The following is a 57,671-nucleotide window of genomic DNA, read 5'->3' on the forward strand; positions in this document are numbered from 1 at the left end:
AATTACTACAGAAACCAATATTAATTTATAAGGATTCAAAATCGAGAATCTAGCATAAATAATACTTTATCTGAAGTAATTGTACCTTAAAGCTAGTCAGCCAGGGTTTCTTGGTAGAGATTTAGAGACTACTTTTTCACACCTTGATTATAAAAACTTGATCCGGAGCATGAGATTAAACCTAGAACATTTAATTGGTAGATGCACCCTGATTACTAAACTCCCCTGGCTGGCTAACACTCACTAGGGGTTTTTTTTATTAAGAACTAAAAATCAACTTCCTGGGGAAAATTTATCCGGAGGATTGTACCACACCTGAGAACATTTAATTGGTAGATGCACCCTGATAACTAAGCTCCCCTAGATGGCTAATACCTACTGGGGGTTTTTTCTAGGCAAAAGCTGGTTAATCTCAACCCGGATTTCTGAATCGCTTTCATTCTATTTTGATCCGAAGCTATGACTCAAGAATGATTACAGCGATATATAATAGCACTCTTAATTATTTTTCTAGAATTAATGCTTTTGTGCAGTTTCTTGCAATCTCTTACTATTCTATGACATATACAAGAAATTTTGACAAGCAAGAACCGAGATTTTTAGAGCAATATTGAGTTCATATCATGTCCGACTAATCACTTATCAAAAAAAATCTCCCCGTAAGAGCGTCTTGAGCGTCAGTCTAAATGATAAGTATATCTCTGACGAGACGCTACGCGAACAACCGGACATGATATTATCTGTCCTCGGAAGCATTAGGCATCTGCCACAAGATGTCTTTTTAGAACAAAAAGGTGGTTGAGGAACTGGGTTTGCTATTTATCGATGTAAAAATGCAGGATAGGGTAATTCAGAACTCGGATTCAAGAAGTTTTAGATTTCACCATTATTAATCAGAACTAATGACTTCAAAGGATTTTACCTCTAAAACAGGACCAATCATGGCAATTGTCATGACATCTTCGCGTACTTGTCCGGTGACTTTGACTTTTTGTCCTGATTTGAGTAATCCTTTATCAGCACCTTTGAGTATTTCGTAGGTAACACTTTCGTCTGTAACTAACGCCCATGCGCCCATACCAAGATTACGGCGTTCGATAGTACCTGTAACTGTAATAGTCATTTGTTATTTCATAGAGAATATAGGAAATGGGCAAGAGTTAGCAATTACCCATTACCCATTACCTAATTAAGCAGTTTGTTCGTCGTTTTTCAATGCTAAACGTGCTAGTCCGTAACAAAGTAGGGCATTAACGATGAGGAATATTCGGGCTAAGTTACCATCTCCTAATCCCCAAACTGCGGGATCATAAATAGCACTAACTGTTAAACAGGCGGCTATTCCCAGACTTGAACCAATGGCAAACCATTTCCAATTGGGATGTCCTAACAGTAATACTATCAACGTTAGGGGAATTAGCACAGAAGCAAAGATGGGATTTAAAGCACCTGTTCCTTGTATGCTATTGCCTAGTTCAGGAATGGAACTACCTAGAACCCGAAAAGGCCATTGAGGAAGATCAAAGATATAAATTCCTTTGAGGAAGAATAACCCAGAACTACCAAAAATTAACCCACCCGATAAAGACCAACTCCAAGCGAAGGGGAAGTAAACCCGTAAGAACCAAGCGAGGAGATAAGAACCTACTACCATGAATATTTTAGGTAATAGTGCGATCGCACCACCATCTATCCAAAAGCCAGGGTTGATATAGCCGTTATCCCGTAACCACCGGAAGAAATCGGGAAAGCTAATTTGTCCTTGGGTGGCCAGTTTAACTGCTGCTTCGGCGTTAAGTTGTCCAGCTCCATAATAGTTCAAACCATCATCTTGAATAACTCTGGCTGATTGTTGGAGAACTTTTAAAATTTCATCTGTGTCGGTAACTCCCGCTGCTTTAATTAAAGCTGCCACACCAGCAACGTGGGGGGAAGCCATGCTGGTTCCTTGGAGTCCTAAAAATACACCTTCGCCATTTTCGTCAATAGTTTCTTGGAGAATTCCGCCGGTTTCACTCCCCCCAGGGGCGGAGATATCTACGCCAGCACCATAGTTGGAATAGTCGGCTTTTTCTCCATCTGGACCAAAGGCGGAAACGCCGATTACATGGGGGTAACGGGCTGGATAACTAGCCCCATTACTGCTTTCATTTCCAGCAGCGGCAATGATGATTACACCTTTTCTGTGGGCATATTCGATGGCTTCTTTCATCAGTTGGCTTTCACCACCACCACCTAGACTCATGTTAATTACGTCTGCGCCTTTATCGGCGGCAAATTTGATGGCTTCGGCAATATCGGCAACTGTTCCTGAACCGTAGGCATTTAACACTTTTAAGGGCATGAGGCTGGCTTCGTAGGCGACTCCAGCGACACCATAGTTGTTATTGGTGGCTTGGGCGACTGTACCGGCGACATGGGTTCCATGTCCGTTGTCGTCGTTGGCTGCTTCGGTGTCGTTAACAAAGTCGTAGCCTTTGACGAATTTTGTCTCGGCTAAGTCGCGGACTTGGGTAATGCCTGTGTCAATTACAGCGACTTTAATACCGCTACCTTTACTCAAATTCCACGCGCCTTCTATGCCGATTTTGTGCAGGTTCCACTGTTTGCTGTAATATTGATCGTTGGGGCCAATTAATGAAGGATTGACTGGTTCGTTTCCTAAGGCTGTGGCTTTACCTTCGGGAACTGTCTTATAAATATAATTTGGTTCGATGAATTCTGTGGCTTTGGCAAAGGGAGATTTTTGTAAGTTTTGCAGTTGTTGGCGATCGCCTTTGATAATATACACATGATCAACTGCTGAAAATTGATTATCCAGTCGAGGTGTGACATGATACTGTTGTGCGATCGCTTGTAAATCCTTTTGAATGACGGTTTCTCCAATATCTTCCCGAAAATCCAGCAAAATTGTCTCGAAGTCACCTTTAGCTGCCAGTCCCTGAAAATTCAGAAACCCAAACGCAGCAGCAGTCAGTCCGATGACAAACAAGCACAATAATATAAGTTTTTTCATATTTACTGATTACCGCTTCTTGTCAGTTTGCTCACTACGATAACTCATCTCATGGTATTTTTGGGAAAATAGAGACTGGAAAAAATTACGAATTATCAATTATGGAACGTGGTCTTTTATGGTTGCCTTTGTTAGTAATATTTTTCTGGTTAGCTTGGCAAGGTTCACAGGAATATCAGAAACTTGAAGCTTATCGGATTTGGGCAGAACAGTTTGAACGGGCTAAATATGATATCTATGCAGTATTAGCTCAAAAGGGTAATGATATTACTTGGGGAAAACCGACAACAAAAGGACCAATTGCATTAGAAACTTTTTCTTTATTGGATGTTCAAGAAATCTGCTTTTTGGTAAATGGGAAGTCTGTAGATATAGAAAATCACCCTGAAAAAGGTCGTCAAATTGAATTAGAGTTTTTATTAACTAATGCTAAATCAATTCGTATACCGTTTACAGAAATTCCCCTCGCAGCAGAATGGGCTAAGTTTTTGCAGAGAACATTGAAGAATTTGCAATTAGGAAATAGTTATCCAAGTTGAAAAAAGAATTTTACAGGTAATGTGGCAATTAGCAGACTAGAAGGATAAAGTGGTTAAACTCATTTTAGAGACTTAGATAAAATCATGGAAACTGTAAATATCTATCAAGCTAAAACTAATCTCTAAAAGCTTTTTTCACTAAATTAACCGAGATTTTTTGAATAATTACTTGATTATTTCCTCCAAAATCTCTACAGCTTTTTTGACATTATTATAGTAGTTCGATATATTCTGGTAGCTCATACCTATACTTTTCCCATGAGCTATTTTGTGACGATTAATAATCACACTATCTATAGCGGTTTTTATCTCACCATCTATTTTGCTCTTCTCTTGAATTTTATTAGTGAATTCACTTTCCCAAATCAAGCTAAATTTGCCCAATATTTCTGTAATTCTACTTGTTTTACAGTTGGTTATATCTTGTATCTGTTTCGTAACAAATTTTTGAATATTTGGTGAAGCTTTGTTTTCACAATATTTTTCTAATAAAACCCTCAAAGATTCTTCAATGAATCCTGATACCAGTATACATAGATATTTTGACCATTCACTTTGAATCTCTGGCTCTGTGAAAGAGGCAACTTTTTTAAATAGATTATCTATTTTCTGACGATGAGCTAATATAGATGGATTCATAAGTGCGTATTTCTATAAAGCTCTCCAATATACTCCAGCCTCTTCATTAGATTTTTTCTACTTGTGGTAGAGGATTGAGCAAATGTCCAGAAATGCTTGTCATTAATCAGCAATTCGTAAAACTTTTTAAATTTGGAACATTCCAAACCTTTTCCTAACTCTTGAGCAGTTAGAACCATCAAACTATCAAAAAGGATTTGGAATTTTTTTTTCTCATAAAAAACTTTAGAGCCTATACAATTTTTAAGAAAATATATTGTGTTGAAAAATAGATTTTTTATCTCATTTTCGGGAATTATATCCAAATCTTTGTTTTTTAACATAAATTGATTGAGAAAATTAGTCATATTGCCTGAATAATTTTCTAAATCGAAATGCAGAGCTAAAAATCTTAAAATATGCTCTTGTTCATTAGCCCGAATATCATCCTTACCATAAAGCTCTCTCCATGTTTCATTTTTTGATAAATCTTGAAGCAATTCACTAAAAGAACCATGATAAACAGCATTCCGAATTTCCTGTGGTTTTAAGGGAGTTCCAGTAGTATTAAGTCGTTCAAATAAATAAAATATTCCACGTGGATCATAATTTTCTGATATGATTATACAGTGGATTATTGCATTATCAAGCTCACGACGTTCGGATGAAGGTAAAGTGGAATAAGTTAAACCATCTAACTGTTGGACGACACCTTTAAGCTTAAAGATTTTTCCATCTGGAAAAGATTCGTGAAAGAAGTACAGCAAAGTTTTCAGTCGTTGCTGTCCATCTATAACAATATATTTTTTAGAAAACTTATCTTTAGCGAGAAAGAGTGAAGGGCTAGGAAGACCTAGTAATAAAGTTTCAATAAAGCGTGATGCTTCTTCTATTTTCCAAACATACTGTCTCTGAAACCCTGGAATAATAAATTCTTGTTCTTCCATCCGTTTCACTAACGTATCAACAGGAAAGTCAGCACCGTAATACTCTACTTCTAGTCTTGGACTTTCGGTTTCTTGTATGTCGTAGTTCATAGTTTCTTTATACGTTTATGCTAAGTAGATTAGTGCCTTGGTTGCACATCCTCTTAGATCGTAGCCCACCTGCCAGTTTATAAGCTGCTTTCATTTAAAATCTCCTGGAAATCATACTGCAAAGCAAAAGCATCTACTATGCAATTTGCCAATTTCTGCTACATTATCGCACTCAGCGACCAATTACAACCTAAAACTCTTTGACAAATATCCAATCAAGAGATTTTTCAATAATCATTTTAAATAGGGAAGATTGCTCTTCCGTCTTTTGTAAATCTTGTTCTAATACTGTCTTTGCTTGTTTACATTCTTCTAACTCTTGTTTTAATTGATGATGATGTTTTAATATTTTTTCAAGTTCAGCATTACGTTAACGTAAAAAAGCAATTTCCTCATCTGGAGATTGATTGGACATAAAACAGTAAAGTACATATATCTATTTTAAATAATTAGACTCTATCATAATGATAACAAACACAACTTTCACCCCTGTTGCTTTAACTATTGCCGGTTCTGATAGTGGTGGGGGTGCAGGAATTCAAACCGATTTACGCACATTCGCTTTTCATTGCGTTCATGGTACAAGTGCTATTACCTGCATTACAGCCCAAAATACTTTAGGAGTTACACGGGTTGATACCATGCCTTCAGAGGCTGTTATCGCTCAAATTCAGGCTGTTGTAGAGGATATTGGTGTCCAAGCTGTAAAAACGGGAATGTTACTCAACCAAAAAATTATCTTGGCTGTAGCCCAGCAAGTAGCAGCTTATAAAATTACTAACTTAGTAGTTGATCCTGTGATGGTATCACGGACAGGAGCGCAATTAATTGATGATGATGCGGTGCAAACTCTGCGGAATACTCTGATTTCTCAAGCAGCTATTATTACACCAAACCGCTATGAAGCGCAGATTTTAAGCGGGTTAGAAATTGCTTCTTTAGAAGATATGCACACAGCAGCGGAAATTATGCACAGGGAATTAGGAGTAAAGGCTGTTTTAGTCAAAGGTGGGGGAATGTCTGGGAATTTGCGGGGGGTAGATGTATGGTTTGATGGGGAAAGGTGGGAAACTTTAAGAACCAAGCTGGTAGAGACAAAAAATACTCATGGCACAGGTTGTACTTTATCAGCCGCCATTACTGCTAATCTAGCTTTAGGTCAAGATTTGTGGACAGCAGTGCAACAGGGAAAAGAATATGTAACAAATGCACTCACTTACTCTCTAGATATTGGCAAAGGACAGGGACCTGTAGGACACTTTTTTCCATTGTTGCAAATTCATGGTATCTAGTACAAGCAGGCAAATTGGATGTGTAACAACTGATTCTTCAGCATAGTCTCCGGGATAACTTTACTCTGATAGTATATTTTGTTAATCTAAAGACCTTATTTTAATCCTAATATTGAGATGCGAACAACTACAGGTCATGTTCACAGTCAACCACCGACTCCCAGTTACTCCTCGTCTGTACCCCTTTATGTGTACAGAGAACTAGCAACAGAGTTACATACAGTACAGGGTAAATTAGATGTAGTCATTACTCATAATCAGAAATTAGCCCAAGAAAATCAAATTCTGCGCCAAGAAATTAATAAAGTCGTTCAATCTTGTTTAGAACTGCAAAAGTTGGTGGCATCTTCTGCTACATCTGCTTCTCAACCAACCCCCCAGAAGGCGGAAGTAAAATCTGCACCCAATTCTCAGCCAGCAAACCGTACTAATACAGAGGCGAAATCTGCACCTAAACCCCCAGTTACAACCGCACCTCCACGTCAGCCAGTTTCTCGTCCAGCTAAGAAAATCCGCCGTGAGGTTTTCTCTGTCCCTGTTATGGATATGAATTTCCCAGGATCAGAAGCAGTATTTATAGAAGAACAGGAAGTACGCTATTATACTACTCCAGAATCACAGTTAAAAGGACTGAGTAGTTGGTGGTTAGTGATGACTATTGTTTTCATTATGGTGATGGGTTTTGGTGCTGGGTATTTAGTTGTGCGTCCGTTGTTGCAAAACCAGAATCAGAGTCGTTAGCTATGTGAAGGCGCAATTAAACTTAACTATATGAAGGAAAATTAACGAGGTGAAAAACCTCTTCCCTTTTTGTCCCAAAATATCCCCAACAGCTGCTTATAAAGATGCAGCGTACAATTTATCACCAATAATTCCGCGAATAGTTGCAACTAGCTGAGTATATACAGTATCAGATAAAACTGGTTGAGAGCCTTGTAACCGAACTTGTTGATCTAAATCAATCCATGATTTACAACCACCGTATTCAGCCAGATAAGGAATATCCTGTGCTTGGGGTAGTTTGTAAGTACGTAGCAAGAGGATATATAACGGCTGACGTGGCTTCCATTTTAAGCGATCGCTAATAAAATACTCATTCCAAATATGAAATGGAAGCAAATCACCCACAATAGACTCATCCACAACTGGTAAAATATCCGTAATTTCTGCCCAACTACCGATGGGAATTATTTCTGGATGCCAACCTGAAGTAACTGGATAGACAAGATTCCCATATTCAGCTTTGAGCATAAAAGATTGTTGATGCTCGTAAGTAGGGTAGAGCAAAACCTGCTCATGGGCAACCTGAAAGCGTCCCTCCCGTTCATGGATACCGCCTTTACGAAGCAGCATAATCGTTTGGCCAGATTCCAACGCATTTACGGCCACAGCCCATTCCTTAAGAGCATGAAAAGTGGTAATCAATTCCATGAGCATCTACTTTGACTCTGATTTAATTTCAGTCTAAGACGGTTAAAGTACAAAATTAGTCAGGGAAATAAATTCGAGAAAAACCATGAAAAAACGTACACTGGGTACATCAACCGTAGAAATCACACCCATCCTCATGGGTACTTGGCAAGCAGGAAAAAGAATGTGGGTGGGAATTGAAGATACCGACTCCATTCAAACCATCCGTGCCGCCTACGAAGCCGGAATCACCACAATAGATACCGCTGAAGTTTATGGTGAAGGACATTCTGAACAGATTGTAGCTGAAGCACTAGCTGATGTGCGGGATAATGTCGAATATGCCACAAAAGTTTTTGCAAATCATCTCAAATATCAACAAGTAATAGAAGCTTGTGAACGTTCGTTAACAAATCTGAAAACCGACTACATTGACCTTTACCAAATTCATTGGCCTGCTGGTGCTTTCAATAGTGAAATTGTCCCTATTGCAGAAACCATGAGCGCCTTAAATCACCTCAAAGAACAAGGTAAAATTCGCGCCATTGGTGTTTCTAACTTTTCTCGTGACCAATTAGCAGAAGCCTCCCAATATGGACGTATTGATAGTTTACAACCACCCTATTCTTTATTTTGGCGGCAAGTAGAAAAAGATGCTATGCCCTATTGTGTTGAAAACAATATTTCAATATTAGCTTATTCACCTTTAGCCCAGGGATTGTTAACCGGTAAATTTCTATCTGGGCATAAATTTGACCCAGCTGATAACCGAGCTAAAAATAAATTATTTCAAGACGAAAACTTTGAACGCGCTCAACAAGCCTTAAATGAACTTAGCCCTATAGCTGAATACCAAAATTGTAGCTTGGCTCAGTTAGCATTGGCGTGGTTAATTGCCCAGCCGCAAACAAATGCTATTGCCGGTGCGCGTTATCCTGAACAAGCAATAGCCAACGCCCAGGCATTAGAAATTCAACTTTCTGCGGAAACACTTGCAGAAATAGATAAAATTGGCCGGATTGTCACCGATTATCTTGATGATCAATCAGTTATGTGGAATTGGTAAAATTGCTTTTTCACCTATTACCTATTGTCTATATTGCTAAGTGAAACAAAAAATGAAGTTTAGTAAAGAAAGGATTTCATCTCAATTAGCCAATGCTAAATTATATTCATAAGGACACAGAACTAATCGCAACCAACCCATAGGGCAATGACTTAGTGTCCCCTGTCAGTAGCCCAAGCAAGTTTTAGCAGATACAATTAAAGTGGCCAAAACACCTTTGATCAAGGTGGAGCCAAATCCCAGAGCGGAAAAACGGATAAAATGCTGAACTTGCCAGTTTTAACATCCACCCTAGTTATTAACTTTCAATTACTCACTTAACCTTAACAATTTGAAACTTCTGAATTCGCTAGAACCTGGTCAACCCTGACCAGGTTTTTAGATTTTGATGATCACAACAGATTGGATATCAGTTGTTAATAGATAAAGCCCAATCACGTAAATATGAATTTACTTGTTCAGGTACTTCATCATGGGGACAATGACCCGCAGATAGGAAGTATTCTGTTAGTTGGGGATAATATTGGTGGAACTTTTGAGAACGTTCTCGCGCTTTCATCCAAGGATCAGCTTCACCCCATAATAACAACAAAGGACAAGTTAATTGCTTTAGCAAAATATCAACTTTTTCTCCTTGAGGAGTGCTAAAAACAGAGATAAATACATCTAAAGCACCTTTATCATAGGCAGGACGCTGAATTTCTTCTACTAATTGATTAGTAATGGCACTTTTGTCAAGATAAACTTTTTCTAAAGTCCGCCGAATTACCCACTTTTGCCGCGTATATTCAAATAATAACGACTGAACTAAACGTTGTTTAAAAGTCCATTTAACAGTTTTACCTAATAGTTTCTGTAACGGATTTTTAGGAGGTTGAATTTGGCTTTTTACTCCTTCTGACTCGGAAAATGGTCCTGCACTATTCAGCAAGGCTACACCAGCTACATTGTCAGCACGTTGAGATGCAACACATAAACAAGCATAACCCCCAAGAGAATTACCTGCTAATACTGCTTTTTGACCAATTACTTCACTGATAAAATCATTAATTTGGTCGCGCCATAAGTCGCCACTATACTGTAAATTAGGTTTTGCTGAACGTCCAAATCCCAAAAGGTCTATCGCAAAAACTTGAAAATCTGCACACAGTCCTGTGATATTCTTTCGCCAGTGGTCTGTGGAAGCACCAAAACCATGTACTAACAGCAACGGAGGACGCTGAGGTTGTTTCTCTCCCGCCTGTACATAATACACTTTGTGACCGTGCCATTCCCAGTATTGTCCAGATATTGGGGTTGTGGAGGGTACTATATTTGTCTGCATATTGCGAAGAAATATTAAGAGTTGTTAATACTCTTATACCAGATTAATATGAAGCTGCATAGAATAATTTAACGCGGATGCACGCAAATAAACGCGGATAAAGACAGATCAATCCATGTATTTCAGAATTATGTGCAACCTCACATAAAATTGGTATTAGGGTAAGTAGGTGGGCGTTAAAAATTGTCGTTGGGGTAAGGCAGGGAGCAGGGGGAAAGAGGGTTTCAGCCCTATTTACTTTTCTTCACATACCTTTAAATTTTTCTGTTTACCTACTTAGCAGTGAAATTAATAATTTAGGACTTACGCAAGTGTCACACTAAAAATCTGTTGTAGGGTGCTTTACTACTGCATAAATCCTGCAAATAAACAGATTGTTGATATCTGACGCACCCTACTAATGAGTTGAGCTTTAAACTCAGAACTAAAGTTTCTTATCTGTTCCCTGTTCCCTGTTCCCTTTTTTTGTAATGACACACTATGTTTTCTTGTTCTCCAAATCAGGGAAAAAGGTTATTGATGTGATTTAATCAACAATTAAAAACTAGAAAATTCTGTTTGAGGGAAATGCTAAATCATGGAAAACCAAGATCATAATTATTTTCAGAATATTACAGGTAAAACAAAATTGTTAGGAGTAATTGGTCATCCTGTAGAACATTCCCTTTCTCCAGTTATGCACAATGCCGCATTGGCTAAATTGGGATTAGATTATGTATATTTGCCTTTTCCCATAGCACCAGAAAATCTAGAAACTGCTATGGCAGGTTTTGCCGCTATTGGTGTTGTTGGGTTTAGTGTGACAATTCCCCATAAACAAGCAATTTTACCTTTTTTATCAGAAATTTCACCTATTGCTCAAGCTATTGGTGCAGTCAATACTGTGACTCGTCAAGGGAACGGGTGGGTGGGAACAAATACAGATGTAGAAGGGTTTATTGCTCCTTTAGAAACGACATATCACCAAGATTGGAGTCAAAAAGTAGCGGTAATTTTAGGTAATGGTGGTGCAGCAAGGGCAGTTGTTGCAGGTTGTATTCAGCTAGGTTTGGCAGAAATTCATGTGGTGGGGCGAAATTTGCAGAAGTTATCACAATTTCGGCAAAGTTGGCAGAATTCAATTTTTGCAGATAAATTTCAAGTGCATTATTGGGAAGAATTACCAAAGCTAATTCCTCAAGCTAATCTGCTAGTCAACACAACTCCAATCGGGATGTATCCCCATATAGAATATTCGCCTTTAAGTGTAGACGAAATGGAGTATTTATCACCCAATGTTATTGCTTATGATTTGATTTATATTCCTAAACCTACTCGATTTCTCCAACTAGCAGAAAAACAAAAAGCAATTCCTATTGATGGCTTAGAAATGCTAGTCCAACAAGGTGCAGCAGCTTTAAAAATTTGGTTGCAAAAGCAAACAGTACCTGTAGATGAAATGCGCGAAGCACTACAAAATCATCTGGGTTTATGAGAGGAAGAGATGGGGAAATGGGGTGACGCGGTGACGCGGAGATGGGGAAGTGGAGACGCGGTGACGCGGAGAGTTTGTTTGATCAGCAATTAAGCATTTTAAAACCCTCTTTCTCCCTGCACCCTGCACCCTGCCCCCTATTGCGGCATCTTCATATACCTTTCCTGTCCTTGGGAATTGTAGATGAATAGGGGTAATTGTGCATTTTCACCAATTACTCCTAAAGCGTCTCGCAAGGCTTGAAAGTGACTTTGAATATCAGGATTGGAACTTTCTAGTTGTTTGTCATATTCCGGGGTTAAGCGGACGATAATACCTTGGTTTTCGATGTTAAAAACGCAAAACCGCATCCCATTAACACAGGTGGTACTCAGATCAGCGCGAGTTTTTGTTAAATTACCATAGAGTTGGAATTTTTCTTTTGCCTGTGTCAGCGCTGTTGAATAAGGTTGAATCAACGATTGTGCTTGGTTGTAATAAAAGCTATCTTGGGGAATTTTGTTAGCCATATCCAAAGCTTGCTGCCAAGATGCTACGGCTTCCTGCCATTGATTTTTTTGGCCATTAATTTTAGCTTGACTAGCTATGTTTAAGGCTCGTTGGTAGATTGTAGCGGCTTGACTTTCTTTTTGAGCGCGATCGCTTGCTAATTTAAATTTAGGTTGATAATCTGTGAGCAAGTTCTGTGCTTCTTGGTATCCTGTACTACCCAGGGGAATACTTTCTAAAGTATTAACCACTGTTTGCCAATCCGACTTGACCTTTTGCCAGTCATTCCCGGATTTAGCTGTAGTTTCCCGCTGGATATTGGCATCTGCTAAAACTTTGGTTGTCGCTATTTTTTTTAGCCATGTTTCTTCTTTGAGCAATTGCTGATTTAAAGTTTTTAAATTGCGTTGATAATTGGGTAAATTTCTCTGCACCAATCCATAGAGTTCTTGACCAGATTTGATAGACTCTAGAGGAGCGATTGCTTGCCGCCATAAACTTTGTTGAGCGCGTAATTCTTCGAGGCTATTGGCAGGGATTTTACTTTTTTGCTCTGCTAAAGTTCCTGCCTGTAAAGCTTTTACGACCAAGTTAATTTTTCCTGATTGTCCAGAAAAACTTGAGGCCAGTTCCTGAGCTTGCTGGTAGCGAGGAGACCATTGAGGAATTACTTGTAGATTAGAGATATTGGTTTCTAGTTGTTGTTGTACTGCTAACAATTCTTTTTCTGACTTAGCTTGTCGCATGAGTTGCCCAGAATTGCTTTGCAATTGTTCGGCAAGTTGTAATTCTTGGCATCCACCAATGACACAGGAGCGAGTTAAAAAGAAAGTCCCACCACCAAAAATGACAGTCACCCCCAATACAACACCTAAAAGGATAGGTAAAGGTGGCAGTGATAAATTTTTGCTCTTTGATAAATTCTGCCCACCTGCAAAGGGGTCAAATTTCTCTTCTTCCTCAAAATCATTTTCACTCTGATCAATAATTGGAATGTTGGAAAATGAATTCTCAGAGATATAGTCGTCCTTAATTGAGGAAAATGAATTCTCGGAGATATGGTCGTCCTTAATTGAGGAAAATGAATTCTCAGAAATCTCTTCTTTTGTAATTGAGGAAAATGGATTCTCAGAAATCTCTTCTTTTGTAATTGAGGAAAATGGATTCTCAGAAATCTCTGCTTCTGTTGCCAGAGAAGGGGCATTAGGAAGATGAGGTGGTGGAAAAATCAGGAGATTGGCTTCATCTGTGGGCTTGACAAAATTGGTTGTCTCTGTTATGTCTGACTGTATCTCCTTAGGCTTCACTATTAAGGATTGTTTGGCATAGGGTAGCTTTTCTCCAGAAACTCTGACATAAAACTGTACTCTTTGACCGTGGTATTGGGATTGCCACTGGAATGCTTCTTCAAGTACCGCAAATATTTTCTGTGTATCAACTGTCACGCCTGGTGGCTGTTGGGTCAAAACCATCAGTTCATTATTTTGGACAGCACATCTAACCTGTAAAACTTTGCCTGATGGAACTTCCATCAGTAATTGTTCTTGCAAAGTACTGGCTAAAAGCTGTATATCTTCTTGTGGGAATGCTATTTTCATAGAGTGTTACTGCTAATTTTCTATATAGTTTTGTTATCGTAGTTGTCAGCTGCGCTCTCCGCTTAAAAACTCTTGACCTGGATTTCTCTTCTCACCCTGTTAAGAGCCGTTATGAGTAACTATAGCTACGCCATCTCAGCTATTACCAATCAAACCGGATTTCTAGATTATCCTTTTATCATTTTACTTTTTTATACTACTAGATGATAAATTAGACAATTCAAATGCGAGTATAAGTGATCTCAGGAAAAATATACAAGAATAGTTCAGTAATTTTAGAGACTGGCAAGTTGACAGAAGGAGACAGATCAGGTCTAATCAACCAAATAGCAGAGTTTGTTGCTACCAGAAATGAATTTACCACTTCTGTCGAATTCGATAAAATTGATTGATTGGTGCTTAAAGAAGTTTTTCTAGTCAACCAAAGCGTATTTATGTAATCTAGGTGCTGTATAAACTATAAAACAGCACCAGATACCCGCTTTGGAATTGTTAATATAAGGTGTGTGTCAATGGATTTATTGGAATACCAAGTTAAAGAATGGTTTGGAAAGATGGGCATTCCTGTATTACCATCCCAACGAATTGACCATCCTACAGATTTAAAACGCTTAAAAATTCGCTATCCGATTGTACTAAAATCTCAGGTACACGCAGACGAGAGGGTTAAAGCGGGTGGAGTAAGGATTGTGGAAACTACTATCGATGCGATCGCAGCCGCCCAACATATCTTTAATTTACCAATTTGGGGAGAATTACCAGAAGTTTTACTGGCAGAGTCAAAGTATGATGCCAAAGAAGAATTTTATCTTGCTGTTATTTTAGATACGTCCCTCTGTCGTCCAGTACTTTTAGGTTGCAAGGAACCGGATATAGATTGGGAATCCCCAGGGGAGAAAATGCAATATGTGGTGGTAGAGGAGGAATTCTCGCCATTTTATGCCCGTAGATTAGGGTTAAAAATGGGTTTGCAGGGGTCGCTAATGCAGTCAATTAGCGATGTTGTCGAAAAAATGTACCAGTTATTTGTGCAGAAAGACCTAGACTTAGTAGAGATCAATCCTCTAGCAGTTAGTCCAGCAGGACAGGTTATGGCGCTCAATGGTAAAGTCCGAGTCAACGAACGGGCAATTAATCGTCATCCAGAAATAGCCCAAATGGCAGCAAAGATGGTGATCCGTAATAGTAAAATTAAAGGTAACAGTATTTTGAGTGACTGGGATGGACTGGAGATGCACGGTAAAATCGGTATCTTAGGCAATGGTACTGGTTCGGTATTGACAACTTTAGATGCGGTTACTAATGCTGGTGGTAAGCCTGGTGTTTCTCTAAATTTAAGACATTCCTTTCTCACTGATACTTCACCAACGACTTTTGGCGATCGCTTGGAAACAGGGCTGAAACTTTTAGCTGCTGATAAAAGTATTCAAGTGATTTTAATTAACTTTCTGGGTACTATTCCTCAAGTGTCCCAAATGCCAGATATCATTGCCAGGTTTCTACAAATCGAGCCTAGGGAACTCTCATCTCAGGTGTTTAACTCCAATGGAACTAGCAGTAAGCGGTTACACTTACCACGCTTAGTTATCCGTCTTGCTGGTTATGATTTCAACAATGCCAGAACATATCTAACTACACTCAAAACTCAAAGTGACAGTCTAGTATTAGTGGAAAATTTAGATGCAGCTGTGGCGGAAGCTGTCCGTTTAAGCAAGTTATCTGCTTACAGAAAATAATACCGCAAGAATGACCAAATTTTATGAACTTAACGCCAGATAGTAAAGTTTTAATCCAAGGATTCTCTGAATTTATATCCGCAACTCATATTGCTCAAATGAAAGCATATGGGACTAATTTAGTAGCTGCTGTCAATCCTGGATTTGGGGGACAGCAAATGTATGATCTCCCCGTCTTTGACTTAGTAGAAGAAGTGACCGCCAAATTTGGAAATATTGACACAACGATTATTTGTGTCCACCCTTACCAAGTTCTAGATGCAGCATTAGAAGCGATCGCTTCTAATATAAGGCAGATCATTATTATCTCTGCTGGTGTCCCACCTCTAGATATGGTGCAATTGCTCCGCAAAACAGAGACTGGTGAAATCTTAGTAGTCGGTCCCAATAGTCCGGGAATTATCGTCCCCGGAAAAATTCTCTTGGGTACTCAACCTAGTGAATTTTATACCCCTGGACGAGTGGGGATTGTCAGTCGCAGCAGTACTCTCACTTATGAAGTAGCTTGGGAATTAACCAAAGCTGGTTTAGGTCAATCAATTAGTGTCAGTATTGGTAGTGATGCCATAGTTGGTTCATCCTTCCTCCAATGGCTGCAAATTCTTGATGAAGATGAAACCACAGAAGCAATCGTTTTAGTTGGTCAACCAGGAGGTGGGAGTGAAGAAGCCGCAGCACGGTATATAACTGAAGCTATTGATAAACCAGTCATTGCTTACATTGCTGGTAGATACGCACCACCAACCAAAAATTTGCGTCAGATGGGAACAGGAGCAACTGTTGTGAGAAATGACACTAATTTTGGTACAATCAAGAGTAAATTAGCAGCTTTTCAAGCAGCACAAGTTAAGGTTGCTGAAACTCCTGCTCAGATTCCTGAATTGTTGAAACAGTTAATTCATTAAAAATTTCTATGGGTTTAAGTCCCTCGCTTCTATCAGAAACAAGTTTTGTAGCATGATCTAAATCCATGTTGCAAAACTTAATTACGAATTACGTATCCCTAGCAGGACTGGAGGCACTATTACGAATTATTTTAATGTTCAAATATTAGCAAAATCGTCTAAAGGTGCGATCGCATATTTTCCTTGTTCATCTTGACTGACTAAACCTAAAGCTAATAAATCTCTATCAAGAAACAACTTTATAGCTTTACCACCGATATCAATCTGGTGATTAATCAACTGTATAGCATAGCAAATTGTATCATAAACTCTTTGGGGAGTCATCGCAGTTGTAATAGGTTGATATTTGCTCACTGATTCACAAAGTCGGTAAACACCATGTTCTTGGAACTGAGGGTAGCCATAATGCTTGACGGCTCGTGCTAGAAAATATCCAGCAGTAATTGGTCTTTTCCCTGACGGACGTACACAGGAGTAGCTACAATCGCCAATTGTATCAGCAGCTTTACTTCCAGGCATAAATCGCAGAATATTGAAATTTAAAAAATCTGGATTACACTTTTCAATACCAAAACGAATTGCTTCAATATCATCTGCAAAAGTTGTGGGTTCATAACCAACAATATCAGTTTTTTTATCATCTAATTTGGCTTTTGGTAATCCTAAAATTAGAAAATAACTACTGGGTAATCCTGCTTTATTCATATCTTTAAAAACTTGCTCAATCTTGCTTGGATAATCAAATGATTGTTTGATTTGACTAGCAATAGAACCATTAAACTTATTACTGGCTAATGAAACTTCTGGTAATGTATGTTCAACCCCGAAAAACATATATACACAATTATTTTCTACTAAACAATGCATTTGTTCATAGGTGATTTTATCAATTCTAGTATTTGACCCCCAAACAAATCCTTCTTCTTTAAGAATCTCTGCTTCTCGTCTAGCATTTTGATCATGAACTGTAAATGTATCCACATCTAGATAAACTGCTTCATAATCACGTTGCTTTAATTGTTGTAATTGTCTACGAAAAGAGTCTGCACTTAATCTGACAACATTATTACTTTCGCTACTTTTATTACAGAAATGACATCCCCAGGGACATCCTCGCTGAGTAAAGATTTGGGCTGTTTTTAATTGTCTTCCATTTGAAGATTTAAAAATATCCATATCATGGACTTTCGGTATATGAATTAAATTAAAGTTTTGATCAATATCATCAAACTTACTAACTCTTGGTGCTGTAGCAAGATGAAAAATGGCATTTCTATTATCATTAGTAGTCACGCGATAAAATTTACCATCTTGATTCATAAAACATAATCCTGGTAAATTTTTCATATCTTCATAGAAACTACCTCTAGCTACTGCATGAGCAATTTCTATAATTGATTCTTCCCCATCACCATCACAGAAAGCTGTAATCCAAGGTGTAATCCTGGCAATATCTTCAACACCTTTAGTTGCATAACCACCAACTAAAATTGGTACGGTTTCTCGGTTATGTTTCTGAAGTTCTGCAAAAATTTTTCGACTATGCTGATCAATTTCTGTCCATTGGTTGGTCAGACAACCAGCAAAGATAATTAAATCAGCATTTCTGACTTGATACAAAACATCATCAATAGTTAAATCAAGACGTTCTAAATCGAGTTGTACAACTTGACTAAATCCAGCATTAAATAAACTTGAAGCTAAAACAGGTAAGGCTTTATTAGCTCCATTAAAGCTTCTGTGTTTGATAAATTCGCCAATTAATACAATTTTAATGTAATTGGTCTGAAGAGATGTTTTTTTAACTAACTGAGCAGTATATTTTGCTATTAGCATTATAGTAAGCAACTAAAATTAGTATTTTTGATGGGTAATGAACAGAAAAACAAAATTATGTGTTTTTTTTATGTACCTTCAGAATGATTTTAGAGGCACAATTTCCGCAGCAATGTATTTATTAATCAACAGCACCCAACATTTTTAAAGAAGCTCTTTCAGCATCGGTCAAACCTGTAGTCCCGCTAATATCCATGCGTTCATAGATGCGGTCAGATTTAAGTGACTCCAATCGACTACAAGTTTGCATATCCCACAGCTGAATATTTTCATCTTCGCTGCCACTAGCCAATAACTTGCCATCAGTGCTAAAAGCTAGACAACGAATTGCTGCTGTATGTCCCAGTGTGAGAACTTCCACACAATCACCTGTATTCACTTGCCATAGCATGACAGTGGTATCAGCGCCAGCACTGGCTAAAATATCCTGATTGGGACTAAATGCCACTGAGTAAACTGGTTTATTATGCCCTGTGAAGGTTTGAACACATTCACCTGTGTGAAGATTCCACAACTTCACCGTTTGGTCTTCGCTTCCACTGGCTAATTTTTGCCCATCAGCACTAAAAGCTACTGACCAAATCATGTCTTGATGGTCTGTAAAAGTTTGGATACACTCTCCAGTTGCGACATCCCAAAGTTTAATTTGACCGTCAGCACCACCACTTGCCAGAGTATTACCATCAGGATGAAACGCAACTGTCCACACCCAATGGCTATGTGCTTTGATTTTTTTCAGACACTTACCGCTAGAGGTGTCCCAGATGCGAATACTGCGGTCTTCGCTACTACTGACTAAGGTTTGTCCATCAGGACTAAAAGCAACTGTCCATACCCAGTTACCGTGTCCTGTGAGAGTTTTAATACATTTGCTATGACGAATATCTCTAATGTCCCAGAGTTTAATAGTATTGTCAGCACTACCACTAGCAAGTATTTGTCCATTGGGATGGAAAGCGACAGAGCGAATCCGTCCTTGATGTTCCATAAAAACGTGGCATTCTTTTGTTTGTAAATTCCACAGCCCAATGTTGTGGTCATCCCGACCACTAGCCAATATCTTACTATCGGGACTAAATTTTACTGAATATACATCACGGGTATACCCTTGCAATACATTCAGCTGATTACCAGTTTTTACGTCCCATAATCTGGCTGTTTGGTCATCACTGCAACTGATGAGAGTGCTACCATCAGGACTAAAAGCGATCGCCCACACTTGGCTATAATGACCTTGTAAGGTTTTGAGACATTCACCCCGTGGGATATCCCAAAGTTTAATGGTTCTGTCTTCACCGGAACTGGCTAAGATTTGCCCATTGGGACTAAATTTGACAGAATAGACTTTCCTACTATGTCCCTCTAATATTTGCCTACATTTACCTGTCGTTACATCCCATAGTCTCAGGTTTCGGTCGGCACTACCACTAGCTAGTGTTTGTCCATCAGGACTAAAGGCTACAGAGTGAACATCACTACTATGACCATTTAAGGTTTTCAGACATTCTCCTGTGTTGATATCCCACAGCTTAATTTTGCTGTCAGCACTACCACTGGCAAGTAAAGGAGTAATGTTAGTAGTTGTAGATGGTTGGAAGGTAATAGACAACACCCAACCATGATGATCAGCAAGTGTTTGCTGACAAAATCCTGTGAGCCTATTCCAGATTTTAATAGTTTCGTCTTCACTAGCACTGGCTAAGAGAGAACCATCGGGACTAAATGCTACTGAATAAACTTTATTGGTATGTTCTTTCAGGGTATGTAGACATTCACCTGTTTCTACATTCCAGAGTTTAATGGTATGGTCAGCACTACCACTAGCGAGGGTTTTATTATCTGGACTAAAGGCTAAACTCCAAACCCAGGTAGTATGACCTTTATAAATACGAAGTTGTTTAGTATCAGAAGTACGCCATAATCTGATTTCTCCGCTCATTAAACCTGTAGCAAATTTTTTACCATCAGGACTAAATCTGACGGAGACGATACTAGACATTGTTTCTCTAAAGACAGAACCAGTTAAATCAGCATTAGCAAAGCTGGTGTTTTTTAAGTTCACATCTTTGAGATAAGCTTGCCAGATGGTCAAACCTGAAAAATCGCGTCCACTTAAATCAATCTGGGAATTACTTTGGGATTTATCTATCTGAAGTTGTCGTAGTAGATTAATTAAGTTGCCAACTGCATAACCTTGAGTTGGCGGTGATTTCTGCTGTAAATTCCTGATCAATTGCCGTAAATGAGATTCTAGTTGTGTGGCTGTATCAGAAGCTTTGATAAGTCTTTTCTTAACAGGCTCTAGTATCAGTCGTTCTTGTATTTGCCGGATATAATCAAGGGATATTGCTTGGATTAAAGGATGGGTATTAATAAACTCCAGTTTTTTTTCACTAATGTCATAATTTGCCTGTTCAATGTAGCGATCATTAATATATTCCATCACCACAGACTGCTGCCCAAATTTACTAGTATTTGCTTCTTTTTCAATTAGCGATCGCCGTAACAATGATTCAATAACTTCCAATATTTTGGGGTCTGCTTCTGTGGTTTTTAAGTCATTTTTTAGCTGTGCCAGAGAAAGATATTCACGACGTAATGCCAGTCGATACATGACCTTTTTTTCTAATTCTGACAAGCGGTTAAACTGAGTTTCTAAAAGCGTGCAAATATCTCCATAAGCAGCACTTGATTCTTCAATCTCTCCAAGAAATTCTGTAATGTTATTGCTGAATAAATCATAAACTGTAGTGGCAACTATTTTTAAAGCTAAAGGGTTGCCAGAATATCTGTTAACTAATTTTTGTAATTGTTTATCATCACAAATGCATCCTTTATCTCGCAAAATTTCCCTAGCAGCATCTAAATGAACGCTATTTAACTGTAAAACTTTCACTGGCAGGTTTTTACCTTCTAGGGCGGCAACTTCTTTTGGTTTTTCCCGACTAGTGAGTAATAAACAACTGTTATGTGATGCTTCTGCCACTTTTTTAAATAAGTAGCCATAGTTTTCATATCCAGATTGATATTCACCAGCCCATACTTGAGGGTTTTCTCCCCCACTACGTAGCACTGATTCGACATTATCTAAAATGACTAGGCATCTATGTTTTCTTAAAATATCAATTAGTAAAAGTATTTTGTTGTTTTCACTAACTGCTGAGTAATTTTCAGCATGATTAGAAGATAAAAATCGTAAAAGTTGACTGAGAATTTCTGCTAATGGTGGTGCATTGCGGAGCGATCTCCAAATCAAATAATCAAACTTTGGCTGAATTTGTTTAGCAACTTTGGCAGCAATTACAGTCTTACCGATTCCTCCCATACCCAACACCGCTACTAATCGACACCGCAAGGAATCATTACCAACTATCCATTCCTCTAGGTCTAAAATTTCTTCATATCGACCCCGAAAACCTTCTACATCAACAGCTTCACCCCAATCTTCTTTTGAGGAAATTATATTTTTATCAATACCTTGGTACTGAGCAAATAGTTTCTGTTTCAAGTTATAAATTTTTTTATTACCACTCCCTTCTATACCTAATTTACGGTAGCTTTCCCCTAATCTTTTTCTCACCGCTGGTTGAGAAATATTCAGTCTTAATGCAATTTCGGCACCAGAGTGATTTTTTAATGCTAAAAGTAATGCCTCTAACTCGGTTTTGGTGACGTTGTGTCTGTTGGCCACTTCTATAATGAAATCATCAGGAAGCAGAGGCATATTATCTGCGCTCTTCATTTGATCTAAGCTCCATATCATATATTTGAGTTATCTGTATGTGAGAATATTTTTTATAGCATGAATATCAAGTTTAAAAAGAGCTTTATTTAGCATTTTTCTAAACTTTACAGTAACGACACAATTATTTTGCTCGTTGCTAAGACAAGCAGAAACCATTTGTGAGAAAATACACAGATGAAAATCCTTGCTTTGCAACTGTTCTAGGCTTTATTTATTTTAAAGTATCCTTTATAACTGATATAGCTTTGCTATTCCAGTTTCTAACAATGTCCTTCTCAAGCAATTCTTATTTTTAGGTTTCATGACATTACAACCCTTGCACCAAAAAGGGTTGATAATTTTTTAACGACTCTAGGGATAGCTGAAATGACACAAGATCCTTACAGGATAGGAGTCGCTGATTTTCATATATTTTTATCTCAACAATAAAAATATACTTTACTCCGCTCAAATCATCTGACTTAAAGATGTTTGTATAAAAACCCATCACAAGTATAACTTTTTATATCTATGTGAGACAAATTTTAGCGAAAAGTATACATAAGTTAACATAATCGGATTTTTTGAAAAAAATTTTCCTAATACCTTGCATTTTTACTGCTGGTGTGATTATCTTATATACATATACCTCTATGTGAGATATACAGATAAGTCTCAAGTCAACAGCTAATATTAGGGGGTAACTAATATGACCAGTTTTTTAGGACTGCCAGACTTTATCAGGAGTTCTAATACTATCAAAAGTGTCTTAAAGATAGGAGAACAATCCCCAGAAATTTTAGCCAAACCTAAACAATTGTATGCAGTTGAGTTACCATCGGTCTTTTCGCACCTAATTATTCTATTGATTGAAACTTTGTCGGAAACTCAACACGGTCAGTTAACGATCTCTAGTAAAAAGGGGAAATACGAAACTATAATAGAGCTAAGTGGTCATATTAGCCACCGTTACACTTTGAGTCAACAAGAATTGGAAGAAATCCAACAACTACACGACCAAATTCTCGAAACTTGGATAGCTTGTAGGCACTACCAAAATAAAAAATAATGCTCCCCATTACCACAGCTATCTACAGGTTATGAAGACTGGTAGCTTAATGAAGTCATTCACACAATTCAATATCTAATTTTCTGAAGACATTTGGCTTTTGATAAATGAGAAGTTTACAAGCCGGTAGTGTATTTTTACACGCCGGGTTTTTGCGTAGGTTTTTCTATTCCTTAGACAATTCTATGCACAGCAATAAACAGAATTAAAAATTTCTTGTTCAACTTTGATAAAGACAGGAGAAAAGTATGAAAACTAATCGCAAAGATAACCAAAACCTGCTGTTGACTTTGACTGGAAGAGGATTGAAGTATTTTCTATTAACTATATTCGGTTTTGCGATGGCTTTTATTGTATTTCATGTTTGTGGTGCATCCACAATTGCTGAAACTTTGCTATCTTTCGGTGTTTTTGTCTCTTTTTCGCGGGTTGCTATCTTGCTATTCTGCTTGTTTTCAATCACTATGATTTGGGAATCTTGGAGTTAATCTAACTTACATATCTGCTTGAGATATTAACTGTGGTTTTTTTTCTGAGTTAAAGGCTTTAAATTACAGGAGGTGATATCATGTCAGATAATGGCAATGGCATCAAAGGTGAAATACTGTCACCAATTTTAGTCATGTTAGTTATGGGATCAATATCTTTAGCTATTGTGAATGAAAATAATCATCTTGCTTATTTTGATCTTGTAAAAATAGCAATGGTCTACAGCTTTGGCTCTCACAAATCTAAAGATAAACCAAAAAAGTAATCCAGAAATGAGATAGATAAGTTTTTTCAATTTCTAGTAATTATCTAAAAGGTTGAGTCGAGTGGGGATATTATTCCCCGCCCTTCTCAGTTTAAATCTGGGCGTACGACTTTCACTTCGGTAGACTAAGATTGAGTGAACCCACAATAAAACTACAACCAGGAATTAACACCAGTTCTAGTTCAATCTATAACTATACACGTCCCTTAAATAATTACCTAAAAGCTTGAATCGCTTGGTTTTGGCTGATTTTATTAAAAAGGCGACACCCGGATTTGAACCGGGGGATGGAGGTTTTGCAGACCTCTGCCTTACCACTTGGCTATGTCGCCACACTCACAACTACCTACATTAGCAGAAATTAGCCGAAATTGCATCATCTAATCAAAAGTTTTTTGAAAATTTGCGCTAATCCATGATTGGATAGGACAGAAGCCTGTCCTATTTTGATTCAAGCATCAGGAGTTAATTTGACTTCATCAGCAAAATTACCCCAGCGGACAAAGTAAAACGGTCCAGCAACAGAACCCCAAACTTGTTCATCTGTATCGGGATTTCGTCCTCTGTCGCGGCTGATAAATTTTTCACCATCAATTTCAAAATCACTATCCAAATAGGTTGTTTGCCCCTTGCGGACAACGATACAGCCCTTTCCTGGTTCGACTGTACCTTTGAAGTTGCTACCAGTCCACTCGACAATCATGTTACAGCCAGAGAGCTTCTCTAAGCGATCGCTCGTCAACTTACTCAAACGTGGTAAATCACGGGATGCACCGTAAAAGTCTTTTTCGTTTTTGACAGTGTAATTTTCAATCTGGATGTTTTCATTTGTTGCCGTCAACTTCAATACCCGTAATCTATAAGGGTCATTGAGCATATAATCATAAGCCTGTTCTACAAACAAACTTACCCCTGATAGAAGTGAGTAAGGAAGAGGACGCATACATACACGAATATGGGCAAAAAAAGCCGGATTCTCAAAAACTTGGGACTGGTTGCTAAAATCAGCTGCCATCCACCGCGCTAAAGAGGCAATATCTGTAGAATGAGTCATAGGAATTTTGGATTTTGGATTGTGGTACACAGGCTAAAAATCGCCCAAAACACATATTGGCTAATTTTAAACCTTTGTGTGTCACTGGAACAGTGCTGAGTAGTGAGTAACGAGTATCAACACCTTCAGGACTTACGCAAAATATCTCTCAAAGCCTCTTTTCTCTGTGAACTCTGTGCCTCTGTGGTTCGTTTTTCCTTCAGGTGTGCGTAAGTCCTAACGTTATCCAACCAAAATCTCAAATCCAAAAAAGAATTAACCGAAACGCCCAGCCACATAATCACGGGTACGGTTATCTAGAGGGTTACGAAAAATTTGACCTGTAGAGCCAAATTCTACCATCTGGCCAATACGACTTTCATCGGTGCTAAAGAAAGCTGTGAAATCAGAGACACGGGTTGCTTGTTGCATATTATGGGTAACAATTGCGATCGTTAACTCAGACTTCAATCCGTGAATTAGTTCCTCAACTTTCAATGTAGCAATAGGGTCAAGGGCTGAACAAGGTTCATCCATTAACAAAACTTTTGGTTTTACAGCTAAAGCACGGGCTATACAAAGACGCTGCTGTTGTCCACCAGAAAGCCCTAGTGCAGATTTATCTAATTTATCTTTTACCTCATTCCAAAGCGCCGCACCTTTAAGAGCAGATTCAACAATTTCATCTAATTCTGCTTTCGGACACCTACCTGCTATTCTCACACCATAGGCGACATTTTCATAAATGCTAATTGGGAAAGGATTGGGTTTTTGAAACACCATGCCAATTTCTCGACGTAGGCTATTTATATTGATACGAGGATCATAAATATTTTGCCCAAAAAACTCTATACTTCCCTCAACTTTTACCTTACCTTCTAATTCACTAATGCGATTGAGGGTTTTAATAAAAGTAGATTTACCGCAACCACTAGGACCAATAATTGCAGTGACTTGGTTCTTACAGATATCTAGTGATATCCCTTCAATAGCTTTAGAATTTCCGTAGTAAAAACTGAGATTTTTGACTTTGATCGCTGGAACTAGGTTACTCATACTTGGTACATGAATGCTTGGTCTGGAAAACAAATTTTTTACTTTAACCTGCTTTTGCTACTCAATAAGCGGGAAACAAGGCTGAAAAATAAAGATAAACTCAGTAAGATTATAGAGGTAGTCCACACTAATTGGTTGATTTTTGGATCAGGGTTATTGTAGAGGTTAAAAATTAATACTGGTAGGGAAGCCGTAGGACTCAGTAATCCATCTGACCAATTTTGACTAAATAAAGCAGTAAAAATTAGTGGTGCTGTTTCACCAGCAGCGCGAGCAATTGCTAAGGAAATACCTGTAGTAATACCCGGTATAGCCGCAGCCAGAACAATCCGAAACGTAGTTTGGAAGCGAGTTCCCCCTAAAGCAGCAGAAGCCAGGCGTTGCTGAATGGGAATCAGTTTTAAAGCTTCCTCTGTTGTCAATACAATAACTGGGAGCATGATCACAGCTAAAGCAAAGCCTCCAGCAAAAGCGCTAAACTGTTTAGTAGCTAGAACAACCACTCCATAAGCAAACATACCTACAACGATTGAGGGAACACCTGTGAGGATAGAGTTAATGAAACGAACAAAATTAGTAATTTGATTAGTGCGTCCAAATTCTGCTAAAAAGATGCCTGTCATTATCCCTACAGGAATGCTCAACATTGCACCAATACCTACCATGAGTATAGTACCCAAGATGGCATTGGCAAACCCGTTTTCAATTAATGGCTTGAAAAACATATCTGGTCTTAAACCAGATAGTCCCCGTTCCATAATTTCCCATAAAATTGATAACAAAGGAAAGAATGCTAATAAACTCAATCCAAAAGAAACTGCATTCATTACATAAGTAAATAAACGCCGTTGGTTTGTCAAAGGATCGAGTAATTTTTCGGCTAGAGAGTTATCTATTTCGGAATTTAGATATTCATTCATATCAAGTTTGTATTTGTGATTTTCAACAATGATAGAGTGTTTATTTCCTATTTATTTTTATTGCCTACCCATTGCACTAACAGCACAGCACCAATATTAACTAATAGAGTTAAGGCAAACAAAATCAAGCCTAAATAGCTTAATGCTCCAATGTGTAATCCTGGTTCAGCTTCAGCAAATTCATTAGCTAAAACGGCGGGAATTGTATAAGCTGGATCAAGTAAAGATATGCTGATTTGAGGAGAATTCCCAATCACCATTGTTACTGCCATTGTCTCACCGAGTGCGCGTCCCAAAGCCAGCATTGCTGCACTCACCATACCCGAAAATCCTGCTGGTAGTAAAACGCGAAAAATTGTCTCCCAACGGGTGCTACCTAAAGCCATAGATGCGCTACGTAATTCTTTAGGAATAACCATCAAGACATCACGAGAAATCGCTGCCATTGTTGGCAAAATCATGATGGAAAGAATTATTCCCGCAGTCAACATATTATTTCCTGCTGGAGCTTGGGTATTAAATAGAGGTATAAACTTTAAAATTATACTTAACCATGTTTCTAGAGGTTCTAAAATGGGAATAAACACAAAAATTCCCCATAAGCCAATAATGACACTAGGGATAGCAGCAATTAATTCGACTACAAAAGCAATAATATTTTTGACCACATCTGGTAAAAAGTCTTCACTTGTTACCAAGGCTACTGATATACCTATAGGCACAGTTAAGAAAATAGCGATCGCACTGCTGACTATAGTTCCATATATATAAGGTAAGGCACCAAATATCTGATTACCTGTATCCCAATCTTGACCCCACAAAAAACCGAATCCAAACTTAGCAATTGCTGGTCGAGCTTCTTTAAAAATTACCCAAGTCATTACAAATAATATTGCTACAGTGATGGTAGCAAACAAATAAACTAAAAACGTAAATCCTTGGTCAAATTGGAAACCAGCGCCGCCAGTAGCTGTTAAATTTACATTTTCACTGCTTAAATTACGTGAATTGTTATCGCTTGGTTCAAATAAATTAGTCATATTTTACAAAAAAAATCATCATATTTTAATGCCAGTAGAGTGAGTAATCCTCACTCTACTCAAACGAAGTCAGCAGAGATATTACAAATTACTTAACGGTGCTATTTACTGTCTGTAGCACACGGTTGACAACATCATTAGGAATTTTGGTGTAATTTAGGTCATCATTAAATTGTTGACCATCTTTGAGTACCCAATTAATCCATTTCTTAATAGCTTCAGCTTTAGCAGGAGTAGAATACTGATTGTAAACCATCATCCAAGTCAGACCAACAATAGGATAACCCTGTCCAGGATCTCCGACAAAAACGCGATAGTTACTGGGAAAAGTCACTGTAGATAACGCAGAGTTAGCAGCTTGCAAAGAAGGAGCCACAAATTCTCCTTTCTTGTTTTGTAATTCTGCTGATTTTAAGTTGTTTTTAGTAGCGTAGTCATATTCAACATAACCAATAGATCCAGGAGTACGGGATACTAAAGCCGCTACACCAGGATTACCCTTACCTTTGAGAACGTTTTTTAAAGTCCATTTGGGAGCAGTATTAGCACCAATTCTTCCCTTGAAATAACCACTAATAGCACTCAAATGGTTAGTAAAAATGAAAGTTGTCCCACTTCCATCAGCACGAACTACAAATTTAATGGGTTGATTTGGTAAATTTACACCGGGATTATCAGCTTTAATTTTTGCGTCGTCCCATTTGGTGATTTGTCCAGAAAAAATTTCTGGGAGGGTTTTGCGAGACAATCTCAGTTTGCTAACGCCGGGTAAATTGTAAACAACAGAAACAGCACCACCTGCTGTAGGTACTAAAATGACACCTTTTTTAACTTTGGCGATTTCATCATCTTTCATAGCCGCATCACTAGCACCAAAATCAACGGTTCCAGCAATGGTCTGACGAATTCCACCACCACTACCAATTGCTTGGTAGTTAATTTTTAATTCAGGATGTTTCTTTTTAACTTCACGAGCATAACGTTCGTAAAGAGGAGCCGGAAAAGTTGCTCCTGCACCATTGAGTGTTTCAGCTTGAGCAGTTGCTGTTAAAACAGGACTAAGTGCTACAGCCCCTGTTAGCACTGAAAAAGTCACTACACGGTTCAATATGGGGGTTAAAAAAGTCATACTACCTCTGAATTTAAGGAATACTTTCCTGATGGAATCACAGCCTTAAACAAAGTTGATACTTTATAGTTAAAATAAACTTAACAAAAGTTAAAGAAAGCATTAAACTATGTTTAAAATTATGCCTTAAGGAGTAGGTACTGTTTGCCCCAAATTAGACCTCTTGCAGAATTAATTAATGTTATGGTGCGCTACTACCTTCATTTTAGATACAAGTCAGAGTTACAAGGATAGGGTATTATTTGCGATCATAAGGAATACCCAAAAATACATAAAAACTAAAGCTTTTTAACATATCACATAAACAATAATGTCAGAGGTTTATTATTGATTGACAGGTCTAATTTTGATTGGTAATGGCAAATAGCAGGAATATTACAACTGAAACGAAGCCGTTAACGCCACCGCTAAAGCATCTGCCGCATCATCAGGCTTAGGAATCTCATCTAAATCCAACTCCCGCATCACAGCATCTTGGACTTCTGCCTTATCCGCTTTACCATAATTTGTTAAAGCTTGTTTAATTTGCGGAGGAGCAAATTCCACATAAGGAAGCTTACGTTGTCCCAAAACTAACATCAGCACACCCCTAGCCTGTGCAACAACAATAGTATTTGCCATACGATAGAAGAATAATTTTTCAATTGCCACCAAATCAGGTTGCAACTCCTCCATTAGCATATGTAAATCGTCAAATAAAATACATAAGCGCTGTACCATATTATCATCTGCTGAAGTACGAATTACCCCAAAATCTACCATCTGTACTGTTGTGTCTTGTATTTTACCTTGACTTCGTTGCCAATTAATTGCCCCAAATCCGACAGTTGCTAGTCCTGGATCTATTCCTAAAATTCGCTTTTTCATAAAATCTACTTTCAGTCAACCGGGTGTTGTTTAATACGTAATCATCAGAAATGGTATTATTACTCATTGATGAAAAATTGCCACAATGAGTATTATCAAGCCAAAATCTCAAAAACCACACTAGTACAACTGTAAATACTGATATCTTTAATTACTTGCTCCAAATATAAAGGAATTAAAAAATATCATGCTTCCAGGCTTGGTCTTCAAGGCAGGTGGTGTAGAGTTTCTGTTAAACATTGTTTGTCCCACTGTTCCCTATTAGGTATGTCAATCGGTTTTCTTAGACAAGCCCTCAACGCCCTACAACTACAGTCGCATAGTCGCACCTCCCATCGAGTTAACCAGTGGTTTAAGTGGTTATCTCCCGGACTATCGGTGAAACGCTGGTTACTAATCAGTGTTGGGGGAGTTTTCTTGGCAAGTTTGGGGTTGGCTATTTGGATTAAGCTAACCCCAATTTTTTGGGCGATAGAGTTGCTGAAGGGGTTTTTGGGATTCCTCGCTAACATTTTACCCAACTACATCAGCGGACCTTTTGTATTGCTGTGCGGCGTGTTATTAGTACTTTGGGGTCAATCCCGTACTGTAAGTTCAATTACTGAAGTATTGAGACCAGAAGGCGATGAGGAAGAACTGATAGATGTACTATTAGCCCATCGCCGTTTGTACCGGGGTCCAAAAATTGTAGTAATTGGTGGTGGTACTGGACTTTCGACTTTACTTAGAGGCTTAAAAACCTACAGTGCTAATATTACCGCTATTGTTACCGTAGCTGATGACGGTGGTTCTTCTGGGCGTTTACGTCAAGAATTTGGCGTTTTACCTCCTGGAGATATTCGTAACTGTTTGGCTGCACTAGCAGATGAAGAAAAGTTATTAACAGAATTGTTTCAATATCGCTTTCGGGCAGGGGACGGATTAACTGGACACAGTTTTGGTAATTTGTTTTTAACTGCCATGACTGATATTACTGGAGATTTAGAAAGGGCAGTTGCTGCTAGTTCCAAAGTGCTGGCTGTCAGAGGACAAGTTTTACCTGCCACTCTTAGCGATGTACGCCTCTGGGCAGAATTGGCAGATGGCCGTCGCATTGAGGGTGAGTCTAGCATTCCCAAAGCAGGGGGAAAAATTGTAAAAATTGGCTGTATTCCTGAAAATCCGCCAGCTTTACCCTCAGCAATTAAGGCAATTAAAGAAGCTGATTACATTATTATTGGACCGGGTAGTCTTTACACGAGCTTAATACCTAATATGTTAGTTCCAGAAATTGCCGATGCGATCGCAGCTACAACTATTCCCCGCATCTATATCTGTAATATCATGACCCAACCGGGAGAAACAGATGGCTACACAGTTGCTGAACATATTCAAGCTATTGATGCCGCTTGCGGTAACAGAAGGCTTTTTGATGCAGTACTAGTTCATAAAAAAACCCCTTCTGCCCAAGCCCTCATTCGCTATGCCCAACAAAATTCTCATCCCGTTTTTTTAGACAGGGAAGCAGTCACCAAGCTAGGACGACGAATTGTCCCCTCTAACATCTTGTATGAAGACGAAACCGGTTTTGTCCGCCACGACCCACAAAAACTAGCTAAGGTTTTATTGAAATGGTACAGTGGAGCGCAGCATGGGAAGTGATGGAGAGATGGGGAGATGGGGAGATGGGGTGACGCGGAGAGACGCGGGGACACGGGTATTGGTTTTTCTCCAATGACCAATCACCAATCACCAATCACCAATCACCAATCACCAATGACCAATCACCAATCACCAATCACCAATGACTAAAATTTTTCTTGCTGATACAGAGGCCACACAGCAGTTAGGTATTAGCCTGGGGGAAACCTTAGCTGCTGGAAGTGTGATCTTACTAGAAGGTGATTTAGGTGCTGGTAAAACTACCTTAGTCCAAGGTATAGGTCAAGGATTGGGTATCACTGACTCGATTGTTAGTCCTACTTTTACCTTGATTAATGAATACACAGAAGGACGCATCCCCCTTTATCATCTGGATTTATATCGCCTAGAACCTCAAGAAGTGACAGGTTTGAACTTGGAAAGCTACTGGGAAGGGATGGAAGTAACACCAGGAATTGTCGCTATTGAGTGGGCAGAACGAATGCCCTACAAGCCCGATAGTTATCTGATTGTGCGTTTAATTTATGGGCAAGAAGGCACTCGTCAAGCAGAAATTACTACAGTTAATTGTCAGATAAATTTCTTACGAGAAAGTTAAAGCCTGACCGCGAATTTGCGTATTTACTTGGCCTTTGTCATAGACAATTTCACCACCGACAATGGTTGTGACAGGCCAACCGGTCAGGTTCCACCCCTCAAAAGGACTCCAACCACACTTGCTTAAAAGTTCTTCTCGCTTAACTGGGCGATAATTGTTTAAATCTACCAGCACTAAATCAGCATCGTAACCAGGGGTAATTTCTCCCTTATTAGGAATACCATAAGCTACAGCTACAGCCTTAGACATCCAATTGACAACTTGGGCAACAGTACACCGTCCTGCCATGGCCTCAGTTAACATTAAAGGTAGGGAAGTTTCTACACCGGGCATTCCCGAAGGGGTGTTAGGGTAAGTTTGCGCCTTTTCTTCTAAGGTATGTGGTGCATGGTCAGTGGCAATAAAATCAATTACCCCATCTTTTAAAGCTTGCCAGAGTATTTCATTATCGTGGCGCGATCGCAATGGTGGATTCATCTGCGCCAAAGTCCCAATCTTTTCATAAGCACTGGTATTCAACAACAAATGTTGTGGAGTTACTTCCGCTGTTACCCAAGTTGGTTTATCCTGACGCAATAACTCGGCTTCTTCTGCCGTTGACATATGCAGAATATGTAATCGACGTTGGTATTTTTTAGAAAGTTTTAAGGCCAATTGCGTTGCTAATAGTGCAGCCTGATTATCTTGAATTTGAGAATGCACCGCCGGATTATCAATCCCAGCAAATTCTTGACGACGTTGCTTGATTCTCTGTTGATCTTCCGCATGAACAGCAATCAAGCGCTTACCTTGGGCAAAAATCGCCTCTAGTGCCTCCTCTTCGTCCAGCAGCAAGTCACCGTGCATCGACCCCATAAAAATTTTAATTCCCGGTGTCGGCTTTGCCAAAAGTAAATCAGGTAAATTCTCAGCCGTAGCGCCAATAAAAAAGCCATAATTAACCAAGCACTTATTTGAGGCGCGTTCTAGTTTGTCATCTAAAGCCTGCTGTGTAACAGTCAAAGGTCTTGTATTCGGCATTTCTAGAAAGGAAGTCACACCTCCTTTCGCGCAAGCACAACTAGCAGTAAACAAATCTTCCTTGTATTCCAGTCCGGGTTCCCGGAAATGCACCTGCGGATCAATCACTCCTGGCAACAAAGTTAACCCTTGTGCGTCAATCTCTTGGATGGGTGTCGTAGGAGCTATTTTTGCAGCTACCTCAACTATCTGCCCCCCACGAGTCAGCACATCCCCAATCATCAACTCACCATTGGGTAGAATCAAGCGTGCTTGGCGAATTAGTAAACTTTTTGGAGATGACATGGATTTACCAGCGTTAAGTAAAGAGCTTTATAGATGATAGATAACTTTCTTTTTAAGGTAAACACATTTGCCCTCGCAGTAGTCAATTTGCAATGCGTGTTAAAAAAAGTTTATTTTCATACAGCAGATTACAGGTTGCAGGACGTACAAACTTTCCACAAAAAATCAGGTATCAAGGGAATTTTACTTGTGACTCCTAACTCCTGAATTCTGCTGTATTTATAAATCTTTTTGTCTCCATGTCATCTTGTTAGGAAAACAAGCTTCTCTAGTTAAGATTAATAAATAAAGTCTCCCTCGATGAGTTAAGTAATTGACTGTTACCCTTAAAATTAAGTAATTTCATGCAAAATCAAGTGTCTGATAACAACTCTAGCCAACAACCTGATAATTCCTGGATCGTAGAGCTAGGTAAAACGATTATCTTGAGTGTATTTCTCGCTTTGGGAATTCGTACCTTTGTGGCCGAAGCACGTTGGATTCCTTCTGGTTCAATGGAACCAACCCTGCATGGTACACCAAACCAGTGGGAAGCAGACAAGATTATTGTCGATAAGGTGAAGTATAAATTTACTAAGCCAGAACGAGGAGATATAGTAGTATTTTCACCAACAGAGGAACTAAAAAAAGAACAATACCAGGATGCCTTCATTAAACGTATCATCGGCTTACCTGGAGAAAAAGTAGAAATCAAAGATGGCAAAGTCTATATTAACAACAAAGCTCTCCAGGAAAATAATTACCTATCCTCTTCTCAGGCTACAGTTACTGATGTTTGCACATCAGGTCAGCAACCGCCTTACTTAGCTACACCTCAAACCATTCCTCCTGATTCATACTTGGTATTAGGTGATAATCGTGGTAGTAGTTATGATGGACGTTGTTGGGGTCTAGTTCCTCAGAAAAATATTATTGGTCGTGCCATAGTTCGTTTCTGGCCTCTAAATCATATTGGAACTCTCGATAAGTCGCCCTTATACCCATCCGCAAAACCGTAAATATAGATAGATACTTCCGCCATAGCCTTTCACTATGGCGGTGAATGTGATAATTATAAAAACATCCGGTAAGCGTAAAACTCAGTGGCTTTAGTACTGAGATATGAGCGACACGAGGGATTTTAATCCCCGTGGCATTTGTGCTAAAATTGGCAGGACTTACGCAACTGGCACATTGGTAGGGTGTGGTTCGGCAAGCTCACCAACCACGTCAGATATCAACAATCTGTTTATTTGCAGGATTTATGCAGTAGTAAAGCACCCTACAACAGATTTTTAGTGTGACACTTGCGTAAGTCCTATTAATTACGAATTACGAATTATTTTAATGTCACACTTAGCAAAAATATTACTTTATCCAATTAAGTCATTGGATGGTGTGGAAGTAAAAACAGCGACGGTTTTACCTAGTGGCGCACTTCAGTATGATCGTGAGTTTGCCATCTTTGACGAACAAAACAGGTTTGTTAATGGCAAACGCCATGCTAAAATACATTCATTACGGGCAAAATTTTCTCTAGAAAACAGAGTTGTTCACCTACAAATCCCCGGTAGCAATTCACCACAAGTTTTTCATCTTGATCAAGAACAGAAAAGGCTAGAAGCAACTTTAAGCGATTTTTTTGGGTTTGCTGTCACATTGAAGCAAAACACCAAGATGGGTTTTCCTGACGACACAGAGTCACCAGGTGCAACTGTGATAAGTACAGCAACTTTGATAGAAGTAGCTTCTTGGTTCCCTGACTTGAGTGTAGATGAAATGCGTCGCCGGATGCGTGCCAATATAGAAATTGATGGTGTACCCGCGTTTTGGGAAGATAGGTTATTTGCTGCTGAGGGAGAAACAGTCTCTTTTCAAGTGGGAGATGTGCTTTTTTTTGGGGTGAACCCTTGTCAACGTTGTCTAGTCCCCACTCGCAATTCTTACTTAGGCGCAGTTTACCCGAACTTTCAAAAAATATTTGTGCAAAAACGTCAAGCAACTATGCCCTCGTGGATAGCTGCTTCCCGATTTAATCATTTTTATCGGTTGAGTGTGAATACCAAAGTACCTACATCAGAAGCTGGCAAAAATTTGCAACTTGGGAGTAAAATCAAAATTTTGCCGCAGTAATATAGAATTAAACACATTAATGTATCTATCTGTATCTATCTGTGGTAATTGTGCCGATGATTTTACTTTATGTAGCTACATCTTAATTGGGTTGTACCAATTTTATGTGAGGTTGCACATAATTCTTAAATCCATTGATTTATCTGTCTTTATCAGCGTTTATCTGCGTGAATCGGCGTACCCTTCGGGAAGCAAGCTACAATTATTCTATGCAGCTTCATATTAATTTGGTATTACTGCAATTTTATTGCGGCGCGTTGGAGAGGTAAAACTTCCTCCAAACTTAATTCATGGTCGGTAGTAAGATGACTACTACAGCAAATTGTACTAAAGAAAATTTTTTGACCAACAACTTCCGAAAAATGTTTTTCTAGGAGTAAGCGAGAAGTGATATCACCCAATAACTCACCCAAATCTTTTGTTAATTGGTCTTGATCATCACGGTGAACCATTCTAAACTTAAAATTGGTTTTACCAACTAGTGCTTTGACTGCGGAATCAAAATTATGAGCTTTAGACTGAACATAAGCAAAAGCCTGTTCTTCTAAAAATTGCCAAGCTTCAGGAAAAATTTCCTTGATTTTTTCTAGATGATTTTCTGTTTGATAAACTAAAGTAGCAGTTTTACAATCCATATATTTATTAATGTATTTAGTTGTTGAATAAACTTGATTTATTCTGTAATCTTAACAGCACTAGTATTTTTTTGCCCAATCAACTATACATTATCAGAATAAAGTGACAAAAAAACTGTTGCTTATAATACAAAATAGTTAAAAAGCAGGGGAAATAGAAAAAATAAGTTAACATTGAACCCACATTAATTTTATTAATTCTGCACAGATGGAAATTATTATTGGTTGGCTATATCCCAAATTGATGAGTACCTATGGCGATCGCGGAAATGTTATAACTATAGAACGCCGCGCCCAATGGCGAGGATACAACGTTACCGTTTTACCCCTAGACCAAAACTCCACTGCCGAAGATATAAAATCGGTAGATGTGATCATCGGTGGAGGCGCACAAGACCGTCAGCAAGAAATTGTCATGCGCGACTTACAAGGCTCAAAAGCTGATGCAATGAGGGAAAAAATCGAAAATGGCACACCAGGAGTCTTTACCTGTGGTTCTCCCCAACTTCTAGGACATTATTATGAACCAGGATTTGGACAGAGAATAGAAGGTTTAGGAATATTAGATTTAGTTTCTATTCATCCTGGAGAAAATACCAAACGTTGCATTGGTAACTTAGTCATAGAAGTTACCGCCTCACGTCTAGCACAAGAACTGGAAGCAATGACTGGAAGCAAACCCTATTTGGTCGGTTTTGAAAATCACGGTGGACGCACCAAACTAGGGAAAGTGGAAGCCTTGGGGCGTGTAGTCTACGGTTTAGGTAATAATGGTGAAGATGGAACAGAAGGGGCATTTTATCAAAATGCCATTGCTACCTATTCCCACGGGCCTTTGTTGCCCAAGAATCCCTTGGTTGCCGACTGGTTAATTCAAACAGCCCTGCGGTTAAAATATCAACAAGAAATTCAACTTACACCTTTAGATGATACCTTGGCGATGCAAGGACGGTTAGCTATGTTCAAGCGGTTAAAGGTAAATTGCTAAATGCTTGTTCCAGTGCTTCCCAATTTGGAGTGTGATAAGATTGCGCCTGTAGAATTCAGATCAGCGTGTCAAATACTTACGGCTCAAAGAATTCTCCCTCTGTCAAAAGAATAAAAATTATGGCATCTAACAATCCTGAACCTAATGAGCCTACTCTTCCTGTTCCTCAACTTCAAGCCCCATCTGACCAGGAACCAGTCAATCTTGACACCGATACTGATCAACAGCAAGATATTGAAGATTCGGGAGCGATATTTCAAGCTATTGGGGTAATTGTTGGGGAAGTCAACTTAAATGCTGATGGCAAAAACACAATTACTATCGGTAGCTCTGAATACCAACTTTTCTATATTCCCCAAAAACGGAGAGTATTTGATGCTCTGACCAAAGAAATAGAAAATACTGGCAACCATACTTATAGATTGGTTGTTTACCCTAAGGTAATTCATTTCCCCAGAAAGGAGCAACCCCACAGCATCGCTTTTCAATTAGTTGGCTTTGATACAGGTAAAGAAGAACACACAATTTCTGGCGAGTTGGAAGACCTAGAGTTCAAATTCTCAGGACTATGGCAGTTTATACCTGTCTGTCCTACTCCCTGTATATCTGTCTTCCGTAACTTTACTAGGGAAAGGCTGGAATATATCAAACAGGCAGAACCAGCCAAAAAGGTAAAATTTATGAAGTCCAGCCATTTACCTTTGTTGTGGAAAGATTCACCAGTTCGGCCGTTTAGATTCAATCCTAAAATAGATAAAAGTCAAGATCAAGGACGACCCGCTTTTGTCTCCCTGAAGGCTAAATTTTTACCCCAAAGAAATGTCTTCGGTTTTGTGGCACTATTAGCTTTACCCCAAGAAACTGCACCAAAATTTCTGAAAGCATCCAAAAAGGATAAAGCTACAGCATTACAAGCATCCAGAAAGGATAAACCTACAGTAATGCCAGTATCTAAAAAGGATAATCGAGAGGAGCGTAAGAATCCTCCCAATCCTCCACAAAAACCAATTTTGAAAAAAACTTCCCCAGAAGTTGAAGGAGAAATAGACAAATAACTACATCGTCTTAGCGTATACTGCAAACGGTTTATAGTTTAACCAAATATGGAAATCCTATCCATACTAGACTAGTAGTCTGTCAAATAAATTTTGACGGATAAAGAAACGAACCGCAAAGACGCAAAGAGCGCGAAGGAAGAAGGAAGAAGAAAAATTAAAAGATTTATTTACCCGTCAATTAGCTCTTGACAGACTACTAGATATTGAAAGCAAAAGGGTAAAGGTTTACCCCTTACCCTATTAACCAAGTAGTTTTGAGTTGGTATTTAGAATTAACTGGCGTTAGCTCACAGTCAATAATTCGCGTGTTTCTGTTTTTCTAACTACCACCTGACCATCATCATCAATATCAACAATAGCAGTGTCTCCCTCGCCAATTTGACCAGCGAGGAGTGCTTCAGCCAGAGAATCCTCCAACAGGCGCATGATTGCTCGGCGTAACGGTCTAGCGCCATAACTGGGGTCGTAGCCTTCGGTTACTACCCTGTCTTTGAAGCTTTCGGTGACTTCGAGTTTAATTCTTCTTTCTGTCAAGCGACTAGCAACATCAAGTAGCATGATTTCAGCAATTTCCTTGACTTCAGCTTTGTTCAGTTGAGTGAAGACGATAATATCATCGAGGCGGTTGAGAAATTCTGGACGGAAGTAAGCTTTTAGTTCTTCGTTGACTAAGTTGCGGATACGATGATAACTAGCATCAGGTTGGTTATCGAACTCGAAACCTAAACTGCTACCACCTTTTTCAATTACCTTGGAACCAATATTAGAAGTCAAGATAATCAGGGTATTTTTGAAGTCCACTTTCCGACCTTTTGCGTCGGTGAGGTGTCCGTCATCCAAAAGCTGCAACAGCATATTAAATACATCAGGGTGTGCTTTTTCGATTTCGTCGAATAGAACCACTGTGTATGGTTTGCGTCGCACTGCTTCGGTCAGTTGTCCGCCTTCATCGTAGCCAACGTAACCAGGAGGTGAACCAATCAACTTAGAGACGTTGTGGCTTTCCATGTATTCGGACATATCTAAGCGAATCATCGCCTCTTCAGCACCGAAGAAGTAAGCTGCTAATGATTTTGCTAATTCGGTTTTACCAACACCTGTTGGTCCAGAGAAGATAAAACTAGCTATGGGTCGGTTGGGATTCTTTAAGCCAACACGGGCGCGACGGATAGCGCGAGAAACAGAGGTGACGGCTTGTTCTTGACCGATGAGCCTTTTATGCAGGGTATCTTCTAGGTGCAACAGTAACTCTGATTCTGATTCTGTCAGTTTGTTAACTGGTACGCCAGTCCAAGAAGCAACGATTTGGGCGATGTCTTCTTCGTCAACAATGGGGGCTTTAGCGTTTTGCTGGGTTGCTTCGGTGTAGAGTCTACCTTGAATTTCGACTTCTTGGTCACGCAGTTTACCAGCCTTATCAAAGTTCTGAAGTCTGACTGCTTCTTCTTTGGCTTTGGTGACACCAACTAATTCACGTTTAAGTTCCTTGTCAGTGGAGGTGCGTGAGTTACGCAAGCGCACGCGAGAACCTGCTTCATCAATTAAGTCTATGGCTTTATCTGGTAAGAAGCGATCGCTAATATAACGATCTGACAACTCAGCCGCAGCTACTATCGCAGCATCAGAAATATGTACTTTATGGTGCTGTTCATAAGCTCCACGCAAACCGTAGAGGATTTGGATAGTTTCTTCTATGGATGGTTCTCCGACTAAAATTGGTTGAAAACGACGCTCTAAAGCTGCATCTCGTTCGATGTGTTGACGGTATTCATCCAAAGTGGTTGCGCCGATACATTGGAGTTCACCTCTTGCTAAAGCTGGTTTGAGGATGTTTGCTGCATCTAAACCACCTTCTGTACCACCCGCACCAACTAAGGTGTGAATTTCGTCTATGACGAGGATAATATTGCCTTCTGTGCGAACTTCCTCCATGATTTTTTTGAGACGTTCCTCAAAATCTCCACGAAAGCGGGTTCCCGCAACTACAGAACCCATATCCAAACTGATAACTTGCTTATTGAGCAAAACTTCAGGTACATCTTGGTTGATGATACGTTGAGCTAGACCTTCTGCGATCGCAGTTTTACCAACTCCTGGTTCCCCAATCAAGACTGGGTTATTTTTGGTTCGGCGACCAAGAATTTGGACAGTTCGTTCAATTTCTTTTTGACGACCTACTACAGGGTCAAGCTTGCCTTCCTGAGCCAGTTTGGTGAGATTTCTGCCAAACTCTTCTATGGTTAAGTTTTGGGTACGCTTAGAACTACTTCCACCGCCCGCAAAAACAGTCACATCTTCACCTAAACGGCTAATTACAGCCGAGCGCACAGCTTGTAAATCAACTCCTAGATTTTGTAGTACTTTGGCAGCAACTCCTTCCCCAGCCTCAGTTAAACCTAACAATAAGTGTTCAGTGTTTATGTAGTTGTGTCCAAGACTATGAGCTTCTCTAAATGATTGCTCGAATAGGCTTTTTACCTTAGGTGTAAACGGAATTTCTGGTGGCACAAAACCAGAACCCCGGCCAATTATTTTTTCTACTTCTCGACGTGCATCTTTGAGGTTAACGCCTAACTCAGCCAGCACTTTAGCAGCAACCCCAGTTCCTTCTCCCATCAAACCCAGGAGAATTTGCTCTGTTCCTACAAAGTTGTGTCCCAGACGGCGTGCTTCCTCCTGAGCTAACATAATTACCCTAATGGCTTCGGAAGTGAAGTGTTCAAACATAGCGGGTTCTTGCTCCCTTGCTGCTTGTACTGTGGGTGATATAATTCACCCTCATGTAAAGTTTCTTGTATTTTCTTAAAGATAATGTATCTTTATTTAAAATTGAATGGCAGTGGTGAGAGCCGTATGACCTAGGGTGTGGTTGCCGTCTTTAGGAGTACCGAGTACCGAGGCTAAGTGCTGAGTGGAGAGTTGATTAAAAGTTGTAAAGTAGACTTGTTGTTTTCCGTATTTGGATGATTTTTCTGGAACTGTTCTACTTTCAACTAAACTGAACTTTCAACTAAACTGAGAACTCAGGATGGCATTTAGGACTAAGCACTTACTACTCTCTCACTGAATATGACAGAACCCTCACCAAGTAAAGACCAACAACATCCCCTATACAATCGAGATCGCCCCTTTATTGATATTTTACTCTCTCAAGAGGCAACGGATTACAATTTGTCCGAATTAGCTAGGCTAAAAATTCGTTATCAAGGCTTTCCAGGCGCACGGGACATCCATAAAGACCTAGATAAAGTTTTGCAACGCTGGGGTTTAACGGAAGCTGAACTTCTGGAAAAAACTCGTCAGTTGCACGCAGTGGGCGGAATTTATCAAAGTCGTGGCAAAAAAGAAGAGCAAGACTGGAATTAGTTCTTGGTGATTGGTGATTGGTGATTGGTGATTGGTGATTGGTGATTGGTGATTGGTGATTGGTGATTGGTGATTGGTGATTGGTGATTGGAGAAAAACCAATACCCGATCCCCGTGTCCCCGCGTCTCCGCGTCTCCGTGTCTCCGTGTCTCCGTGTCCCCGCGTCTCCGCGTCCCCGTGTCCCCGCGTCTCCGCGTCCCCGTGTCCCCGCGTCTCCGCGTCCCCTATCTCCGCGTCTCTCCTTCTTCCTGCTCCATTTCCTGGGAAGGTAGTGCAGGAATTATAACTTGAGGTGACTCTATAACTTCCTTCTGGGTTGGTGTGGGAGTGACCAATTCGGGTAACTCTGGTGTGGGAGTTAGGACTTTAGGTGACTCTATAATTTCCTTCTGGGTTGGTGTGGGACTGACCAATTTGGGTGACTCCATAATTACTTTCGGGGTTGGTGTGGGAGTGACCAATTTGGGTCGCTCTATAATTACTTTCGGGGTTGGAATGGGAGTTATAACTTGGGGTTTATCGACAAAGGCTTTCAGGGTTGGGGTTAAGGCTTCTGGTTGATTCAAAGACGTTTTGAGAGAGTTTAAGGTAACAGCTACTTTTGCTTGTTGCTGTATATCTTGTGTTGAAGAAACTAATTTACTTAAACCATTGACAAGTTGCAAAAGATTTTGTCGGAATTTGGGATCTCCCGTTAATTCATCTAAATCAGATGTAATTTTTTGTGTATTTTCAAATGTCACCCTGGCTGAGTCTAGGGTTTGTTGTAAAAGAACGATATTTTTAGGATCATTTAAATTTTTGGAAGCATCTTTTAAATTAGCGGAAGCTTCGGCGGCGTTAGCAGATAAAAGTTCTAAATTTTTCAATAATTCCCCTTCGGTGAGACGATTAACCGCAGGAGATAAACTGCTAACTGTCTGACGTAATTGGTTGCTGGTTTGGGTAATGCTGTTTAAAGCACCAACTAGGGAAGAACGGTTTGTTGTTAATAACTCATCTAAGTTATTTAGTAAACGACCTGCTTGTTTGGCCGTTACACTAAAGTCGTTAGCTGTTGTACCTAGTTGATTGGCTGTTTTCGTGCTAGTTTCTGTCAGTTGATTCGTTGCTTTTTGGACTGTTGCCGCAGTATCAGAAAATGTACTTATTTGCCCTTTAAAGCTTTTGCTGACAGTTTGCAGTTCTCGACTTAAGTTAGCGACACTAGAAGCAGCATCAGCAGAAGTGACTAAAAGTCGATCAACGTTTTTATAAAATTTTTCATTACCGTATAGAGAAGCAAAGTCAGATGATTGGCGAATCAGTTCATCGACGCTGATACCAATTGTTCCTTTTAAATTACTAGCACCATTGCAAATAATTAAGCTGGCATTACAATCTTTGTCTAAAGGTTTAGAAATATCTGTTTCAGTCGGTAATTTGGTTTTTGGTGTGATATCAATAATACTTTCGCTAATTAACCCGCTTTGATTTGCCTCAATCGATGAGTTATATGGAATCAGCAAGTTAGGATCACCAATTTCAATTTCTACTTCGACGGAGTTTACTAGGGTTTTAATGTTAGAAATACTACCCACTTTTACACCACGATAACGAACTGGTGCGCCCTTTTGCATTCCCCCAGCGTTAACAAATTCGACCATAGCTTTATAAGAACTGCGTCCAGGATTGATTCTATTCAACCACAGCAGAATTACCCCAAACGCTCCTAAACCAAGTAGGACTAGCAATCCCACTGAGCCTTCTCTTAATGTTCGTTTAGACGTGAAGCTGTTAATTAGATCCTGCATTTTTCCTTCTACCCAAAAACTAATTCTGATTTGTAAAATATGAAACTCTGAAAAGATAAGAGTAATCTTTGACAGTTCCAAATCTAAAATCCCAAGTGATATTAACCGACCATTTGAATCGGTCCATCTATACTCCCACTCATAAACTGTCTGATTAAAGGATGCTCAGTATGATCTATTTCACTTACTTTACCTTGCCATTGCACTTTACCTTGATAGAGAAATACTAATTTGTCAGCTGTGCGCCGAATAGTACTTTCTTGGTGCGTAACAATAGCATAAGTGCTACAGACACCTTGTGTACGTTGTAAATTACGGATTAAATCCTCAATTACCGTTGAGGCGATGGGATCAAGTCCGGCTGTGGGTTCATCGTACAATAAAACTTCTGAACTTTCTGCGGGATGATCGGGATTAGACATAATTGCACGAGCAAAACTTACTCGTTTTCGCATCCCTCCAGAAAGTTCTGAGGGATAAAGATGACCAATTCCTGGTAAACCCACCATATCTAATTTATCGTTTACTAGTTGGTGAATACGCGATCGCTCTAATTTGGAATTTTGGTACAATGAAAATCCCACGTTTTCTTCTACTGTCAACGAATCAAATAATGCGGCTTGTTGAAATACCATCCCAATTCCCACAGCATCAGCACCATCTTCAATTAACCCATCTCGCTGTACTCCTTGGATATAAATTTCTCCCTCATCGGGCTGTAATAAACCTGCTATTATTCTAAGAATCGTCGATTTTCCAGTTCCAGAAGGTCCAATAATTGCTAGTGCTTCCCCTCGTTCAATTGTCAAATCGACATTATCTAAAACCTTATTTGTCCCAAAAGATTTAGAAATACCTTTTAGTTGAATTAATGCTTTATTTATTAGTAATTTGTCATTGGTCATGGGTGATTGGTGATTGGTGATTGATAATTGGTAATATTTTTTGACAACTGACAACTGAGTAAATATGCAAAATATTGATATTTTAGTAATTGGTAGCGGTATCGGTGGCTTATGTGCGGCTGGATTATTGGCTCGTTATGGAAAACGGGTAATTGTCTGTGAAAGTCACACGATTCCCGGAGGTGCAGCCCACAGCTTTAAAAGACGAGGTTTTGAGTTTGATTCTGGCCCCTCTTTTTATTGTGGTCTTAACGAATCCCAGAGTTTAAATCCCCTTAAACAAGTTCTGGATGTTCTTGGTGAATCTCTCCAAGTTATACCTTATGATCCTTTAGGACATTATCACTTTCCTGAAGGCACTTTTGCAGTTTATAGCAATGAGGAACTTTACCGTCAAGAGTTGAAAAAAATCACGCCTCAAGGTGCTAAAGAATTTGAGCAGTTTGAACAACGTCTGCTAGGGCTTTACGACGCAATGAAAGGTATTCCCACCCTAGCACTGAGGGCTGATTGGCAAGTTATACCACTATTGCTACAGCGTTATTTACCAGATTTGGGGAAAATGTTGTTAAATTTGCCAATTGTGCAAACTTCTGTTGGTAATGTGATGGATACTACTATCAAAGACCCTTGGGTAAGGCGACTAATTGACCTAGAATGCTTTCTTTTATCTGGTTTAAAGGCAGAAGGCACAATTGCCCCAGAGGTAGCTTTTATGTTAGGTGAACGTTCCCGTGCTGGGGTTGAGTATCCTTTAGGAGGCAGTAAAGCAATTGTCGATGCTTTGGTGCGAGGTTTGCAACGTTGGGGTGGTGAGTTGCGCTTGGGGTGTCATGTTGAGCAAATTTTGGTGGAAGAAGGAAAAGCGGTTGGTGTGAAGTTGCGAAGCGGTGAGATTTTGAAAGCACCAATAGTAATTTCTAATGCCACAGTTTGGGATACTTACAATCACCTGTTACATCCCGAAGATTTACCCGCAAGTTATCGTCAAGCTGCTTTAGATACACCAGCCGTTGCAAGCTTTATGCATTTACACTTAGGTATCAAGGCGGAAAGGTTGGAGAATTTAACAGGACATCATGTGGTGGTTCATGATTCCCATCAAGATATTACTGTTGCTGGGAATACTTGCATGATTTCTATTCCCAGTGTGTGGGATGCTTCTTTAGCACCAGCAGGACATCATGTGGTTCATGCTTATACCTTGGAACCTTATGAGGGTTGGGAACGCAATGATGATTATGAAAACCAGAAACGAGAAAAAGCCCTATCTTTATACCGCGCCTTGGAGCGAATTATCCCGGATATTCGTGAGCGTGTGGTATTGGAATTGATTGGTACACCTTTAACTCATGCTCATTATTTGCGACGCTATCAGGGAACCTATGGACTAGCTATTGCTGCGGGTAAGGGGATGTTTCCTGGAACACATACGCCAATCAAGGGTTTATATCGGGTGGGTGATAGTACTTTACCAGGAATCGGTGTTCCTGCGGTGGCTGCGTCGGGGATTTTGTGTGCGAATACTTTGGTGAGTGTGTCGCAGATGTTGGAGTTACTTCTGTAAACTTGTAATTTGCTAAAATAAAAAAGCCTGTCAGCAAAAATAAGAATTATGCGCCCCATTACTTCTGAGGAGGAATTTCTAGCTACACAAAAGGTTATCAATTTTTTGATTGATAAAGGTGAATTAACACTTGATGAAGAAGATTATTTAGATGTTTTAGGTACTCTAGTTAATGAGTACGATAATTTTTATTTTTAAACGCAAAGGTACGCTGAGGTTCACGCGGAGGAACGCTGAGGTTTAATGAAAATTTTGGGTTTTGTGGAGGGGAGTTAGAACATACTTGTAATCAACTGAAGTTGTATATTCTTGAATGCAAATAATAAATGCAGACAATTTTCCTAAAACATCGCCTATTTTGGGCAATTTTACTTCTAGTTAGCGCCTTGGTAATAACGTTATTAGTTTCCCTTTCTCAAGGTGCGGTTCCTTTGAATTTATCGGAATTTTACCAAGCAATTCTACGCCAAGGCGACCCCATTAAGCAAACTATTCTTTGGGATTTACGGCTACCTCGCATTGTGGCGGCGTTAATTGTGGGTGCAGCTTTAGGAATGTCTGGCGCACTTTTACAAGGAATGTTACGTAATAGTTTGGCTGACCCTTTTATCTTGGGAATTTCTGCTGGTGCTGGGTTAATTGTCATTATTATGATTGTTTTGCAAGTTTTCCCCATAGCGATTCCTTTAGCAGCTTGGTTGGGGGCAATTTTGACCTCGGCTATAGTTATTTTCCTCGGTCGTGCAGGTGGGGGAATTTCGGTGGAAAGATTGATTTTAGGAGGGGTTGCTGTTAGTGCTTTGTTTGGTTCTGTACAAAGTACATTGTTATTAATGGCGGAAGATGGACAGGTGCAAATTGCGTTAAGTTGGTTGGTGGGAAGTTTAAATGGTCGGGGTTGGACAGAAATTTCTACAGCTAGTCCTTATATTATTGTGGCTTTATTGTGCGGATGTTTGTTGGCGCGATCGCTCAATGTCTTGGCTTTGGGTGATGATTTGACTGTAGGATTGGGGGTTTCGTTAATGCGATCGCGTTTATTAATTGGTGGTATTGCTACTTTATTAGCCGCAGGTGCTGTTAGTATCGGTGGTTTAATCGGTTTTGTGGGGTTGGTTGTTCCTCACGGTGTACGTTTAATTGTGGGAACAGATAACCGTTTTGTTTTACCACTTTCAGCTTTAGCGGGTGCATGGTTATTGATGTTTGCAGATTTACTTTCTCGACTAGGTGCGGTAGAACTTCCTGTCGGTTCGGTGACGGCTTTGCTGGGTTCACCGTTGTTTATTTGGTTGCTTTATCGTCGTTCTGGTGATATTAACAAGTCTTAATATCCAGTTCCATTGAATACTGATGATCAGGATGGACGCAGAGATTCTTTCATCAGCAATTAAGTACAATAATTAAGTACGATGGAAATCAAAAATTAATCCCAGCTAATTACATGGTCAAGATGATGTAACTATTAGTAGGATGAATTTTCTCTAGAAGACCTACGCCGTTGTTTTATCATTTCTCGCTGTTCTGTATTAAGAACTGCTTGAATCTGTTTCCGTTGATTACGTATAATTGCATTAACTTCCTGCTTTTGATCCGCTGACAGATTTAGCGATCGCAGTCTCCTCATTGACAATTTATCACGACTATTATTAGCAGATTCAAATTCTTCTTGCTGTTCAGGAGATAAAAGGGCAACTAATTTCGCTTCATTTTGTGTTCTAATTCGTCTTATTTTTGCTTTTTGATTGTCAGTTAAGTTCAATTCTGACATTTGTTCTGGATATTGATTTATATCTCTTTGGGATGAGCGATAATTTGTATCATTTTCAGATGAGCGATAATTTGTGCCATTTTCAGATGAGCGATAATTTGTGCCATTTTCAGATGAGTTATCATTTGTGTCATTTTCCGATAAGTTATCATTTATCCCATTTCCCGGAGAATTATTGGGAAAAGAAGCTCGATTGGGAGAAGATAATTGACATCCTGTAGTCATAATAGCAATGGCTACAACCGCAGCAGGCATAGCAAAAATACTCAACATCCGTTTGTAGTTCATGAATTTACACTCCATAAATAGATCTCAATTTAATAGAGACATACTATTTATATATCAGTTATTTTGGGGTTAGCTCAAAAATTATAGTTACTGTTAACAACTTTAAAAAACTACCATCTCTATCTATTTACATAAAGTTGATGTGAGATAGTAGCTACAATAATTAGCCAGAAAATTCGGAACTATAGGACACCTTAATATCGGCGTTCTCCACGATGATTGTCTTGTCTATGGTTATTGTCGTATCTGCGATGATTGTCTTGTCTATGGTTATTGTCGTCTCTACGATGATTGTCTTGTCTATGGTTATTGTCGTCTCTACGATGATTGTCTTGTCTATGGTTATTGTCGTATCTGCGATGATTGTCTTGTCTATAGCTATTGTCTTGCCGCTGATTTCTATAATTGTTTGGATTGTCAGCTAATGCTGGAGATATTCCTAGACTACCTAGTGTAACTAAACCAAGAGTACCAAGTAAAATGAGAGACTTGTGCAAATTCATAATAAGTATTCTTGAGAATGAAATTAGTTTTTGGGTTGTTTTATTTCAACCTACTTAAATCATAAAATTAGAGTTGCATGATGATATAGGTAAAAGGTCACTAATCTGGTCATGACTTTAGTCATGCTTATCTCATCTTATAAAGAAGTAATTATATTGCAAAAATTAATTTTTTCTGCTAAAAATATAATAGCATATCAATTGTTTTTTATATTTTCAAATAAATGCCTCTCGAATTAAAAAATGTCACAGGTGGTTATACTGTTGCACCAATCATTCAAGATATTACTCTTTCTTTGCAAACTGGAGAATGGTTAAGTTTAGTTGGTGCTAATGGTTCTGGTAAATCTACTTTACTCAAACTAATTAGTCGAATTCTTTCACCACAGCAGGGAATAATATTATTAGATGGGCAAGAAATTCACTCACAACCTCCCAATATAGTAGCTCAAAAATTGGCACTTTTACCCCAACAGCAAACAGTTCCTATCGGTTTAACAGTGCATCAATTAGTGAGTTTAGGAAGAACACCTCATCAACCTTGGTGGCAATGGGAATTAAGTTCTGAAGATAGACAAAAAGTTGAAGCAGCAATTCAAAAAACCCAATTGGAAAAATTTAGTAATCGCTTAATTGAAGAATTATCAGGTGGTGAGAGACAACGGGCTTTTCTAGCTTTAGCTTTAGCTCAAGAACCCAAAGTATTATTATTAGATGAACCAACTACGTATCTAGATATAAATTATCAATTGCAGTTATTAGAATTATTAAAAAATCTCAATCATCAACATCAATTAACTATCGTTACAGTTTTACATGAATTAAATTTAGCCGCGCGGTATAGTTCCCGCATTGCTTTATTAAAACAAGGTCATATTTGGGAACTTGGTACGCCGGAAGTAGTACTAACACCAAATAATATTGCTCAAGTTTTTGGTGTAGAATCTATAATTATTAATACACCTGTTGGGTTACAGGTTTGCGCTATTTCTTCTGTAGTTTAGAAGATGTTTTAAAAGTCGTTGGCGATTTATCATTGTCATTGTAAAATAAATATAACTATACTTGTTTAATCAAATATGAAATTACCAGAACTTGAACAAGCCACAATAGACAGAATTGTAGAAATGGCATGGGAAGACAGAACCCCTTTTGATGCTATTGAGATTCAATTTGGGCTACTCGAAAAACAAGTGATTGCTTTAATGCGTAGGGAAATGAAAGCATCTAGTTTTAGAATGTGGAGAGAGCGTGTAACTCAGCGGAAGACTAAGCATTTAAAAAAGCGAGATTTTATCGCTGGAACTTTTAAATCTGATAATCAAAAAACTTAATCTTAATCTTATCTGAGTCAATTGATGAATACTAAATTAAACTTTTCTGTTCAAGTCACAGATACCAATGAATTTATATATCAACCACCGACTGCGGCTATTAATGCTAAACGAATTTTAGTCAAACCTAATTTGGGTTATCCCGTTGCACCTCCTGTAACTGTCAGCATGAAAGTCTTGGCTGCGGTACTTCAAGGTTTACGTTCCTGTAATCCTCATGCAGAAATTTTAATTGTTGAAGGTGTATGTTCACCAGTTTCTTTAGCAGAAATAGCCAGTCGTAATGGTTTATATTCATTGCTAGATGCAGAAATGCAATTATTAGATGCAGATGAATTACCATTGAAAGAATATCCCAATCTTTCTCCTCAACCAGTTCGGTTTAAAACAATGCTGGCTCCTGCAATTTTAGAGGAAGTAGATTGTAGAATTTCTGTGGGTGCTTTCAAACGTACATATATTAATGACAAGCCTTTAATTTCAGCTTCTTTAAAAAACTTGTATGGTTTGTTTCCTCGCAGTCATTATAAAGCGAGAAGTCCAAAATCACGAGGACAATTACACCGTCCTTCTGTTCCTTTAATTTTACAGGATGTTTATTTCACTATTGGACATTTATTTAATGGTGCGGTTGTAGATGGTAATCTCAAGTTTATCAGTGCTGATTGGAAACCAGATAAAGGTCAATCTATAAAATTAGGTAAGGTATTTGCTGGTGAAGATATGCTGACAGTTGACCGTGTTGCTTGTCAAATTGGTGGAGAAGAAATAGCAGATTATTTGGATAATATTGAACGTTTTCGAGGTTAATTAATCACTTTTTGCTATTTACTCCATCAACATCAACTGCAAGGGGTTTAAATATACATATAAAGGAAAAGATTTATCTTTAATTGTCATCCATTTTTCCTTATAAACTTCAGCTTGTAAGTCATAATCGTGAGAATTTTCAGCCGGTGAATGCAGCTTTAAAAATAAAGTCATCCGGTGTGGTGTTTCGCTGGTTCTGACTAGCCAACAGGGAAAAGTATTCTCCTTATCAGGATCATTAGTAAACCCTATTTGATGGGCGCGAATACCAATATGAGATAATTGATTTGAAATTGATTCTACAACTTCCAGAGTACAACCCCAATCAATTGCTTCTACTTTTTGGGATGAGATAAAAACAGCACGAGAAAAGTTTTTACATCCAGTTATTTTGGCAACATTCATAGTTGCAGGATGCTGGAAAATCTCATATTTAGAACCATGATGAGCTTCTTTACCATCTTCTAATACTAATAGATTGGGACAAAGACGATAAGCTTCTTCCATGTTATGAGTAACAAATAAAGTCACACCAGAATAATCAGCTAAAGTCTCTGTCATTTGTTGTTCCAACTGACTGCGTAGGTGTGTATCCAGGGCAGAAAATGGCTCATCTAAAAGTAATGCTTCTGGTTGACTAGCTAAAGCCCTAGCTAAAGCTACCCGTTGTTGTTGTCCTCCTGAAAGTTGGTGAGGATAGCGATCGCCTAATCCCTGTAATTTCATTGCTATTAATTGCTTTTCTACCTCTAGTTTTATATTTCCAGGAGATAATTTTTTAGGTAAACCAAAAGCAATATTTTGCGTCACATTTAGATGGGGGAACAAGGCATAGTTCTGAAATAAAAACCCAATATGGCGATGACGAATAGGGATATTAATTCCTTTTTCAGAATCAAATAAAACTCTATCATTTAAAACAATTCTTCCTTTAGTTGGTGTTTCTATTCCCGCCAGACAACGGAGAATCATACTTTTACCTGCCCCAGAACTTCCCAATAATCCTAAAGGTTGATTATCGATATTAAAGGCAACTTGCAGATGAAAACTTGCTAGGTGTTTTTCGATATCTATAAATAAATTGGATATAGAAGAATTAGCAGATAAAGAAAAGGTCTGATTTTTTGTTTCTATTTGTTTAGTTTCTCCCCTATCTGTACGTCTATTTTGCTGCTTGTGTTCTTGCCAAAAGTTAGTTAAAATAATTCCTGATAGAGAAACGGCGACAATAGCAATCGCCCAAAACCAAGCTTCATTCATATCACCAGCTTCCACAGCAAAATATATCGCCATTGGTATATTCTGCGTTTGTCCAGGGATATTACCAGCTAACATCAAAGTTGCACCAAACTCACCCAAAGCACGGGCAAAAGCTAGAGTCGCACCTGCTAAAATGCCAGGAAATGCTAAGGGTAAACTAACCCGCCAAAAAATTGTTGATTCTTCAGATCCTAAAGTTCTTGCTACTCGCAACAAATTAGCATCAATTTGTTCAAAAGCGCCAAGCGCAGTTTTATACATTAATGGGAAAGAAACCACGGTTGCCGCTATAGCCGCACCATACCAAGTAAATACTATTGTCAGGTTAAAAGGTTCCATCAGTTTACCAACCGGACCATTTTTACCAAAAAATAGCAGCAGCAAGAAACCAACCACTGTAGGTGGTAAAATCAACGGTGCAACAAAAATACCCTCGATTATCGATTTCCCCTTTCCTCTGTATCCCAACATCCAGTAAGCAGCACCGATACCTAAAAAGAAGGTGATGAAAGTCGCTAATAGTGAGGTTTTCAGCGATATCCAGAGGGGTGATAAGTCCTGTGGCATAGTTTATATATTTCCAACTTAGTTGGTATTATACCCTAAATCAGATTTACATACCCGTCTGGGTTAAGAAGTTGGGTATCTATACTCTTGTGCCTTTTATCTTTAATTATATTCACTTACTTCATTAAGTAAATCAATAATTAACTAACCAAATCGCAAATTATCGCTTTCCTACAGTATTTTTAAATGCTGTTCTTGCTGTCATTCTATCAAGATAAGCAACAACGTTAGGATATTGATTATAATCAAGTGATAAAAGTAATTTTGCCGCATACAAATAGTAGGCAACAGCAATATCTCCAGCCGTCAGTATTTCACCTAATAAAAATGGTTGTTTTTGCAAAATTTGATTAAGTGGCATTAGTAAAATTGGCATTTCTTTTTCGCGTTTACTTGCTGTAAATAAAGCTGGTGAGAGAGTAGAATTAGCAAAAATTACCCACTGTGCAATTTTGGCACGCTCTCCTAATAAATTAGGCATTTGTTGATCTTTTTCTGCTAAGTATAGTAAAATAGCCCCAGATTCCCATAGTTTCAAATCACCATCTACTATTGCTGGAACTTTACCCATAGGATTAATAGCTAAAAATTCAGGTTGATGCTGTTCACCAGCTTTGATATCTAAGGAAATATAGTCATAAGAAATGCCTAATTCTTCCAGATACCATTGAATCATGGGGGTTCGTGTTTTCAGACTTCCATAGAGTTGCAACTTAGTTGGTTTTGTAGGTTTTTGACTAGATTCAGAAAGTTGGATAAAATCGTTTTGTGGCAGTGGTAAAGCTAGAAGCGGTTTTATAGGCTGCAAAGTGAAGACAACGATACTAGTAGGCAGCAAAATTTTTCTCAACAAAGTTTGATACATTTTTAATATCTCTTGACAATTGGGGAAGTTATTTTCGAGTATTGAATTACTCTAAGTTGTCAATATCTACATTCAGACTCTAATTATAGGATTATCTATAATCTGCCGGAAATGTCATTATTGGTTTATACTGAGTAAAGTGAAAGTTTAAGAAATATTAAGTTCTAGTCCCAGTGTACTCATGCAATGTATTGTAAATCGCCGCGCTCAGTTTTCGGCAAGCCATCGGTATTGGTTGCCAGAACTGAGTGAAAACGAGAATGTTGAAAAATTTGGTCTTTGCACAAAATTTCCCGGACACGGACACAACTATGTTTTATTTATTTCCCTCGCTGGGGAATTAGATGAGTATGGGATGGTGCTGAACTTGTCTGATGTGAAACACGTCATCAAGCGGGAGATTACCAGTCAACTAGATTTTTCTTATCTCAATGATGTGTGGACAGAATTTCAACAAACTCTTCCCACCACAGAAAATATTGCGCGGGTGATTTGGGAACGTCTAGCACCCCATTTACCTTTAGTCCGCGTGCAGTTATTTGAACATCCTGAACTTTGGGCAGATTATATGGGCAATGGAATGGAAGCATATTTAAGTATTAGCACTCACTTTAGTGCCGCGCACAGATTAGCTCATCCTGACTTGAGTTTAGAAGAAAATACAGAGATTTATGGTAAGTGCGCTCGCGTAAATGGACATGGACATAACTACCATTTAGAAGTCACTGTGAAAGGAGAAATTGATCCTCGCACGGGTATGACTGTAGATTTAGGTGCGTTAAATCAAGTGATTGAAGATTATGTACTACAACCATTTGATCACACTTTTTTAAACAAAGATATTGCTTTCTTTGCCAAAGTTGTGCCTACTGCCGAGAATATCGCTCTTTATATTAGTAACGTATTGCGATCGCCTATTCAAGAGCTAGGAGCCAAGCTTTACAAGGTTAAACTCATCGAAAGCCCCAATAATTCCTGCGAAATTTACGCTGCTGATACAGAATCAACATCTATTAGTACAGCTGTTAGTCAACCAATTTTAGCAAGAGTGTAAAATACCCAGATCCCCGACTTATCAAAGAACCTGTAGGGGCGTATTGCAATACGCCCCTACTAAAAAATTTGACTCACTACACACTTGAATCTAGGTAATAAAAGACTAATCAATTAATCTGCACTAAATAATTCTCCCTCAATAATCTCATAGCGATTTCTTTTATCTCCTGCGAATAACTCTAAATCAGGAGTAGTCCAACGGACAGGAGTCGCTTGCATAAAAATCTCCTAGTATTTTCCTAACTTTAAAAAATACCGATGACCGGCTAAATATCGTAAATAGCGATAAATTAACCAGGACGAAATTCCTAAAAAGAGATTTAGTACTATTTGTTTAAGTATAAACGATAAAATATCAGCCTCAAACAGTTGCTCCCACCGCAAAGGACTAAGTTTTCTAGCAAGAAGAAACAATCCAAAAATAGCATTTCCACCTAATAACAGAATAAACAATATTAAAGTTCTTTGCCAATAACGAGCTAAGGGTGTGTAACCAGAAATTAAAGTAATAACACGTCTGCCCTGTACTCTTCGCAATAGTTGTTCTAATCGCCAAAACATCCACAATAGCAAAGGAAATAAACCATAGCCCAGGAATTTTATTGGCTGTGGAAAACCCCAAGCCTTAGATAAAACATTGACTAAACCATGAAAAAACACAGCATTTAGCCAAGCTTTTGTAATTAATTGGCTATCTCTATTTAATCGTCTTGTCGAAGAAATATATATTCCCAAGGCATACCCCCAAGGAGCAGAGAACATAGTATGAACTGGTGTCCCAATACTGCGTTCTAAAATTGATGATGTACCGTGAGATAGATAAATCCAATTTTCTTCAGCAGTGAACCCTAGAGTCACCGCTATGGTAAATATAAAAACAGTCGTAGCTCGTAAGTAATACCTGCGTTGCAGATAGCAGATAGCTAAAACAACGGCTGCTAACTTACAACCTTCTTCAATAATTGCTATTTCCAATATCTGCCGCAGAGCAACACCCAATATGGAACGCTGTATTTGTTGCCAGTCTACAACTGAGTTCAGCCCAATTTCTACAGTCCATTCTAGGCCGAGAGCCGCAAAACCAGATACAGCGCCAATAATAAACAAAAGTAGCAAATTTAACAGAGGTGGGGCAGCAGGAGTTCTGCGGTAATAAAACCACAACAACACCAGCGGTGGAATAACTGCCCACAGTAGTAGAGAAAAATTAGCCACGCACCTGAGCAATTACAGTCCGGTGACGGGGACTGTTGCTAGTAATATTTGGAGTTTGGAAACCTGCTTCTACTAAAGCTTTCTCAATATCTAGGCTGAAATATTCATCTAAATAAGGTTCGGTACTTTTGAGCAAAGTTAGGATATAGGTTGGCATTTTCTTGTAAATTTCCGATTTGGGGTTCATGTCCATAATTGCTAAATGACCACCTGGACGCAAAACACGCTTTGCTTCTGCAAAAATCTTTTTAGTTGCTAACTGGGGTAATTCATGACACATCAGAAAAATGGAAACTAAATCAAATGATTGATCTGGTAATCCTGTCGATTCAGCCGCAGCATGAACCCAGTTAATTTGAGTTTGACGTTGTTTAGCGCGATAGTTAGCTACAGATAAGAAATAAGGAGATAAATCTAAACCAGTAATATTAGCTTGGGGATAAACTGCCTGTAAAGCAAAGGTACTCATTCCCACACTACATCCCAAATCTAAAATGTCTTTTGGGGCTTGAGAAATGGAACTAGCGACGATGTTATGGTAGCTTTGGCGTAGTTTGGCATCACCTTGGACTTCAGTATCTTGCCAAATTTTAGCGTGGACTGCATGAGCCGCAGATTCTACTTCAAATGCAGCTTGCCAACTGAGATTTCCGGTTTCGTAAGCGTGGAATGAGGTAACGTAGTAGTCTGGGTAGATTAGCTGAGGATTTTGGACTTGAGCTAAATCATTTGCCCAATCACGCCCTTGCAGTTTTTCTACTTCTTTTGTCCAATACACACCTATTTTCTCAGCGCGTTTAATCATCATTTGTCGGGCTTGGTGTTGGGCAAGATTAGCTAATGGCTTAATTGCCAGGATGCCATTTACCAAACGGGAAGCTAAGTCAGGGGTAGTTGTAACAGCAGCAGTCATAAATTAACTTGTGTTTAATAGACTAGTCTTTTTAACTTATGACATATTTCTTGGACGTGAGTCTAGAAGTAGATTTACTTCTACAGTCAGAGTCTTTTTCACCTAATTGGCATAGGAAAACCAATTTTAAAGATTTATAGAATAGGATTCTACCCTTTCTCTGATCCTATCTACGGCCTTTATGGCAAAAATAAATCGCAGAGCTAGAAGCTTTATCAACGATTTTCGAGAATTTGCCGTGAAAGGCAATGTCGTTGATTTAGCGATCGCATTTATTATTGGTGGAGCTTTTGGCAAGATCGTCACCTCTTTTGTACAGGATCTGATCATGCCATTAATGAACCCTCTGATCACTTTACCTGGTCAAGACTGGAGAACAATCAGCATTGGTCCAGGAATTGCCATCGGCAGGTTTTTCGGCTCCATAGTTGACTTTCTCATTATTGCTTTTGTCTTATTTGTCACTATTCAAGCATTACAAAAATTCAAAAGGAAAGAACAAGTTGCGGCTGAACTGCCATCATCAGATTCTCACCTTGTAGCTCAAGAAAGACTGACTGAGGCGCTCAATCATCTGACGCAGACTTTAGAAACTCGAAATCCTCAAATTTAGTTGGATTTAGAGCGCTTGAGAGATAACAACATCTCCATTTGACTGGTAGATTGATCGGGACTATTCACAGTCACACCCAGACCACGAATAGAAGATAAGATACCAGTAGCTTCCGGAGGAAGGGGTTGACCTTGCGCGGCAATACGAGTGATTAAGGTAGTGGTGCTGTCCATATCTAGATAGAAATAACCACCATTGGGTTTCTGTAAAGAACCAGTTACGGTTTTAAATGTATCGCTATTATCAAGGGCTTGACCTTTTTTGTCTGCTATTGCTTCACCAACCGGACCACCAATAGCGAAAAATACGGTGTCTTGATCTAGCCACCCATGTGCCACTAAAGCGCCTTGTTGGGGTATTTGCCACTCTGTGATATTTTTACCACCTATGCTTTTTTGGGCAACGTTGAGAGATTGCTTTTTGGCTAAATCATCTAGTTTGGTGAAAGTTGCTTCGGCTGTTTTGCGATCGCTTGTATCAAATACAAAAGCCCCTCCAAAACCAACATTTGCTAACCAACCTTGATTAGATTTCACAGCACCCAAGGCAAATTCTCCGTTCATCCAACTAAAAAT

Annotated in this window: 52 protein-coding genes and 1 tRNA gene (1 of these 53 cut by a window edge); 25 read left to right on the forward strand and 28 right to left on the reverse strand. The window is 38.9% G+C overall.

The features are described 5' to 3' along the window. Window positions 1-889: 889 nt before the first annotated feature. Together ANA7108_RS0124010 and ANA7108_RS0124015 are read right to left on the reverse strand one after the other, a co-directional pair. Window positions 890-1,123: a hypothetical protein gene (locus tag ANA7108_RS0124010; RefSeq protein WP_016953384.1), complete on the reverse strand. Its 234-nt coding sequence runs from the start codon at window positions 1,121-1,123 to the stop codon at window positions 890-892. 66 nt (window positions 1,124-1,189) lie between these two features. Further along, complete coding sequence (locus tag ANA7108_RS0124015) at window positions 1,190-3,016, reverse strand: S8 family peptidase (RefSeq protein WP_016953385.1); 1,827 nt, start codon at window positions 3,014-3,016, stop codon at window positions 1,190-1,192. Window positions 3,017-3,117: 101 nt separating this feature from the next. Between ANA7108_RS0124015 and ANA7108_RS0124020 the strand changes: the two genes are divergently transcribed. Then, complete coding sequence (locus tag ANA7108_RS0124020) at window positions 3,118-3,555, forward strand: hypothetical protein (protein WP_016953386.1); 438 nt, start codon at window positions 3,118-3,120, stop codon at window positions 3,553-3,555. 165 nt (window positions 3,556-3,720) lie between these two features. Here ANA7108_RS0124020 and ANA7108_RS0124025 read toward each other — a convergent pair whose 3' ends face one another. Next, window positions 3,721-4,194, reverse strand: coding sequence for a HEPN domain-containing protein (locus ANA7108_RS0124025; RefSeq protein ID WP_016953387.1), 474 nt, complete (start codon window positions 4,192-4,194; stop codon window positions 3,721-3,723). After that, the gene (locus ANA7108_RS0124030) at window positions 4,191-5,210 is read right to left on the reverse strand and encodes a DUF262 domain-containing protein (RefSeq protein ID WP_016953388.1); all 1,020 of its coding nucleotides are present in this window, start codon (window positions 5,208-5,210) and stop codon (window positions 4,191-4,193) included. Before ANA7108_RS0124030 ends, ANA7108_RS0124025 begins: the two co-directional genes overlap by 4 nt. 464 nt (window positions 5,211-5,674) lie before the next feature. Between ANA7108_RS0124030 and thiD the strand changes: the two genes are divergently transcribed. Both thiD and ANA7108_RS0124040 read left to right on the forward strand, forming a co-directional pair. Beyond that, window positions 5,675-6,502: a bifunctional hydroxymethylpyrimidine kinase/phosphomethylpyrimidine kinase gene (gene thiD, locus ANA7108_RS0124035; protein WP_016953389.1), complete on the forward strand. Its 828-nt coding sequence runs from the start codon at window positions 5,675-5,677 to the stop codon at window positions 6,500-6,502. 117 nt (window positions 6,503-6,619) lie between these two features. Beyond that, the gene (locus ANA7108_RS0124040; RefSeq protein ID WP_026104421.1) at window positions 6,620-7,243 is read left to right on the forward strand and encodes a hypothetical protein; all 624 of its coding nucleotides are present in this window, start codon (window positions 6,620-6,622) and stop codon (window positions 7,241-7,243) included. 96 nt (window positions 7,244-7,339) lie between these two features. On the opposite strand, the gene ANA7108_RS0124045 is transcribed toward ANA7108_RS0124040, so the two are convergent. Then, a complete protein-coding gene (locus tag ANA7108_RS0124045; RefSeq protein WP_016953391.1) occupies window positions 7,340-7,939 on the reverse strand; it encodes a DUF1802 family protein in 600 nt (199 codons plus the stop codon). A gap of 79 nt (window positions 7,940-8,018) precedes the next feature. On the opposite strand from ANA7108_RS0124045, the gene ANA7108_RS0124050 reads away from it, so the two are divergent. After that, a complete protein-coding gene (locus ANA7108_RS0124050) occupies window positions 8,019-8,978 on the forward strand; it encodes an aldo/keto reductase (protein WP_016953392.1) in 960 nt (319 codons plus the stop codon). A gap of 409 nt (window positions 8,979-9,387) precedes the next feature. Here the strand turns inward: ANA7108_RS0124050 and ANA7108_RS0124055 are convergent, their stop codons facing one another. Next, window positions 9,388-10,302: an alpha/beta fold hydrolase gene (locus ANA7108_RS0124055; RefSeq protein ID WP_016953393.1), complete on the reverse strand. Its 915-nt coding sequence runs from the start codon at window positions 10,300-10,302 to the stop codon at window positions 9,388-9,390. Between the two features lie 577 nt (window positions 10,303-10,879). Here ANA7108_RS0124055 and ANA7108_RS0124060 point away from each other — a divergent pair. After that, window positions 10,880-11,776, forward strand: a complete 897-nt coding sequence (locus ANA7108_RS0124060) for a shikimate dehydrogenase (protein ID WP_016953394.1) — start codon at window positions 10,880-10,882, stop codon at window positions 11,774-11,776. A 137-nt stretch (window positions 11,777-11,913) separates the two neighbouring features. Here ANA7108_RS0124060 and ANA7108_RS0124065 read toward each other — a convergent pair whose 3' ends face one another. Then, a complete protein-coding gene (locus ANA7108_RS0124065) occupies window positions 11,914-13,863 on the reverse strand; it encodes a hypothetical protein (RefSeq protein ID WP_016953395.1) in 1,950 nt (649 codons plus the stop codon). A gap of 512 nt (window positions 13,864-14,375) precedes the next feature. Between ANA7108_RS0124065 and ANA7108_RS0124075 the strand changes: the two genes are divergently transcribed. Together ANA7108_RS0124075 and ANA7108_RS0124080 are read left to right on the forward strand one after the other, a co-directional pair. Continuing rightward, window positions 14,376-15,599 carry an ATP-grasp domain-containing protein gene (locus ANA7108_RS0124075; RefSeq protein WP_016953397.1) on the forward strand — a complete coding sequence of 408 codons (1,224 nt, stop codon included), beginning with the start codon at window positions 14,376-14,378 and terminating at the stop codon, window positions 15,597-15,599. A 23-nt stretch (window positions 15,600-15,622) separates the two neighbouring features. After that, complete coding sequence (locus ANA7108_RS0124080) at window positions 15,623-16,504, forward strand: CoA-binding protein (protein WP_016953398.1); 882 nt, start codon at window positions 15,623-15,625, stop codon at window positions 16,502-16,504. A gap of 138 nt (window positions 16,505-16,642) precedes the next feature. Here ANA7108_RS0124080 and ANA7108_RS0124085 read toward each other — a convergent pair whose 3' ends face one another. Both ANA7108_RS0124085 and ANA7108_RS0124090 read right to left on the reverse strand, forming a co-directional pair. Then, window positions 16,643-18,340 (reverse strand): radical SAM protein, encoded by a 1,698-nt coding sequence (locus ANA7108_RS0124085; protein ID WP_016953399.1) that lies wholly within the window; start codon window positions 18,338-18,340, stop codon window positions 16,643-16,645. 121 nt (window positions 18,341-18,461) lie between these two features. Next, entirely contained in the window at window positions 18,462-22,082 is a 3,621-nt protein-coding gene (locus ANA7108_RS0124090) for an NB-ARC domain-containing protein (RefSeq protein WP_026104422.1), read from the reverse strand. A gap of 691 nt (window positions 22,083-22,773) precedes the next feature. Here ANA7108_RS0124090 and ANA7108_RS0124095 point away from each other — a divergent pair. The 3 genes from ANA7108_RS0124095 to ANA7108_RS0124105 all read left to right on the forward strand — a co-directional run bounded on the left by ANA7108_RS0124095 (window position 22,774) and on the right by ANA7108_RS0124105 (window position 23,887). Beyond that, window positions 22,774-23,133 carry a hypothetical protein gene (locus ANA7108_RS0124095; protein ID WP_016953401.1) on the forward strand — a complete coding sequence of 120 codons (360 nt, stop codon included), beginning with the start codon at window positions 22,774-22,776 and terminating at the stop codon, window positions 23,131-23,133. Window positions 23,134-23,381: 248 nt separating this feature from the next. Continuing rightward, window positions 23,382-23,621 (forward strand): hypothetical protein, encoded by a 240-nt coding sequence (locus ANA7108_RS0124100; protein ID WP_016953402.1) that lies wholly within the window; start codon window positions 23,382-23,384, stop codon window positions 23,619-23,621. A gap of 80 nt (window positions 23,622-23,701) precedes the next feature. Continuing rightward, complete coding sequence (locus ANA7108_RS0124105) at window positions 23,702-23,887, forward strand: hypothetical protein (RefSeq protein WP_016953403.1); 186 nt, start codon at window positions 23,702-23,704, stop codon at window positions 23,885-23,887. A 260-nt stretch (window positions 23,888-24,147) separates the two neighbouring features. Here the strand turns inward: ANA7108_RS0124105 and ANA7108_RS0124110 are convergent. The 7 genes from ANA7108_RS0124110 to ruvC all read right to left on the reverse strand — a co-directional run bounded on the left by ANA7108_RS0124110 (window position 24,148) and on the right by ruvC (window position 29,932). Continuing rightward, a tRNA-Cys gene (locus ANA7108_RS0124110) sits at window positions 24,148-24,219 on the reverse strand. A 119-nt stretch (window positions 24,220-24,338) separates the two neighbouring features. Then, window positions 24,339-24,941: a chromophore lyase CpcT/CpeT gene (locus ANA7108_RS0124115; protein WP_016953404.1), complete on the reverse strand. Its 603-nt coding sequence runs from the start codon at window positions 24,939-24,941 to the stop codon at window positions 24,339-24,341. Window positions 24,942-25,196: 255 nt separating this feature from the next. Further along, window positions 25,197-25,976: a phosphate ABC transporter ATP-binding protein PstB gene (pstB, locus tag ANA7108_RS0124120; RefSeq protein WP_016953405.1), complete on the reverse strand. Its 780-nt coding sequence runs from the start codon at window positions 25,974-25,976 to the stop codon at window positions 25,197-25,199. A gap of 38 nt (window positions 25,977-26,014) precedes the next feature. Next, complete coding sequence (gene pstA, locus ANA7108_RS0124125; protein WP_016953406.1) at window positions 26,015-26,896, reverse strand: phosphate ABC transporter permease PstA; 882 nt, start codon at window positions 26,894-26,896, stop codon at window positions 26,015-26,017. A gap of 47 nt (window positions 26,897-26,943) precedes the next feature. Further along, a complete protein-coding gene (gene pstC / locus ANA7108_RS0124130) occupies window positions 26,944-27,936 on the reverse strand; it encodes a phosphate ABC transporter permease subunit PstC (protein WP_016953407.1) in 993 nt (330 codons plus the stop codon). Window positions 27,937-28,024: 88 nt separating this feature from the next. Next, window positions 28,025-29,065 carry a phosphate ABC transporter substrate-binding protein PstS gene (pstS, locus tag ANA7108_RS0124135; RefSeq protein WP_016953408.1) on the reverse strand — a complete coding sequence of 347 codons (1,041 nt, stop codon included), beginning with the start codon at window positions 29,063-29,065 and terminating at the stop codon, window positions 28,025-28,027. Window positions 29,066-29,440: 375 nt separating this feature from the next. After that, complete coding sequence (ruvC, locus tag ANA7108_RS0124140) at window positions 29,441-29,932, reverse strand: crossover junction endodeoxyribonuclease RuvC (RefSeq protein ID WP_016953409.1); 492 nt, start codon at window positions 29,930-29,932, stop codon at window positions 29,441-29,443. 267 nt (window positions 29,933-30,199) lie between these two features. Between ruvC and yvcK the strand changes: the two genes are divergently transcribed. Beyond that, window positions 30,200-31,573 (forward strand): gluconeogenesis factor YvcK family protein, encoded by a 1,374-nt coding sequence (yvcK, locus tag ANA7108_RS0124145; RefSeq protein WP_016953410.1) that lies wholly within the window; start codon window positions 30,200-30,202, stop codon window positions 31,571-31,573. A 142-nt stretch (window positions 31,574-31,715) separates the two neighbouring features. After that, window positions 31,716-32,171 (forward strand): bifunctional alanine racemase/tRNA (adenosine(37)-N6)-threonylcarbamoyltransferase complex ATPase subunit type 1 TsaE, encoded by a 456-nt coding sequence (locus ANA7108_RS0124150; RefSeq protein ID WP_016953412.1) that lies wholly within the window; start codon window positions 31,716-31,718, stop codon window positions 32,169-32,171. Here the strand turns inward: ANA7108_RS0124150 and ANA7108_RS0124155 are convergent. Next, complete coding sequence (locus ANA7108_RS0124155) at window positions 32,157-33,476, reverse strand: dihydroorotase (RefSeq protein ID WP_016953413.1); 1,320 nt, start codon at window positions 33,474-33,476, stop codon at window positions 32,157-32,159. The genes ANA7108_RS0124150 and ANA7108_RS0124155 overlap by 15 nt on opposite strands. Window positions 33,477-33,820: 344 nt before the next feature. On the opposite strand from ANA7108_RS0124155, the gene lepB reads away from it, so the two are divergent. Together lepB and ANA7108_RS0124165 are read left to right on the forward strand one after the other, a co-directional pair. Next, the gene (lepB, locus tag ANA7108_RS0124160; RefSeq protein ID WP_016953414.1) at window positions 33,821-34,474 is read left to right on the forward strand and encodes a signal peptidase I; all 654 of its coding nucleotides are present in this window, start codon (window positions 33,821-33,823) and stop codon (window positions 34,472-34,474) included. A gap of 328 nt (window positions 34,475-34,802) precedes the next feature. After that, the gene (locus ANA7108_RS0124165; RefSeq protein WP_016953415.1) at window positions 34,803-35,588 is read left to right on the forward strand and encodes an MOSC domain-containing protein; all 786 of its coding nucleotides are present in this window, start codon (window positions 34,803-34,805) and stop codon (window positions 35,586-35,588) included. A gap of 233 nt (window positions 35,589-35,821) precedes the next feature. Here the strand turns inward: ANA7108_RS0124165 and ANA7108_RS0124170 are convergent, their stop codons facing one another. Beyond that, window positions 35,822-36,223, reverse strand: coding sequence for a hypothetical protein (locus ANA7108_RS0124170; RefSeq protein ID WP_016953416.1), 402 nt, complete (start codon window positions 36,221-36,223; stop codon window positions 35,822-35,824). 193 nt (window positions 36,224-36,416) lie between these two features. Here ANA7108_RS0124170 and ANA7108_RS0124175 point away from each other — a divergent pair, with 193 nt between their 5' ends. Then, window positions 36,417-37,211 (forward strand): type 1 glutamine amidotransferase, encoded by a 795-nt coding sequence (locus ANA7108_RS0124175; protein ID WP_026104423.1) that lies wholly within the window; start codon window positions 36,417-36,419, stop codon window positions 37,209-37,211. Window positions 37,212-37,330: 119 nt separating this feature from the next. Next, entirely contained in the window at window positions 37,331-38,266 is a 936-nt protein-coding gene (locus ANA7108_RS27870) for a hypothetical protein (protein WP_016953418.1), read from the forward strand. A gap of 285 nt (window positions 38,267-38,551) precedes the next feature. Here the strand turns inward: ANA7108_RS27870 and ANA7108_RS0124185 are convergent, their stop codons facing one another. Continuing rightward, window positions 38,552-40,996, reverse strand: a complete 2,445-nt coding sequence (locus tag ANA7108_RS0124185) for an ATP-dependent Clp protease ATP-binding subunit (RefSeq protein WP_016953419.1) — start codon at window positions 40,994-40,996, stop codon at window positions 38,552-38,554. A gap of 342 nt (window positions 40,997-41,338) precedes the next feature. On the opposite strand from ANA7108_RS0124185, the gene ANA7108_RS0124190 reads away from it, so the two are divergent. Then, window positions 41,339-41,635 carry a DUF3288 family protein gene (locus ANA7108_RS0124190; RefSeq protein ID WP_016953420.1) on the forward strand — a complete coding sequence of 99 codons (297 nt, stop codon included), beginning with the start codon at window positions 41,339-41,341 and terminating at the stop codon, window positions 41,633-41,635. 225 nt (window positions 41,636-41,860) lie between these two features. Here the strand turns inward: ANA7108_RS0124190 and ANA7108_RS27875 are convergent, their stop codons facing one another. Then, a complete protein-coding gene (locus tag ANA7108_RS27875) occupies window positions 41,861-43,429 on the reverse strand; it encodes an MlaD family protein (RefSeq protein WP_084777049.1) in 1,569 nt (522 codons plus the stop codon). Window positions 43,430-43,530: 101 nt separating this feature from the next. Beyond that, window positions 43,531-44,334, reverse strand: a complete 804-nt coding sequence (locus ANA7108_RS0124200; protein WP_016953422.1) for an ATP-binding cassette domain-containing protein — start codon at window positions 44,332-44,334, stop codon at window positions 43,531-43,533. Between the two features lie 64 nt (window positions 44,335-44,398). On the opposite strand from ANA7108_RS0124200, the gene ANA7108_RS0124205 reads away from it, so the two are divergent. From ANA7108_RS0124205 to ANA7108_RS0124215, 3 genes are all read left to right on the forward strand, one after another. After that, window positions 44,399-45,901: an NAD(P)/FAD-dependent oxidoreductase gene (locus ANA7108_RS0124205; protein ID WP_016953423.1), complete on the forward strand. Its 1,503-nt coding sequence runs from the start codon at window positions 44,399-44,401 to the stop codon at window positions 45,899-45,901. A 48-nt stretch (window positions 45,902-45,949) separates the two neighbouring features. Next, entirely contained in the window at window positions 45,950-46,099 is a 150-nt protein-coding gene (locus ANA7108_RS29175; RefSeq protein WP_016953424.1) for a hypothetical protein, read from the forward strand. Between the two features lie 128 nt (window positions 46,100-46,227). Beyond that, window positions 46,228-47,232, forward strand: a complete 1,005-nt coding sequence (locus ANA7108_RS0124215) for an iron ABC transporter permease (RefSeq protein WP_016953425.1) — start codon at window positions 46,228-46,230, stop codon at window positions 47,230-47,232. Between the two features lie 134 nt (window positions 47,233-47,366). Here ANA7108_RS0124215 and ANA7108_RS28325 read toward each other — a convergent pair whose 3' ends face one another. Together ANA7108_RS28325 and ANA7108_RS29180 are read right to left on the reverse strand one after the other, a co-directional pair. After that, window positions 47,367-47,960 carry a Spy/CpxP family protein refolding chaperone gene (locus ANA7108_RS28325; protein WP_052311101.1) on the reverse strand — a complete coding sequence of 198 codons (594 nt, stop codon included), beginning with the start codon at window positions 47,958-47,960 and terminating at the stop codon, window positions 47,367-47,369. Window positions 47,961-48,154: 194 nt separating this feature from the next. Further along, the gene (locus tag ANA7108_RS29180; RefSeq protein ID WP_237741544.1) at window positions 48,155-48,463 is read right to left on the reverse strand and encodes a hypothetical protein; all 309 of its coding nucleotides are present in this window, start codon (window positions 48,461-48,463) and stop codon (window positions 48,155-48,157) included. 224 nt (window positions 48,464-48,687) lie between these two features. On the opposite strand from ANA7108_RS29180, the gene ANA7108_RS0124225 reads away from it, so the two are divergent. The 3 genes from ANA7108_RS0124225 to ANA7108_RS0124235 all read left to right on the forward strand — a co-directional run bounded on the left by ANA7108_RS0124225 (window position 48,688) and on the right by ANA7108_RS0124235 (window position 50,607). Continuing rightward, entirely contained in the window at window positions 48,688-49,467 is a 780-nt protein-coding gene (locus tag ANA7108_RS0124225; RefSeq protein ID WP_016953426.1) for an ABC transporter ATP-binding protein, read from the forward strand. A gap of 75 nt (window positions 49,468-49,542) precedes the next feature. After that, on the forward strand, window positions 49,543-49,797 hold the full coding sequence (locus ANA7108_RS0124230; protein WP_016953427.1) for a TIGR03643 family protein: 255 nt from the start codon (window positions 49,543-49,545) through the stop codon (window positions 49,795-49,797). A gap of 24 nt (window positions 49,798-49,821) precedes the next feature. Beyond that, window positions 49,822-50,607, forward strand: a complete 786-nt coding sequence (locus ANA7108_RS0124235; RefSeq protein WP_016953428.1) for a DUF362 domain-containing protein — start codon at window positions 49,822-49,824, stop codon at window positions 50,605-50,607. Between the two features lie 18 nt (window positions 50,608-50,625). Here the strand turns inward: ANA7108_RS0124235 and modB are convergent, their stop codons facing one another. Further along, window positions 50,626-52,434, reverse strand: coding sequence for a molybdate ABC transporter permease subunit (gene modB, locus ANA7108_RS0124240; protein ID WP_016953429.1), 1,809 nt, complete (start codon window positions 52,432-52,434; stop codon window positions 50,626-50,628). A 160-nt stretch (window positions 52,435-52,594) separates the two neighbouring features. Next, window positions 52,595-53,299 carry a glutathione S-transferase N-terminal domain-containing protein gene (locus ANA7108_RS0124245; RefSeq protein ID WP_016953430.1) on the reverse strand — a complete coding sequence of 235 codons (705 nt, stop codon included), beginning with the start codon at window positions 53,297-53,299 and terminating at the stop codon, window positions 52,595-52,597. Window positions 53,300-53,480: 181 nt separating this feature from the next. On the opposite strand from ANA7108_RS0124245, the gene ANA7108_RS0124250 reads away from it, so the two are divergent. Further along, window positions 53,481-54,353, forward strand: a complete 873-nt coding sequence (locus ANA7108_RS0124250) for a 6-carboxytetrahydropterin synthase (protein ID WP_016953431.1) — start codon at window positions 53,481-53,483, stop codon at window positions 54,351-54,353. A 230-nt stretch (window positions 54,354-54,583) separates the two neighbouring features. Here the strand turns inward: ANA7108_RS0124250 and ANA7108_RS0124260 are convergent, their stop codons facing one another. Together ANA7108_RS0124260 and ANA7108_RS0124265 are read right to left on the reverse strand one after the other, a co-directional pair. Continuing rightward, complete coding sequence (locus ANA7108_RS0124260; protein WP_016953433.1) at window positions 54,584-55,570, reverse strand: PrsW family intramembrane metalloprotease; 987 nt, start codon at window positions 55,568-55,570, stop codon at window positions 54,584-54,586. Next, a complete protein-coding gene (locus ANA7108_RS0124265) occupies window positions 55,563-56,483 on the reverse strand; it encodes a class I SAM-dependent methyltransferase (protein WP_016953434.1) in 921 nt (306 codons plus the stop codon). The genes ANA7108_RS0124260 and ANA7108_RS0124265 overlap by 8 nt, the downstream gene beginning before the upstream one ends. A 181-nt stretch (window positions 56,484-56,664) precedes the next feature. On the opposite strand from ANA7108_RS0124265, the gene mscL reads away from it, so the two are divergent. After that, the gene (mscL, locus tag ANA7108_RS0124270) at window positions 56,665-57,096 is read left to right on the forward strand and encodes a large conductance mechanosensitive channel protein MscL (protein WP_016953435.1); all 432 of its coding nucleotides are present in this window, start codon (window positions 56,665-56,667) and stop codon (window positions 57,094-57,096) included. Here mscL and ANA7108_RS0124275 read toward each other — a convergent pair. After that, window positions 57,093-57,671, reverse strand: the final stretch of a protein-coding gene (locus ANA7108_RS0124275; RefSeq protein ID WP_016953436.1) for a DUF3352 domain-containing protein. The gene runs 1,092 nt beyond the window's last position; only the last 579 of its 1,671 coding nucleotides appear in the window; the start codon falls outside the window, past its right edge — the gene reads right to left on this strand; its stop codon occupies window positions 57,093-57,095. The two genes, mscL and ANA7108_RS0124275, sit on opposite strands and share 4 nt — an antisense overlap.

Origin of the sequence: Anabaena sp. PCC 7108, from assembly GCF_000332135.1 — a bacterium.
Classification (GTDB): domain Bacteria; phylum Cyanobacteriota; class Cyanobacteriia; order Cyanobacteriales; family Nostocaceae; genus Anabaena.

Bases quoted from the DNA above. Each gene is read 5' to 3' on its own strand.
- ANA7108_RS0124010 (WP_016953384.1), bottom strand. From the start codon at position 1,123: ATGACTATTACAGTTACAGGTACTATCGAACGCCGTAATCTTGGTATG.
- ANA7108_RS0124015 (WP_016953385.1), bottom strand. From the start codon at position 3,016: ATGAAAAAACTTATATTATTGTGCTTGTTTGTCATCGGACTGACTGCT.
- ANA7108_RS0124020 (WP_016953386.1), top strand. From the start codon at position 3,118: ATGGAACGTGGTCTTTTATGGTTGCCTTTGTTAGTAATATTTTTCTGG.
- ANA7108_RS0124025 (WP_016953387.1), bottom strand. From the start codon at position 4,194: ATGAATCCATCTATATTAGCTCATCGTCAGAAAATAGATAATCTATTT.
- ANA7108_RS0124030 (WP_016953388.1), bottom strand. From the start codon at position 5,210: ATGAACTACGACATACAAGAAACCGAAAGTCCAAGACTAGAAGTAGAG.
- thiD (WP_016953389.1), top strand. From the start codon at position 5,675: ATGATAACAAACACAACTTTCACCCCTGTTGCTTTAACTATTGCCGGT.
- ANA7108_RS0124040 (WP_026104421.1), top strand. From the start codon at position 6,620: ATGCGAACAACTACAGGTCATGTTCACAGTCAACCACCGACTCCCAGT.
- ANA7108_RS0124045 (WP_016953391.1), bottom strand. From the start codon at position 7,939: ATGCTCATGGAATTGATTACCACTTTTCATGCTCTTAAGGAATGGGCT.
- ANA7108_RS0124050 (WP_016953392.1), top strand. From the start codon at position 8,019: ATGAAAAAACGTACACTGGGTACATCAACCGTAGAAATCACACCCATC.
- ANA7108_RS0124055 (WP_016953393.1), bottom strand. From the start codon at position 10,302: ATGCAGACAAATATAGTACCCTCCACAACCCCAATATCTGGACAATAC.
- ANA7108_RS0124060 (WP_016953394.1), top strand. From the start codon at position 10,880: ATGGAAAACCAAGATCATAATTATTTTCAGAATATTACAGGTAAAACA.
- ANA7108_RS0124065 (WP_016953395.1), bottom strand. From the start codon at position 13,863: ATGAAAATAGCATTCCCACAAGAAGATATACAGCTTTTAGCCAGTACT.
- ANA7108_RS0124075 (WP_016953397.1), top strand. From the start codon at position 14,376: ATGGATTTATTGGAATACCAAGTTAAAGAATGGTTTGGAAAGATGGGC.
- ANA7108_RS0124080 (WP_016953398.1), top strand. From the start codon at position 15,623: ATGAACTTAACGCCAGATAGTAAAGTTTTAATCCAAGGATTCTCTGAA.
- ANA7108_RS0124085 (WP_016953399.1), bottom strand. From the start codon at position 18,340: ATGCTAATAGCAAAATATACTGCTCAGTTAGTTAAAAAAACATCTCTT.
- ANA7108_RS0124090 (WP_026104422.1), bottom strand. From the start codon at position 22,082: ATGAAGAGCGCAGATAATATGCCTCTGCTTCCTGATGATTTCATTATA.
- ANA7108_RS0124095 (WP_016953401.1), top strand. From the start codon at position 22,774: ATGACCAGTTTTTTAGGACTGCCAGACTTTATCAGGAGTTCTAATACT.
- ANA7108_RS0124100 (WP_016953402.1), top strand. From the start codon at position 23,382: ATGAAAACTAATCGCAAAGATAACCAAAACCTGCTGTTGACTTTGACT.
- ANA7108_RS0124105 (WP_016953403.1), top strand. From the start codon at position 23,702: ATGTCAGATAATGGCAATGGCATCAAAGGTGAAATACTGTCACCAATT.
- ANA7108_RS0124115 (WP_016953404.1), bottom strand. From the start codon at position 24,941: ATGACTCATTCTACAGATATTGCCTCTTTAGCGCGGTGGATGGCAGCT.
- pstB (WP_016953405.1), bottom strand. From the start codon at position 25,976: ATGAGTAACCTAGTTCCAGCGATCAAAGTCAAAAATCTCAGTTTTTAC.
- pstA (WP_016953406.1), bottom strand. From the start codon at position 26,896: ATGAATGAATATCTAAATTCCGAAATAGATAACTCTCTAGCCGAAAAA.
- pstC (WP_016953407.1), bottom strand. From the start codon at position 27,936: ATGACTAATTTATTTGAACCAAGCGATAACAATTCACGTAATTTAAGC.
- pstS (WP_016953408.1), bottom strand. From the start codon at position 29,065: ATGACTTTTTTAACCCCCATATTGAACCGTGTAGTGACTTTTTCAGTG.
- ruvC (WP_016953409.1), bottom strand. From the start codon at position 29,932: ATGAAAAAGCGAATTTTAGGAATAGATCCAGGACTAGCAACTGTCGGA.
- yvcK (WP_016953410.1), top strand. From the start codon at position 30,200: ATGTCAATCGGTTTTCTTAGACAAGCCCTCAACGCCCTACAACTACAG.
- ANA7108_RS0124150 (WP_016953412.1), top strand. From the start codon at position 31,716: ATGACTAAAATTTTTCTTGCTGATACAGAGGCCACACAGCAGTTAGGT.
- ANA7108_RS0124155 (WP_016953413.1), bottom strand. From the start codon at position 33,476: ATGTCATCTCCAAAAAGTTTACTAATTCGCCAAGCACGCTTGATTCTA.
- lepB (WP_016953414.1), top strand. From the start codon at position 33,821: ATGCAAAATCAAGTGTCTGATAACAACTCTAGCCAACAACCTGATAAT.
- ANA7108_RS0124165 (WP_016953415.1), top strand. From the start codon at position 34,803: ATGTCACACTTAGCAAAAATATTACTTTATCCAATTAAGTCATTGGAT.
- ANA7108_RS0124170 (WP_016953416.1), bottom strand. From the start codon at position 36,223: ATGGATTGTAAAACTGCTACTTTAGTTTATCAAACAGAAAATCATCTA.
- ANA7108_RS27870 (WP_016953418.1), top strand. From the start codon at position 37,331: ATGGCATCTAACAATCCTGAACCTAATGAGCCTACTCTTCCTGTTCCT.
- ANA7108_RS0124185 (WP_016953419.1), bottom strand. From the start codon at position 40,996: ATGTTTGAACACTTCACTTCCGAAGCCATTAGGGTAATTATGTTAGCT.
- ANA7108_RS0124190 (WP_016953420.1), top strand. From the start codon at position 41,339: ATGACAGAACCCTCACCAAGTAAAGACCAACAACATCCCCTATACAAT.
- ANA7108_RS27875 (WP_084777049.1), bottom strand. From the start codon at position 43,429: ATGCAGGATCTAATTAACAGCTTCACGTCTAAACGAACATTAAGAGAA.
- ANA7108_RS0124200 (WP_016953422.1), bottom strand. From the start codon at position 44,334: ATGACCAATGACAAATTACTAATAAATAAAGCATTAATTCAACTAAAA.
- ANA7108_RS0124205 (WP_016953423.1), top strand. From the start codon at position 44,399: ATGCAAAATATTGATATTTTAGTAATTGGTAGCGGTATCGGTGGCTTA.
- ANA7108_RS29175 (WP_016953424.1), top strand. From the start codon at position 45,950: ATGCGCCCCATTACTTCTGAGGAGGAATTTCTAGCTACACAAAAGGTT.
- ANA7108_RS0124215 (WP_016953425.1), top strand. From the start codon at position 46,228: ATGCAGACAATTTTCCTAAAACATCGCCTATTTTGGGCAATTTTACTT.
- ANA7108_RS28325 (WP_052311101.1), bottom strand. From the start codon at position 47,960: ATGAACTACAAACGGATGTTGAGTATTTTTGCTATGCCTGCTGCGGTT.
- ANA7108_RS29180 (WP_237741544.1), bottom strand. From the start codon at position 48,463: ATGAATTTGCACAAGTCTCTCATTTTACTTGGTACTCTTGGTTTAGTT.
- ANA7108_RS0124225 (WP_016953426.1), top strand. From the start codon at position 48,688: ATGCCTCTCGAATTAAAAAATGTCACAGGTGGTTATACTGTTGCACCA.
- ANA7108_RS0124230 (WP_016953427.1), top strand. From the start codon at position 49,543: ATGAAATTACCAGAACTTGAACAAGCCACAATAGACAGAATTGTAGAA.
- ANA7108_RS0124235 (WP_016953428.1), top strand. From the start codon at position 49,822: ATGAATACTAAATTAAACTTTTCTGTTCAAGTCACAGATACCAATGAA.
- modB (WP_016953429.1), bottom strand. From the start codon at position 52,434: ATGCCACAGGACTTATCACCCCTCTGGATATCGCTGAAAACCTCACTA.
- ANA7108_RS0124245 (WP_016953430.1), bottom strand. From the start codon at position 53,299: ATGTATCAAACTTTGTTGAGAAAAATTTTGCTGCCTACTAGTATCGTT.
- ANA7108_RS0124250 (WP_016953431.1), top strand. From the start codon at position 53,481: ATGCAATGTATTGTAAATCGCCGCGCTCAGTTTTCGGCAAGCCATCGG.
- ANA7108_RS0124265 (WP_016953434.1), bottom strand. From the start codon at position 56,483: ATGACTGCTGCTGTTACAACTACCCCTGACTTAGCTTCCCGTTTGGTA.
- mscL (WP_016953435.1), top strand. From the start codon at position 56,665: ATGGCAAAAATAAATCGCAGAGCTAGAAGCTTTATCAACGATTTTCGA.